We start from the raw sequence: 57,671 nt of genomic DNA on the forward strand, positions 1-57,671 counted from the left end.
ATTGCCGAAAGTATTCATGAATTTTTTCAAAATTCAGAAAATATTTTAATGATTGAAAGATTGAAAGAATATGGCGTAAAACTGGAAAAAGATGAAAATTTTAACCAAACTATTTCCAATGTTTTAGAAGGAAAAACCTTTCTTTTCACAGGTAAATTATCATTATTTACAAGAGAAGCCGCAGAAGAAATGGTCGAAAAAAACGGCGGAAAAAATATCTCTGCGGTTTCTAAAAATCTTAATTATTTGGTTGTCGGCGAAAAAGCCGGAAGCAAACTGAAAAAAGCGCAGGATTTGGGAACCATCACGATTTTGGATGAGCAAGAATTTTTGGATTTGTTCAATTAAAAATCGAGGAATTTCAGTTAATTTTCTAGCGGATTTTTAGATAAAGCAGAATAATATTAAGAAAAAATAAAAATTTCTGTCATATTTTTTTAAAACTTGTCACTAACATATTAGAGACAAAAAATATTAACTTAAAATTTAAAAAAAAATGGAAAACAGAAAACAATTCATTCAAACTTTAACAAGAATTCAAATCATTAGCAGCATTGTATGGGCTGTTTTACTCATCGTTTCTTATTTCGTTTTGGGTGAATCCAACAAAGAAATTAGCCTTTTTCTAATTTGTGGTTTTTTTATTGAATTTTTACTCATCAGTTCATCCAAAAACAACATCAAAAAATTAGAAGAAAAAACTGCATAAATGCGTTCTGAAACATCTGAAAAAATGAGAGCACAAAAAAATGATGCTTATTTTGAAGAAATTATAGAGAAAAATAAATACAAATTATATAGGATTTGCAGCATTTATGCGGTTAATCCAATTGAGCCAGAAGACCTTTTTCAAGACGTCATATTTCAAATTTGGAAATCTTTAGAACACTTCAAAGGAACATCAACGATTGATACATTCGTTTATAAAATTGCATTAAACGTTTGCATGCGTTCGAAAATGAAATTTGAAAAAACAAATGATAAAACAGACCGGTTTCAATCGATTCATTTTACACCAATAGAAAATGAAATTGATGCTTCTGAACAAGAAAAATTTCGCTTTTTAAAAGAATGTATTTCTACTTTAAATGAAACAGATACTTCACTTATTGTGCTTTATTTAGATGATTTATCTTACAAAAAAATTGCAGAAATCACAGGATTTTCAGAAAACCATATCGCTGTAAAAATGAAAAGAATAAGAAAAAAATTATTTGAATGTATCGCGCCAAAAATCAAATAAAATGTTAGAAAACGACTTAAAAGAAATTTGGAATAACTCTTCTAAAACATCAGAAATCGCCATTGAAACCAATCTTTTGAAAGAAGAATTGAATGCTAGTTTGCAAAATATTCACAAGAAAATAAAATATAGAGACATTAGAGAAATTTCTGCATCCGTTGTTGGAATACTTATTTTTGGCTATTTATTTTTTGAAATTCCTTTCCCTTTAACCAAAATTGCTTGTGTTTTGACGATAGTTTGGTTTTTATTTGTACTTTTAAAATATAGAAAATCAAAGATACAGAATTCAAAAATCGATTTCGATTTGCCTTTAGCAGAACAACTAAAACAACAAAAAAATTTTATGCTGAAACAAGCCAATTTATTAGATTCTGCGCTTTATTGGTACGCAATTCCGCCCTTTATTTTAAATTTTCTATTTATTTTGGGCTTGGGAAATCCTTCCGATTATTTTTGGAATAATAGTGTTGCTGATAAATTATTACCTCTTTCTATAGATTTGAAAATAATAACATTGATAGGTTTAGTAATGTTTTATGCTTTCACTTTTTGGATTAATAAAAATGCATTAAACAGGGATGTAAAACCACTTTTAGAAAGTATTGAAAAAATACAAAAACAAATAAATACTTTTGAATAACCAAAATATAGAAATCTAATTTTTAATAATAATTTGAACTATTTGTTCCTCGGCGAAAAAGCCGAAAGCAAATTAAAAAAGGCACAGGATTTGGGAAAGATCACGATTTTGGATGAGCAAGAGTTTTTAAATTTGATAAATATTTAACAACAGAATATTTAATAACCTGTAGAATAATAGCACACAGATTTCACAGATTTTCACAGATTTTTTTTAAATTAATCAATAATATTTGTGAAAAATATATCATAATATTGTTTTAAAATTCGTGTAAATCTGTGAAATCTGTGCGCAAAATTTTGTAAAAAGAAAAGGGACAAAATATCCAGTGATAAAAAAACAATGAATTCCAAATTAATAGAAAAAAAATTAGAACTAAAAAATATCGCCATTACTGCGATGCGTAAACTTGTTTTGGATGTTTTTCTGCATCAAAAAAAAGCGGTTTCATTGGCTGATTTGGAAGAAATTTTAAACAATTCTGACCGAAGTACGTTGTACCGCACTTTAAAAACTTTTGAACAAAAAGGACTTATTCACGGCGTTCAGGAAAACAACAAAACCCAATATTTACTTTGCAACGACGCTTGTGATGAAGAAAATCACTACGATTTTCACCTTCATTTTTACTGTAAAAACTGTGAAAAAACCACTTGCTTGGAAGATGTAAATTTCAATCAATTAAAATTCCCAAAAGGTTATAAAATCCAGAATCTAAAATTTGTGGCAAACGGCATTTGCAAAGAATGTAGTTTAATATCTAAATAGATTTTGCTTACTTCAACGCAAAGGTTTGCCAAAAGTTGAATTGCCAATGTTTAAAAAATTGACAAAGTCAATTTCTTTGCGCCTTACTACAAAACCATTCAAAAGATTTGCGTCTTAGCGTTGATTTTTTTCTAAATCATTTTACAACGAAATATTGCAATAGTGTTGCATTCTGTTTTTGGCTAGTTTTGTAAAAAAAGATAAATGTCACAATCCTGCTGCAGTACAGAAGAAACTTCTCATAAAAAAGACCACGATCACGAAGGTCATGATCATTCCCACGAAAATCTGGACGGAAGTTTAGTCAAATTATTTGCGCCTGCAGTGATATCTTTTCTGCTTTTGGGAATTGGTTTAAGTTTAGATTATTTTTTTAAACCTGAATGGTTTCAGGCTTGGGCGAGGATTTTACTATACACTTTGGCTTATTTGCCCGTCGGATTTCCGGTTTTAAAGGAAGCCTTTGGAAGTATAAAAAAAGGACAGTTTTTCTCAGAATTTTTCCTCATGAGTATCGCCGCAATTGGCGCTTTTGCAATCGGCGAATATCCGGAAGGTGTTGCGGTAATGCTGTTTTACAGTGTTGGCGAAGTTTTCCAGATCTTGGCAGTTCAGCGCGCGAAAGGAAATATTAAATCTTTACTGGATCAAAGACCAGATGAAGTGACGATTTTAAAAAATAATATACCTAAAATTGTTAAAGCCGAACACGTTGAAATTGGACATTTGCTTCAATTAAAACCTGGTGAAAAACTGGCTTTAGATGGCGAATTAATTTCGGAAAAGGCGAGTTTTAACACCGCGGCTTTAACAGGCGAAAGCAAACCAGATTCCAAGAAAAAAGGCGATCCTGTTTTTGCCGGAATGATTAATTTGAATTCAGTTTCAGAAGTTGTCATTACCAAAAAATACAACGACAGCAAACTTTCGAAGATTTTAGAATTGGTGCAAAATGCTTCTTCTCAAAAAGCACCGACGGAACTTTTCATTAAAAAATTCGCAAAAATTTATACGCCAATCGTCGTTTACTTGGCGATTGCAATTACCGTTCTACCCTACTTTTTTGTAGCAGATTATGAATTTAAAAACTGGTTGTATCGCGCTTTGGTTTTCTTGGTAATTTCCTGTCCGTGTGCTTTGGTGATAAGCATTCCTCTTGGTTATTTTGGTGGAATTGGCGCCGCGAGTAGAAATGGAATTCTATTTAAAGGTGGAAATTTCCTTGATTCTTTGGCTAAAATCCAAAATGTGGTGATGGATAAAACTGGCACGATGACGGAAGGTGTTTTTAAAGTTCAAGACGTAAAAATTGAGAAAGATTTTAATGAAAAAGATATTTTAGAAAAATTAAATTTAATTGAAAGCAAATCAACACATCCGATTGCCACGGCGATTCACGATTATGTTGGCGAAATCAATCACGACCAAAAAATATCAAATATCGAAGAAATTGCTGGTTTTGGTTTAAAAGCAAATTTTGACAATAAAGATTTTTTAGCAGGAAATTTTAAATTATTAGAAAAATTTAATATTAAATACGATAAAACTTTAGAAAATATTCCGGAAAGTGTGGTTGCGATGGCTTTTGACAATCAGTTTGTTGGTTATATTACCATCGCTGACGAAATTAAAAAAGAAGCAAAAACCGCCGTTGATTCTTTAAAAAAATTAGGCATAAAAGTCACCATGTTGAGCGGCGACAAAAGTGCCGTCGTGGAAAAAGTAGCGAAAACTTTAGGCATTCAAAGTTATTTTGGAAGTCTTTTGCCGGAAGATAAAGTGGCAGAATTAAATAAAATTAAAGCAAAATCTGAAACTGTTGCTTTTGTCGGCGACGGCGTAAATGATGCGCCTGTTGTCGCGCTTTCTGATGTTGGAATTGCGATGGGCGGTCTTGGAAGTGACGCCACGATTGAAACCGCAGATGTTGTAATTCAAGATGATAATCCCGCAAAAATTGCGATCGCAATAAAAATTGGGAAGGAAACTAAAAAAATTGTTTGGCAAAATATTTCATTGGCATTTGGCGTGAAATTTATTGTTTTAATTCTTGGCGCAGGTGGTTTAGCAACCATGTGGGAAGCGGTTTTCGCGGATGTTGGAGTTGCGCTTTTGGCGATTTTAAATGCGGTGAGGATTCAGCGGATGAAGTTTTGATTTGAGAATTTGAAAATGAGTTAATTCAAAAATTTAAAAAATAGATAATTCCGTAGGAATAATATCTGTGTAGAATTAGCATTAAATTAAATTAAATCAATCATTCCATTGGGATGAAATCTTTTTGAATGATATTTTTATGGAAGTTTATTGCGAAAATAAAAGATTGTATTCCTACGGAATACTTTTTTTTGTGGTCTATTTTCTTCTACAAAGATATAATTCCTACGGAATTTTTAAGAGCCTGTTTAAATTTCATTCAATAAATTTTTTATAGCCTTTTCTTAATTTTCTAAATTAAAATAAACTCTGTTTATTCTTAAATTTAACATTAAGAATTTCAGTGAGTTAAGTTTATTCTGATTAAGCAATCAATAAATTGATTTTTATTAAGTTTTTTAAGCGAAAATGGCTTAATTCCTTAATGGTAAAAATAAATTATAAATTTAAACAGGCTCTAAGAATATCTTTGAAAATTTGTAGCTTTTCAATTTAATATACTTTTTATTTCTGCGAAAATTGCGCCCCGACTTGAGTGGAGCTCTCCGCCGCGGCGGAAGCGGGAACGGAAGGCGGAAAAGGCGCCCAAAAAATTTCTTTAAAAATTCAAAATCTGTCTATTTTAGAGATTGTTTTAATTTTCTTATTTTAGAGCCAATAAAATTTAATATGAAGAAACAGATAATTATAGCAGCAGTTTTTTTGAATTCTGCTTTTGCATTTGCGCAACAATACGGTGGAATGTGGATTCCGACAGAAGTGAACGAAACTGAAATGAAATCTTTAGGAATGAAAATTTCCGCCAAAGATATTTGGAGTACCGATAAACCTTCGATAAAAGATGCCGTTGTACAGTTTAACGGCGGTTGCACAGCAGAAATAATTTCGCCAAACGGTTTGCTTTTAACCAATCACCATTGCGGTTTTAGTCAAATACAGTCGCATTCTACGGTCGAAAATGATTATTTATCTGACGGATTTTGGGCTAAAGACATGAAATCTGAACTTTCTAATCCGGGTGTAACGGTCGATTTTATCACTGATATTAAGGATGTTACGCCACAAATATTAGCAAATACTCAAAATTTAGGAGAAAAAGAAAGTGCCGCAATGATTAAAACTAATATTGCAGCAACAATCCAGAGTTTCAAAACTAATCCTTACCAAAAACTGGTAATAAAGCCGATGTATGCAGGAAATAAATATTATGCCTTCGTTATAGAAACTTTTAAAGACATTAGATTGGTTGGTGCGCCACCTCAAAGTATTGGTAAATTTGGTTCTGATACGGACAATTGGGTTTGGCCGAGACATACCGGAGATTTTTCTATGTTTAGAATTTATGCAGATAAAAATAATAATCCAGCTGAATATTCGCCAGATAATGTGCCTTACAAACCGAAATATTTTCTACCGATTTCTTTAAAAGACAAAAAAGAAAATGATTTCACTTTTGTATTCGGATTTCCAGGAAGAACCAATGAATATTTGCCTTCTATTGCGATAGAAAAAGTTATTAATGACATAGATCCTGCAAAAATAAAAGTGCGAGAAATTGCCCTTAATACTTTAGATAAAAAAATGCGCAATGATAACGAAACACGTTTGAAATATGCTGCAAAATACGCTTCAGTCGCTAATTATTGGAAAAAATGGATTGGCGAAGTGGAAGGTTTAAAAAAATCTAACGCTGTGCAAAAAAAGCTAGATTATGAAAGTGCTTTAGAACAAAAAAATCCAGATATTAAAAACACGATTTCTAAATTTAATACTTTATATAATGAACAAGCGCCTTTTGCTTTAAACAACGCTTATTACGGAGAAGTGGTGAGAAATGCAGAAACTTTGAGATTGGCCAATTACTACATTAATTATGTAAACGCAAAAGAAAGTGGAAAAATAACACCTGAAGCAGAAAATCGTTTTGCAGAAATACTTTCAAATTTTTATAAGGATTACGATGGCGCTTTGGATGCAAAAGTAACCGCAGAATTATTAGCTTTGTATCAGCAGAAAACGCCTGCAGAATTTTTACCAAATAATTTTAGCCAATTTAGCGACGTTAATAAAAATTACACAACCGTAGAAAATTGGTCGAAAAATTCATTGATTTCTGGACGTGGTAATTTGAATGGAAAAATGGCAACTACAAATGTAAAAGCATTATTAGATGACGCCGATTTTGTAGATTCTATTAAAAAAGATCCTTTTTATATTTTAGCAAATGACTTGAAAGAAAGTTATATGTCGAAAGTTGATGGAAAATTCAATGACTATCAAACGCAGATTGATGCGCTTCAAAAAACCTATATGGCACAATTGATGGCGACCGATAAAGAGCGAAAATTTTTCCCTGATGCAAACTCTACTTTGCGCGTCACTTACGGACAAGTGAAAGGTTCAAACCCACGAGATGCTGTTTATTATGGCTATCAAACGCATTTGGCAGGTGTTATGGAAAAATATGTGCCGGGAGATTATGAGTTTAATGTACCGAAAAAACTGATTAATCTTTACGATAAAAAAGATTACGGCATTTATAAAGATGCAACGGGCGATGTTCCTGTAAATTTTACTGCAACCAACCACACAACAGGCGGAAATTCTGGCAGCCCAACATTGGATGCTTATGGAAACTTAATTGGTCTAAACTTCGACAGACAATGGGAAGGAACGATGAGCGACATCAATTATGACCCAAAATTATGCAGAAATATTATGGTTGATACCAAATATGTGCTTTTCATTATCGACAAATATGCGGATGCAAAATGGCTTTTAAATGAAATGAAGATTGTGAAGTAAAAGACTTTACAATAGTTTTAGGCCGTTTCAAATTTAATTTTGAAGCGGTTTTTTTGTTAAATGCTCAATCTATAAATACTAAAAAAAAATGCGCCAAAAGACGCACTTTTTTAATAATTTTTTGCTTTGTTTAAGGTACTTTTACCAATTCTACATCAAAAACCAACCAGGCATTTGGCGGAATTACGCCACCTGCTCCTCTCGCTCCGTAGCCTAATTCTGACGGAATCAATAAGGTTGCTGTTTCGCCTTCTTTCAGAAGCATAATTCCTTCATCCCAACCTTTTATCACTTGGCCAACGCCTACATTAAATTCTATTGGTTCGCCACGTTTGAAGGAAGAATCGAATTCAGTTCCATCTACTAATTTCCCTGCGTAATGCACAGAAACTTTGTCGCCCGCTTTTGGCGCTTTACCATCGGTTGTTTTTGTAATTTTATAATACAAACCCGAATCTGTTTTTTGCATTCCCGCTTTTAAGTCTTCTACCATTTTCGCTTGTTTTGCTTTAAATTCTTCTTCTTTTTTCTTCTTTTCTGCTTCTGCTTTGGCTAAATAAATTTTGTTATTTTCTTCGATTTTAGATTTCCCTTCTTCAAAAATTTTCGCCGCATCATAATGCTTGTATTCTTTGCCTTTTGTGATGATAGAAACTTTTTCTAAAACTACAGGCACCACAGGTTTATCTTGTGGACCTTTTTGCACATTTGCAATAGAATCTATAGTTGCTTCACCCTTGATCACGTGTCCGAAAATAGTGTGTTTTCCATCTAACCAATGCGTTGGAACTTCGGTTATAAAAAATTGCGAACCATTGGTATTTGGGCCAGAATTCGCCATAGAAAGCGTGCCTTTTGCGCTGTGTTGCAAATCATTTTTTTCATCCGCAAATTTGTAACCCGGATCGCCCATTCCAGTTCCTTGTGGGTCGCCTCCTTGTATCATAAAATCTTTTATAACACGATGAAAAATAGTGCCATCATAAAAAGGTACACCTTTCTTTTTGGCTTTATTCTCGATTTTTCCTTCTGCTAAACCTACAAAATTTGCAACCGTCACTGGCGATTTTTCATCCTCCAATTTTACGAGCATTTCGCCTTTTGAAGTTTTAAGATTTGCGTAGATACCGTCTGCGAGTCCGTTGTAAGTGTCTTTGTCTATGTCCAATGTTTTACAGTTTATAAGTGTTAATAATAATATTGCGTAGCTAAATAATTTTTTCATTTTTGATTATTTTGAAACCTTTTAAAAATCCGGAATTGTTTATAATTTTATTTAAAAAACTTTTATTTTAATGATGAGCGGCAAATCATTTGATATTTTATTATTGTCGCCATACGTGCCAAATGCCAACCCAGAAGGCACTAAAAGCGTTGCCTCTTCGCCAGATTTCAGATAATGAACTGCATTTTCAACTGCTTTTAAATCTGAAAACTTTCCCAATTTCACTTCTTTTTTAACGACAGGTTGCGGATAAATTTTTGCTTCATCAAAATCATATAAATCATATTGATAACTTACAGTTGTTCCATCCACTTTCTTCGGCGATTTTAGAAGATCTTCTTTGTTTACCCAATAATTCATCGCCATTGGATAAAATTTTTCATCCTGATTTTTGATCCACTCTTTTATTTGCGCGCGTTCATTTTCATTTAAACTGCGGCTTCTATTGCGCGAGATTTCTAAATCTTTTTGACTTAATTGCCCACCGACAGGCGGATGAACCTGTGTATTTTTGGAACAGGAAACAATGCAAAAAAACGAAAGTAAAAAAATATTTTTCATAAAAAACTTGTGCAAAATTAATCATTTTAGTTCAAAATAAATAAAGAAAAAACCGCAAAATTTTCGCGGCTTTTACTTTTATATCTAATATTAGAAATTATGCTTTTTCCAATATTTTTCTTTCCACTTTAAATCTCCACCCAAATGGATCTTCAGCTTTATTGGTTTGAATATCAGTTAAATCCTTTTTTAAAGATAATGCAAAACTTTCTTCATCCGACAAAACAGGCAAAGTTAAAAGCCGATCTTGATAACCTAAAGATTTGAAAACACTAGTAACAACAGCAGTTCCAACTCCCCAAACTTCTTTTAAAGTACCATTATCAAACGCCTCAACAACGTCCTTCACTCTTACATCACCAATAACCACTTCAATGCCGCGTTTTTCGGCTAATTTTATAAAACTATCTCTTGTAACGCCATCTAAAATTTTATCTGAAGTTTTTGGCGTGTAAATGGTGTCGTTTATTCTTACAAAAACGTTCATGGTTCCACTTTCTTCGAAATATTCGTGCGCGATATCATCTGTCCAAATCACTTGCTCAAAACCCTCTTCATTTGCTAATTTTGTTGGATAAAAAGAAGCCGCGTAATTTCCTGCTGCCTTTGCAAAACCCACTCCACCGTTTGCTGCGCGTGAATAATGATCTGAAATTTTTACTGAAACCGGTTCGGCATAATAACTTTTTGCTGGCGTTGCGACAATAGCAAACATGTATTTATTAGAAATCCTAGCTTTCAAAACTTCTTCCGTTGCAAATATCACTGGTCTAATATATAAAGACATTCCCTCACCCTTTGGAATCCAATCACGATCTAGATCTATCAATGTTTTTAAACCTTCCATAAAAATATCTTTTGGAATTTCTGGCATCGCCAATCTTGAAGTTGACTTATTTATCCTAGAAAAATTTTTTTCAGGACGAAATAGAAAAACATCATCATTTTCATCTTTATAGGCTTTCATACCTTCAAAACAGGCTTGCCCATAATTGACGCCCATCATTGCGGGTGAAAAACCTATTGGCCCATAAGGCATGATTTTTGGCTCGCCCCATTTCCCGTCTTCATATTCGCAGATAAACATGTGATCTATAAAAGTATTTCCAAAAGAAAAATTTTCAAGGTCAAAATTAGATATTCTTGGATTTGCAGATTTTTGAATTATCATTTTAATTATTATTTCGTTGTCTTACAAATATAATATAATTTTTTATATGTGGAAATTTAAGTTTAAATTTGAAAAAAAAGACAATGCAAAGAGAAATCATTAGCACCAAAGATGGTTCTAAAACATTATATATCAAAGAATTAAATGAATCCTACCATTCTACACATGGTGCAATTTTAGAAGCAAAACATGTCTTTATCAAAAATGGATTAAATAAAGTAAATAATTATGAAATTAATATTTTAGAACTCGGTTTTGGGACAGGTCTGAATCTTTTGGTTACGATTGATGAATTTTTGAAAACTGACAAAAATCATATCATCAACTATTATACTGTGGAAAAATATCCCGTAAACGAAAGCGAAGTGCAAAATTTAGCCTATTACAAACTTTTTGAAGAAGAAAAATTAGAGGAAATATTCCAAAAAAGCCATGCTTGTGAATGGGATAAATTGGTTGAAATATCGCCTAATTTCTTTTTTAAAAAAATAGAAAAAGATTTTCATTGCTTAGAATCTATTGATCTTCCGAAGATTAATTTGGTCTATTTTGATTGCTTTGGCGCAAGAGTGCAACCCGATTTGTGGGAAATAGATTTATTAAAAAAAATTAAAGAAAAAATGTCTCCCAATGGTTTAATAACAACGTACTCTTCTAAAGGCACATTTCGCCGTGCTTTGCAAGAAATAAATTTTAAAGTAGAAAAATTAAAAGGCCCACCCGGAAAACGTGAAATGATAAACGCAGTTTTGCAATCGGAAGATTTTTCTTAATTTTAAATTTTAGAAATTAAATATGATTGATAATTTTAATATCAGAGTGTACGCTTGTATTGTAAAAGATAAAAAAGTTTTGGTTCTACACGAAGAGTACGCTGGCGATTTTTTAATTAAATTCCCAGGTGGTGGTTTAGAATATGGCGAAAGCGTGACGGACTGTCTTCATCGAGAATTTTTAGAAGAACTCAATGTTAAAATAAAAAATATAAAGCATTTCTACACGCAAGAAGATTTTGTAGTTTCTAGGTTTAGGCCAAACGAGCAATTGATGACTTTATATTATTTAGCAGAAATTGTGGATGAAAGTGAATTCCTAATCATTGATCCTTGCATTGAAAAAACTGAATGGCTCCCGCTTCAAACTGAAGTAGAGCCATTAAAATTACCAGTAGATAAAATTGTTTTCAGAAAATTGCAAGAGGCTTTTCTATAATTTTTTACAAAATATCGTTTAAAACTTTTGCTAATCTCAAACCGCCATAAAGAAGTTGTCGCTCCAAAAGTGCTTCAAATTTATAATCGTAATCGTAGGCATAACTTTTTCCTGCTTCAGAATTGGCGTAGATTCGGTTGGCTTGCAAATGGCTATCGTACAACCAATCTTCCAAAGTTCCGTCTTGTATTTGTTTTACCTCATCAGGAGATTTCACATCTAAAACGCGGGCAAATTCTGTGTAACTGTATTGCGTAAAATCAATTAATTTAGAGTCCCACAAGGCGTGCAAATTAGTATCTTGTCCAAAGAATTTTAGTTTAATTCTATTGCCGCCCAAATCTTCGTAGCGCCCTGTGTGCATTGGCTGCGCAAGATCGCCCACTAAATGAATTAAAAAATAAAGAGCAATTCGTTTATCTTTTATAGCGGTGTTTGGATCCTTAATTTGTGCTTCCAAAATGGGGATTTGAGTATATAAATTTGGCCCTTTTTGGCTTTTTATAGCGGCTTCAAAATCTTGAAAATTATTCTGTTTATCTATGTTGATATAATGCCACGCGGAAGTAGATTTCCACACTCCAGTGGTATCAGACTTTATAAAATCTGGCCAATTCGCCCAATAAGCCATCGGCTCATCTCCTAAAAGTTTCTTTAAATGGCGTTTTGCTTTTGCGGTTAAATGATTTTGCGCAATTTGTGCAACCACTCTATGCCCTGTTGTTCCCCAAGAATAACCAAAATTATAGGCTAAAAGGAAAGTAAATACAAAGGCGAGTTTTAAATGTTTCATGTGTGAAATTATATTAAATTTTTAAAGTTCAAATTTATTAATTTATCACCACAAATCATTTCTTTTAAAGATATCTTTTATAAAAATTTAGGTTTCGGTTTTAGCATTGAAAATTGAAATTTTATACCTAAATCTTTCAAAAGTTTTTTTCTTTTAATATCTACTTTTTTTAAAGATACTTAAAGATAAGTTTTAAAATTTATTTCCTGATTTTAAAATCCCTATAACCAGGGTAAGGTTGCAAATAGCCCGCATTCCAACTTGTTTGCAAAAGACTTTCAATAAATTCATCTACACGATTGGCGTGCGGATCGTAGGCTTCTTTAATATCAACATCTGCAATATTACCTTTCACATTCCACCAAAAAGCACTCCAACCACCTCGAAGTCCTTTTATAATTTCATACACAGTTTTCCCAGTGGCACGATCCATTAGTTTAGAAAAAATTTGGCCTTCAGATGTTGTTAAATTTTTTAATTTCGCTTCATATTCGTCTGCCAATTTATTTTGTCGATCTCGTACGTAGGCTTTTCTTTTCGAAACATCAATGGTCTTCAGTTCATTTTGAATATCTTGATATTGTTCTAAAGCCGTTAAAAACAAAGGGTAAACGCGGTTTAATTTTTTATTAAGAAAGAAATAATAATTTTGATCTAATTGATTATTAAAATGCGGTTTTCCTGCCAAGATCAACTCATCCATCACCACCACGGTTTCGCCATTTATATCGTAGATTTTCGCTTTTTGGCTTTCATCATCAATATATTTGTTTCCAAATTCATCAATTTTAATCATACTTTTGGGGTACTGGCTAAAAGATTTTGCCACAATTGTATCTTGCGCCAAGATTGAATTTAGGCCACCAAATAGAAAGACGATTGGGAAAAATTTATAAAATTTCATTACTTTTACCATTATAAAAACAAAACAATTTATCAAATATCATTCCTTAAAATGAAGTTTAAAAAAGAATCTTTAAAATTTTTAGAAAATTACCTCAATGTGGCTTCTCCAACCGGTTACGAGCACGAAGGACAGAAAATTTGGAAAAATTATATCAAAAACTATGTAGACAAAGTAGAAGTTGACAATTATGGTACAGTTTACGGCGTCATTAATCCTGAAGCAGAATTTAAAGTCGTGATAGAAGCGCACGCCGATGAAATTTCTTGGTACGTGAATTATATTACAGATGATGGTTTAATTTACGTCATCAGAAATGGCGGTTCTGATCAATTAATTGCGCCCTCAAAAATCGTCAATATTCACGGCGAAAAAGGCTTGGTAAAAGGCGTTTTCGGTTGGCCAGCAATACATACAAGAATGGGCGCAGACAAAGAAACCACGCCAAAAATTGAAAATATTTTCATCGATTGCGGCGCTACAAGCAAAAAGGAAGTTGAAGATTTAGGCATTTTTGTCGGTTGCATGATCACTTATCCCGATACTTTTTTTGATTTAAACAACCGTTATTTTGTTTGCCGCGCTTTGGATAATAGAATTGGCGGTTTTATGATTGCCGAAGTTGCCCGACTTTTAAAGGAAAATAAAAAGAAATTACCTTTTGGTTTATACATCGTGAATTCTGTGCAAGAAGAAGTCGGTCTTTACGGCGCAGATATGATTGCAGATTCCATTAAACCAAATATCGCAATTATTACGGATGTCACGCACGATACCACAACGCCGATGATTGAAAAGAAAAAAGAAGGCGACCAAAAATGTGGCGACGGACCTGTTGTTTTTTTCGCGCCAACGGTTCACCACAAAATTCGCGAATTGATCGTGGAAACGGCAAAAAATAATAAAATCCCTTACCAAAGAGCCGCTTCAAGTCGCGTGACAGGAACTGATACCGATGCTTTTGCACATTCCAACGGCGGCGTTCCAAGTGCGTTGATTTCTTTGCCGTTAAGATATATGCACACAACGGTGGAAATGGTTGCAAAAGAAGATGTCGGGAATGTGATCAAATTAATTTATGAAACTTTGCTGAAAATTACGCCTGAAATGATTTTGAAATACCATTGATTAAAATTTTAAATTATGAATTTTAAATTATTTTTTTGGGCAGCAATTTCCGCCTTCCGTTCCCAAAACGAGGAACGAGTTTCGATGATTCAAATAAAAAAAAATAAAATATTGAATCAATCTTTTTTTCAAATGCAAAAAAAGGATTTCCACTCAAGTCGGGCTGCGTAAGATTCATGTTTTAAATTAAATAAAAATAAGCAATGAGAAGATTACTTTTAATTTTAATCGGTTCAATACTTTTTACTAGTTGTACTGATAAAAAAACTGAACAAAATATTGAATTAAATAGAATAATGAATGGAGTTTTAAAATATGAAAGTAAAAGAAAAAAATTAGATAGTAATTACAAATTTTTAGTTAGTTCTGAACTTGACAAATTAAAAATTTATATTCCAAGTCAGAAAGAAATATTAGGAGAAGAACCAGGACCACCACCATTTTTTAACAGAAATATTATTAGATTATTAGACTTAAATAAAGATAATAGCGAAAACAGAAAATCTGATTCATTAAATTTATTAATACAGAATAATTATGTTTTTGATTCAATTCAATTAGAAAAGTCAATAAATAAAAATATAATTGTTGCCAATAAAAACGAAATAGATAAACGTAAAAATTTATATATTTTTTCAAATCCTGTTTTTTACAATGATAAGTTCACATATATAGAAACTAACTTCTATGATTCTTCTTTTGGAATTGGTTTTGGATATATTCTTGAAAAGCAAAAAAATGGCAATTGGAAAGTAATAAAGATCGAAAACACATTTATTACATAACAAGAAATTCAAAATTTAAAATGACACAGATTGTAAACAAATTCTTAAATTTTGGTTCTTGAAATTTAAAATCAAACAAATCATGAAAACAAAACTAATCTCACCTTCCCTACTTTCCGCAGATTTTGGAAATCTGGAACGCGATATAAATATGCTAAATGATTCCCAATCCGACTGGCTTCACGTCGATGTGATGGACGGAAGATTTGTCCCAAATATCTCTTTCGGATTTCCAGTGATGAAAACCGTGCAAGAACATTCCAAAAAATTTGTAGATGTTCATTTGATGATTGTAGAGCCAGAAAAATATGTGGAAGAATTCATCTATCTGGGCGCAGATTTGGTTTCCGTGCATTATGAAGCGTGCACACATTTGAATAGAACAATAGATTTAATTCAAAAAAAAGGCGCAAAAGCAGGTGTCGTTTTAAATCCTGCAACGCCAGTTTTGATGTTAGAAGATATTATAGAAATGGTAGATTTGGTTTTATTAATGAGCGTTAATCCTGGTTTTGGCGGACAAAAATTTATTAAAAATACCTATAAAAAAATCGCGGAAACGAAGGATTTAATTTTAACAAACAATTCCCGCGCTTTAATAGAAGTGGATGGCGGCGTAAATCTTGAAAATGCCTCAAAACTATTTGAAGCAGGCGCAGATGTTTTAGTCGCCGGAAATGCCGTTTTTTCCGCCGAAGATCCAGCAAAAATGATTGAACTTTTAAAAATTTAATGAGAAAATTAGAATATAAAAATCCAATAAATTGGGCAATTGCAATTATATTTCCAATTCCTCTTCTTATTTTTTCGATAGTTGTAATTACACTTTTATTATCCATAATTATTGATAAAGATATTTTTTCAAAAACTAATTATTTCGAATTTTTAGTAGTTTTTTTAGCATTTGTTGTTTTTATACTTTGGATGTGGCTTTGGAACACTTTTGGAAAAACAATATTAATTTTTAATTCTGAAGAAGTTGAAGTAAAAAAGAAATTCAATATTTTTTATAAAAAGAAAAAATATCAGAAAAAATCAATAAATAAAATCTTAATTCGAGATCGAAATATTGAAAAAAAACAATATTACATTCGAATCAATGGTCTATTTAGTGATGAAAATCAATGTATTGCTTTAAAGATGAATGATGGAAAAATAATCAAAATTATTGATTGGCTAAACAATTCTACGGCAGAAAATTTCAAAAAAGAATTGCAAAAATATTTAGAAGAATAAAACTTCTAAACAAAAGATTTAATTCTCAGTAATAATTCCACCGCTTTAATAGAAGTTGATGGTGGCGTAAATCTTGAAAATGCCTCAAAACTTTCGAAGCCGGCGCAGATGTTTTAGTCGCCGGAAATGCAGTTTTTTCGGCGGAAGATCCAGCAAAAATGATTGAACTTTTGAAAATTTAAGTATTAGTTTTTAGTTTTATTTAAATTACAAAAAATAAACCTCAAAATATTGCGTTTTGAGGTTTTACATTTAAAATAATACTTCAGAATATTTTAGATTGAATAATTGTTGACGATATGTCTTTTATCTTTTTTCTATTTTCATTAACCTATTTAAAATATAAATTTTGTTGAGAGAAAACTCGATTCTTCATCCGTAACAATTTTATTGATTATCGCTTTATTTTCTTTATTTTCTTTTGTTGCAACAACGGTTCTGATTGAAAAAGAACGCAATGCATCATAAACAGAAAGTGTTCCTTCCGCCGAATCTTTTCTGCCCGTAAACGGAAATGTATCTGGACCTCTTTGGCATTGCACATTGATATTTACACGCGAAACTTGGTTGACCAAACCATCAATTAAATGCGAAATTTCTTTAGTATCTGTACCAAAAATACTTACTTGTTGTCCGTAGTTTGAGGTAATCATATAATCAATTGGCTCTTGCAAATCTGTAAAAGAAACAATCGGAACCAAAGGGCCAAATTGCTCTTCTCTAAATAATTTCATTCCGTCTTTCACAGGATAAATGACGGCCGGAAAAAACAAACTTCCATTTTGTACACCGCCATTTTTATTAATAATATGGCCACCTTTTGCTTCTGCATCAGAAATGCAATCATTCAAATATTTGAATTTGTCCGCTTCTGGCAAAGGTGTGATTTGCACTTTTTCATCCCACGGCATTCCAAATTTTAAAGCATCTACTTTTTCACAAAATTTCTTTAAAAATTCTTCCTTTATATTTTCATGAACATATAAAATTTTCAACGCCGTGCAACGCTGTCCATTAAAAGACAAACTTCCTAAAACGCACTCATCAACAGCGTTTTCTAAATTAGCGTTTTCTAAAACAATCGCTGGATTTTTCGCATCTAAACCTAAAATTGCCCGCAAACGATTTACTTTCGGGTGTGCTTTTTTTATGTCAGATGCTACTTTTGATGATCCAATTAATGTTAAAACATTAATTTTCCCAGTATTCATCAAAGGTTGGATGATTTCGCTGCCTTTTCCGTATAAATAATTGACTACGCCTTTCGGAAAACTTTTTTGGATGGCTTTTGATAAGGAATAATGCAACAAACAGCCGTGTTTTGGCGGTTTAAATAAAACAACATTTCCCATTATTAAAGCGGGAATTAGCAAAGTATAAGTTTCATTTAAAGGATAATTATATGGGCCGATACACAAAGTTACGCCCAAAGGTGAGCGCCGAACTTGCCCAATTACGCCTTCTTCAATGGTAAAAGATGCAGATTTTCGTTCTAATTTTTTTAAAGATTCAATAGTGTCGTAAATGTATTTTATGGTTCTATCAAATTCTTTTTCAGAATCTTTTTCAGATTTCCCAATTTCCCACATTAATAAATTGACCACTTCCGTTCTCAAATTTATCATTTCGCCTACAAATTTTTCCACGTGAAAAATTCTTTTTTCTACAGACATCATTGGCCATTCACCAAAACCATTATCATAGGCTTTTTCGGAACTTTCTAAACATTCAAATGCTTCTGGCAAACCTGTTTTAGGAATTTCGCCAAGAGAAATACGTTCTAAACCGTCGGTAGAATTTGGTTTACAAATTGCGGAATCAATTTCTTTAAATGGCCCATTCCAAGCTTTAAATTCTCCGTCAACTAAATATTCTTGTTGATTAATATGTGGAATTTTCATCGAATCGACTGATGAAAAAGTATCAAATAATTGATTTTTAGTAATTGGGTTTTGCATAGTTTTTAAATTCAAAGAATGAAATTACAATTTTGAATTTAAATAAAAGAAAACTAATCGAAAATATTATTTAAAACTTTAAAAAAAACTAATGTGCAAAATAAAACCGCTTCAAAATTTAATTTGAAGCGGTTTAATATTTTATTTAAAAAAAATTAAAAAATTTCTTTCCCAGCAAAATGAAATGCTGCTTCTATAAGTGCATTTTCATCAGAATCTGAACCGTGAACTGCATTTTCGCCGATTGATCTTGCAAACATTTTTCTAATTGTTCCTTCTGCTGCTTCCGCAGGATTTGTTGCGCCAATCAAAGTTCTAAAACTTTCTACCGCATTTTCACCTTCTAAAACTGCCGCTACGATTGGGCCAGAAGACATAAATTCTACCAATTCGCCGTAGAAAGGTCTTTCTGCGTGAACTTCATAAAATTTTTGCGCATCTGCAACCGTAAGTTGTGTTAATTTTAAAGCTTTAAATTTAAAACCAGCCTCTGCGATTTTTCCTAGAATTGCACCAATGTGGCCGTCTGCAACTGCATCTGGCTTAATCATCGTGAACGTAATTTTTCCTGACATTTTATCTATTTTAATTTAGCGCAAAAGTACTGAATTATTACAGAAAATGAAAACTATCTTTAATTTATAATTTATGGCACAAGATTTGAAATAACCTCAACGATTCTCATGTTTAATTGAGTTTTCATGGTTATTAGTTTTTACCCCAATTTCGGTTGGGGTTTTTTGTTTTTAAAATTAAAATAAATAATCCACGAAAAAAATTAATTTTTCCGTGGATTATTTTAATCTCGCTTTTTATCTTTCTGAACGCGCTAAAAAAAGCATTGTAAAAAAATGCTTCAAGCACTTTGAAAAAATTTGCTACGAAGTTTTATAAATCTGCTCGTAGTATTCTGTTGCCATTCTATCACTGTTAAATTTATCTTTCACATCTTCCATTGATAATTTTACAACGTCACGCCATTTTTTGGGTTGATCGTAATACATTGGGAGAATTTCATTTTCCAGCATATCGTAAAGGTTATTCAGATCAAATTCATCTTGGTCGTAAACACTCAAATTATTGTAGTCTGCTTGCGGAACCACGAAAGAATTTTTACCACTTTTTGCAAATTCAGGAATCCAACCATCATCGGTAGAAAAATTAACAGAACCGTTCATCGCAGCGGTCATACCAGATGTTCCAGACGCTTCTCTTGGAACTCTTGGATTATTTAACCAAAGATCTGACCCCTGTTTTAAGCTTTTGCTTAAGGCTAATTCATAACCAGTTAAAACAGCCATATTCTTGTAATTTTTACTTTGTTCTACTAAAGAATTAAAAGTTGAAATTGAAGAATAATCCATTGGATAAGGTTTTCCGGCCCAAATAATTTGCACTGGATATTTAGGGTTATTTAATAGTTTTTCAAATCGTGCTTTGTCGTGCAACAATAAGTCTGCTCTTTTATAACCAGCAAAACGGCGCGCCCAAACAATGGTGAAAACGTCCGCATCAAATAAATTTCCTGTTTGATCTGCTACTATTTTAAACATTCTCTTTTTTAAATGTTTTTTGCGATGATCGAAGCCTTTGTTGTCTTTGTCTTCTTTAAATTTATAAAGTGGGTGATCTGCCCAATATTTATATTCTTGTGCATTTGTGATGGCTTTTATCTCACAAATATTAGGATATTTATTCCACATTTCTCGGGAAACTTCGCCGTGCAATTGGGAAACTGCATTAGAAATCCGCGCCATTCTCAAGGCACAAAGTGAATGGTTGAATCGGTCATCTGCAACACCTTCTATCGCCTTAACTTCACTAATTTTTAAACCAGAAAAATAAGACATATCATAGCAAAGATGCAGATTGTGTTTTTCATTTCCTGCTTCTTCTGGTGTGTGTGTGGTAAAGACCAATTTTTCCTTTACTTTCTCTTTGTCGCCGTTGTATTTATTTAATAAATAAAAGGCAGCTGGTAATCCGTGGGCTTCGTTAAGATGATAAACTTCTCTTTCGAAATTCATTTCATCTAAAAGTTTTGCACCACCTTTTCCGAGCAAAATCATTTGCGCGATTTTTGTGGACTCGTTGGCATCATATAAACGATGGCAAATAGTTTTAGAAATATGATCGTTTTCTGGTAAATCCGTACTCAAAAAAAACATCGGTGCTGTGTTGAAAGTATCTGGGTTCAGATAGTATGCTTTTACCCAAACTGGAGCACTGTGAATTTCGATCTGAAATTTTATGCCTGTGTCTTCTAAAAAACTATACAATTTGCGTGTCCAAGTTGGTAGTAAAGTTTGGTCTTGGTTTCTGGCTTGGTCATAATAACCATATTTCCACAAAATCCCAATTCCTACTAAATCTTGCTTCAAGTTAAAAGCACTTCTCATGTGAGAACCAGCCAAAAATCCGAGACCGCCAGAATATATTTTTAAAGCCTGATCGATGGCAAATTCCATAGAAAAATAGGCTACTTTTTCAGAAAATTGTTTGTTGATGCTGTATGGCATCTCATAATTTTTAAAGTCCATATTTTAGTGTTAGTTTATTTTATGTCAGCAAAGATAATATTTTAATTTTTCCTTAAAAAACAGCCGAAAAAAAAGTTCAACATAATATTGAACTTTAATACTTTAAAATAAAATTACATTAATGAAAACACGCTGTATTTTTAAAATAATCTGAAAGAAATTTTATTTTGCCGTTTTCATTAAATGAAATAATGGTGCAAATTGCGTTGTCATAAATGCCATTTTTGAACATTACACCAATGGAAGTAGATTCATAAAAATACCGATTATTTCCGAGATTAAAAATCTCACCTGCTTTCCATTCTAGTTTTTCATATTTTCTAAAAATGGCCCGAAAAAGGGCTAAAATTCTGCCAGCGCCAATAATTTCACCCGCAGGTGGAATCCAAATTTTGCTTTCACTATTAAACCATTTTTCTAGGTTTTGTACGTTTAGAGAATTAAGATCCTCCATAAATGCGGTTACTTTACAGGTCATACTCGAATATACGATTTTGCGATGGCTTTAGATTAGTATTTAGCAAAAATATACTTATTTATTGTTTTATGCATAACATTGTAAGAAATTAATTCATTTAGCGCTAAACTATTTTATTGTTATTTTCAAAATTGACCTGCTCGAAATAAAAAACAATAATTTCTAAAGTTCTACAACATATTTAACGCTCTCGAACTTCGCTAATTGTGAGTAAATCTGTTACAAATATTTTATGATAATCGAAACTTAAATACACATATCCATCGGTTCCCCAGTCTTTTCCCCAAGAATTTTTTATAATAAAATTATCGCCATCTACACCCACAATATTCACGGCATGCCCGCCATAATGCTCATCTACAGGATCTGTTCTAACAAAATAAAAATCGCTATTTTCTTGAAAAATTTTCTTAAAAAAATCTTTTCCATAAAGGCGAGTGCCTGCTGTAGCAGGAAATAATCGGCCATTACTTAGATTTTTTATTTGGTAGCCACAATTATTAATTCCAACAGGTTTAGAGGTTGAAACATCATTTTTTTTCCAGCCTCCCATATAAAGATGGTAAGAAACTGCAACAGATTTGTATTTTTTTAGCAGCGCAATTACAAATTTTGGATTTCTAATTGAATCTAAAGGATAAGATTGAACGGCATAACTTGGAATTGTTTTTTTTACCTTTGGAACGTAATTTACCAATAAATCTACCGGACCCACATCGGCTTCCAAAATTACTTTACGCAGTTTGATATCGTCTTTATTCATTTTATATTGAAATGTTGGATTGTATGGCATCAAACTTTCAGGTAAAATACCATATTTCGGCAAAGTAGCAACGTACTCCTTTAAATGCGCACCCGGAAAAAAATCTTTATACATAAAATCTACCGTTTTCATACTTGCATAAATGTACTTTTCACTCACATCAGGATAAGAATTGGGTAAAATTTCTATTGCAGCGGCGATTGCAAATGCGGTGCAAGTTCCTCTAAAACCTTGGTCTTTCACTGGACTTTGCAAATTTCTGAAATCTAAATTTGTGGTGTTTTCTTGTGCAAAAATATTTACACTCAAAAAAAATAACCAAAAAATATTTAATTTTTTCATAATTATGATAGTTTAGAATATTTCAAAACTACAAATCGAGATGTAAAAATAATATACGACAAATGCCCTATGTTTTAATATTGAATAAATGCTAATATTTGCTAAAACCATCAAAAATGAAAAAATTAATCTACTTATTTCTATTTTCAATCTTCAATTTTGGCTTTGCTCAAATTCTACCAAAAGTGTCCTATGAAGACTTTGGCTGCTCAAAGCCAATTGCTAAAATGGAAATTGTTTACTATTCGTTTAAAGACAAATTTGTACTCGATATACGTAAAGAAATCTATCACTTCAATAAAGAAGGCAAACTTGAAAAAATTGAAAAAGAAGATTATGATAATTATTCAAAATCTGAAATCAATTATTTTTATAAAAATGGCCTTTTAACGAAAGAAACTCTTATCAATAAAAAAAATCCGACAGAAAATTACGAAATGATTTTTGAGTATAACAAAGACAACAAAGTAATTGCTACAGCCTACAAATCACAAGAATATAACGAAACTTATCGCTACAAATACCAAGGTAAAAATCTTGTAAAAGCAATCGGAGAAAGCGATGGAGAGAAATTTGAAGAAAATTATTTATACGATAAAAACAATAATCTATATCAATTAAAAAGAACAGATTTTTCTTCTAAGCAAAAATACAACACAACCGTCCTCTATCTAAAAGGTGTTGAAATTGGCGGATATTCTCAAAATTATGACTATCCATATTTTGTTTTTAAAAATGAAAAAGCAGAGATAAATTTTGGTATTATTTCTGAAAAAGGAATCGAGAAATTAAAAAATTTAGAAAACGAATTAGCGTCAGGAAATGACTTGGAGCGCGAAGATCTAAACAACCAAATTTACCAATTGGCTGATAAAAAAGTGGATGCGGAATTTTCTTATGGCAATTTCAATTTAATAAAAGATGGTTCTATCGTCGCAAATGCCGATTTAGAAAAATCAGGAAAAGACCCAGAATTTTTGAATTTTAGAAAAATATATTTTGCAGACGGAACTGAAGTGGGAACCTCAGATTTTGATATTTTTGTGTACAACGAAATCAAACATATTTTAAAAAATTAAAGTAATGAAAATTTATATCAAGCAAATTGCCATTCTCCTAATTTCAATTTTTTCCTTCCAAAATCTATTAGCAAATGCTGCGCAACCAGGCATTTGGAACGCAGGCGGAACGGTTTTCACCATGCTCTATCCCGAAGATTCTGCAACTTTCAAAAAAGTGCAGATGGAAGAAGAGCATATCTTTATTCAACTTTATAAAGGTTTTGCCGTTGTGAAAGGTTGGTATAAAATGACCAATACCACTGCAGAAAACTTAAATTTTAAAATGGGTTATCCCGTAAACGGAATTTATTCTGGCGGCGGCCCCTATTTAAATGAAGTGAAACTGGATGCGCTTAACCGATTTAAAATAAAAACAGATGGGCAATATTTGCCAATTTTAAAACAAAATTTAGGCGAAGATAAAACAGAAATAATGCGCGGATTTGGTGGAAATTGGATTTCTTGGGAAATTAATTTTAAACCAAATCAAACTCGTTTAGTTGAAGTTTATTTTATCGTAAATACCAATGACGCAAAACTCACAAGAGGCTACAGCAAAGAAAAATACAATGCTTTTATCTATCTGTTAGAATCTGGAAATGTCTGGAAAAACCCCATAAATAGTGGCTCTTTTTATATACAATTGAAAGATGATTTATCTGAAAAAGACATCGAAGGGCTTTCAAATGGGTTTAATTTTAAATGGAACTCTTCAAAAAATATACTTTTTGGGGTTAAAAATAATTTTACACCAACGCCAAAAGATAATTTAGTAATTACATATTTTGAAAACCAAGAAAATTTTAATTACCCTAAAATTTTGAATGATGAAGATCAATTATTTCAAGAAATTGAGCAATTTTCAAAAGTGGTAGAATTTCAAAAATTTAGCGAAAAAGCAACAGAGAAAGATCCGTACGAAGTTTCTACAAGTTTTTCTTCTTGGCTCGTAAGCACCGCAATTATAGGCATTTTTGTTCTTCCCTATTTAATTGTCGGTATTATTTTGCTCGTAATTTTCTGGTGGATTTTTAAATATTTAAAGAGAAGAAATAACAAATAACTTGCCCACAAGCAATCAATTTTGCACTAAAATATCTTTTGTAAATTTGCCCTTCGAATTATGAATGCAAATTATACTAAAAAAGCGGCATTTCACACTTTAGGTTGTAAACTAAATTTTGCCGAAACATCAACAATTGCAAGGCAACTTGTGGATTCTGGTTTTCAAAAAGTAAATTTTGAAGATTTCGCAGATGTTTATATCATCAACACTTGTTCGGTCACAGAAAACGCAGATCGCGAATGTAAACTTCACGTAAAGCGCGCTGCAAAAGCCAACCCAGAAGGTTTGGTAATTATAGTGGGTTGCTACGCCCAACTGAAACCCGAAGAAATTTCTAATATTAAAGGTGTAGATTTGGTTTTAGGCGCGAAAGAAAAATTTAATATTTTAAGTTATATCCATGATTTGCAGAAGTCTGAAAATCATGCTTTGGTGCATTCTTGTGAGATTGAAGAAACTGATTTTTTCATAGGAAGCTATTCCATCGGCGACAGAACACGCGCTTTTCTTAAAGTGCAAGATGGTTGTGACTATAAATGTACGTATTGCACCATTCCTTTGGCACGCGGAATTTCACGAAGCGACACCATTGAAAATGTGGTGAAAAACGCCACAGAAATTGCGCAAAAAGGCATTAAAGAAATTGTATTAACTGGTGTAAATATTGGCGATTATGGCAAAGGTGAATTTGGAAACAAAAAACACGATCATATTTTTTTAGAATTAATTTCAAATCTAAATGAAATTGAAGGCATAGAAAGAATCCGTATTTCTTCCATAGAACCTAATTTGTTAACCGACGACTGTATAGATTTGGTTGCAAAAAGCGAACGATTTGTGCCGCATTTTCACATTCCTTTGCAATCTGGAAGCGATGATTTATTAAAGAAAATGAAACGCCGTTATTTAACTAATTTATACCAAAATAGAGTTTCAAAAATTAGAGAAGTTTTGCCAAATGCTTGCATCGGCGTCGATGTAATTGTAGGATTTCCGGGTGAAAGTGAAGAATATTTCCTTGAAACTTATAATTTTTTAAACCAACTCCCAATCAGTTATTTACACGTTTTCACGTATTCTGAACGCGAAAATACTGAAGCAGCATCGATGGAAAATCCCGTTCCAATCTCGGAAAGAAAGCGACGCAATAAAATGCTTAGAATTTTATCGGAAAAAAAGAAAATGGCGTTTTACGAAACACAATTGGGCAAAACGCTTCCCGTACTTTGGGAGCACGAAAATAAAAACGGGCAAATGTTTGGTTTTACAGAAAATTACGTGCGCGTACAAAAACCATTTGACGAAAATTCTATTAACAAAATTGAAAAATTAGAATTAAATAAAATTGAAAACGATGGAACCGTTTCTGTGAAGGCTGGTTTTGAGGCGTTTTTGGCGAAGTTTTAGGATTTGATAGTATCAAATTAACATTTTTCTTAACATTCTTATTTTTTGTTTTAAAGCATTTTTCATTCTTTCAAAAAATTCTTACATTGAGTTATTATTGTAATTTTGAAAAAATTTTAGAAAATGAGAAATAAATTCTTACTGTGGGGGGCAATTTTAGTGGTTTTTACCTTATTAGTTGCACTTTGGTTAAAAACTTATTATTGGATTCCCTTGCTTTTGGGCAGTATTTATATCTTGGGGGTTTATAATGCAACACAAACGAAACACGCAATTCTACGCAACTTCCCTGTTTTAGGCTATTTTAGATATTTTTTCGAAGAAATTTCACCAGAAATGCAACAGTATTTCATAGAGCGTGAAACCGATGGCAAACCTTTCCCTAGAAACCAAAGAGCGGCCGCTTACAGACGTGCAAAAAATTTGAACGACACCGTTCCGTTTGGTACACAACTAGAAATTAACCAAAGAAAATATGAAGGTTTAAAGCATTCTATTTATGCAAAAAGTCCATCTGAAGAATTACCCCGCGTTTTGGTGGGAAACGAGCAATGTTCGCAACCTTACGACGCATCTTTGTTTAATATTTCTGCGATGAGTTTTGGTTCTTTAAGTGATCGCGCTATCGTTTCCCTAAATCGAGGCGCAAAAAAAGGAAATTTTTATCATAATACTGGCGAAGGCGGACTTTCCCCGTATCATCTGGAAGGCGGCGGCGATATTTGTTGGCAAATCGGAACGGGGTATTTTGGTTGTAGAAAAGAAGACGGCACATTTTCACCAGAAACTTTTAAGAAAAATGCTACTTTACCCGCAGTAAAAATGATTGAAATAAAATTATCCCAAGGTGCAAAACCTGGGCATGGCGGGGTTTTACCAGGCGTAAAAAATACTGAAGAAATTGCTAAAATTAGACATGTAAAACCTGGCATCACAATTCTTTCACCTCCCGGACATTCGGCATTTTCAAATGCGGCAGGATTACTAGGTTTTGTGGCACAACTTCGTGAATTGTCTGGCGGTAAACCAATCGGTTTTAAATTATGTATTGGAGATACGGCCGAGTTTGAAGAAATCTGTGAGCAAATGAATGTGCTGAAAATTTATCCCGATTTTATTACTGTAGATGGTGCAGAAGGCGGCACAGGTGCAGCACCTCCTGAATTTTCCGATGGCGTTGGTATGCCTTTGGAACCTGCCCTAATTTTTGTAAATAATACTTTGAAAGAATTTAATGTTCGCAAAAAAATTCGAATTATTGCGAGTGGCAAAGTTTTAACGTCTTTAGATATTTTACGAGCCGTTGCAATGGGTGCAGATATGTGCAATAATGCGCGTGGTTTTATGTTTTCACTTGGTTGCATCCAAGCCTTGAGATGCAACACAAACACTTGCCCAACTGGCGTTGCAACCCAAGATAAAATGCTGATAAAAGGTTTGGATGTAGCAGATAAAAGCGAGCGTGTTTACCATTTTCATAAAAATACTTTGCACACTTGTAACGAACTTATTGCTGCTGCCGGAAGACATTCCTACAGCGAAGTTGACGCTTCTATGTTTATGCGTGGTGATGAATTTGATCATCTTTCTGATCAATATTTCCCTAATATTTTGAGTAGAAATAAACCTTAAAAAAAATTAACTTTAATGAAAATCTGATGTCGATTGGTGTTATATTTTTAACATTAAACTTGTCAACAAATTGTAAGTAAATCAATTGCATCGGGATTTAGATTGATGTGAAAATTGTAAATTAATAAGTTTTAGCCAAAATTTAATATACACTTTGGCTAAACCTATTTTGAAGTAAATTTTTAAAAACAGCCCAAAACCCCTTCTTGTTGATGTTTTAAACTTGTTGAAAATCGAACTCAGCTTAAATATTTCTTGGCGATTCTAATTCTTCCTTATCGAATTTAGATTGTGAAAGTCTTGGTTGCAAAAGTTTTGCGACAATTGCCGTCCAACCTGTTTGGTGAGATGCGCCTACTCCACGTCCTGTGTCGCCGTGGAAATATTCATAAAACAAAATATAATCTCTAAAATCCGGATCTTCTTGAAATCTTGGATATTGCCTGTTAAACACTCGTTTTCCGTCTTCACCTTTTAGAAAAATACTTTTTAAACGATTACCAAGTGAAGTGGCGATTTCATCTAAATTGTAATAATTTCCACTGTTTGTAGGATATTCTACTTTAAAATCTGGACTGTAATAAAAGAAAAAACGTTGCAAACTTTCTATGATTAAAAAATTAATGGGAAACCAGATTGGTCCACGCCAATTACTATTGCCACCAAACATAAAACTGTCGCTTTCTGCTGGCAAATATTTCACACAAAAATCTTTACCATTCAAATTAATGTGAAAAGGCTGATCTTCATATTCTTTAGATAAAGCACGAATACCAAACTCACCTAAAAATTCTTTTTCGTCTAGCATTCTAAAAAGTAAGCGTTTTAAACGATGCCCACGAAGCAAACTCAATAAATGTTTAGAATCTTCACCTTTCACTTCCCAATGAGAAACGAGTGCCGCTAATTCTGGCTTATTATCCAAAACCCACTGCATTCTTTCTTTAAATTTTGGTAATTTTTCCAGCATTTCATCATCAATAACTTCTATGGCAAACATTGGTATCAAACCAACAATTGTTCTTAATCTTAAAAATAAACCACTGCCATCTTTTAATGAAAGCGCATCATAGAAAAACTCGTCTTGCTCATCCCAAAGACTAAAATTATTTTCACCCATATTATCAAGCGCTTTTGCAATGCTCAAAAAATGCTCAAAAAATTTGGTCGCCATATCTTCATACACTTTGTTGTAAAGTGCCAATTCCATTGCGATGCGCATCATATTTAAGGCAAACATTGCCATCCAACTGGTTCCGTCTGCTTGTTCTAAACTTTCGCCATCGGGCAATTTTTGATTTCTATCAAAAACACCAATATTATCTAAGCCAAGAAATCCGCCTTCAAAAATATTGTTACCATTAAAATCTTTTTTATTCACCCACCACGTGAAATTCATGAGCAATTTCTGAAAAATGGCTTCTAAAAATTCTAAATCTGGTTTATGATTTAATGTTTCATCTATTTTAAAAACACGAAAAGCCGCGTAAGCGTGAACTGGCGGGTTTACATCACTGAAATTCCATTCATAAGCTGGCAATTGTCCGTTGGGATGCATGAACCAATCCAGCGTTAATAATTTAAGTTGATGTTTTGCAAAATCTGAATCTATCAAGGCAAAACTAACGGCATGAAAGGCCAAATCCCAAGTCGCAAACCAGGGATATTCCCATTTATCTGGCATCGAAATAATATTGAGACCATCTAGATTTTTCCAGTCATAATTTCGAATTTTTTTTCTACTTTCGGGTGGTCTTACTTGGCTAGGATCGCCTTCTAACCATTTTTCTACGTTGTAGTGGTAAAATTGTTTGCTCCATAAAAGCCCAGCAAATGCTTGTCTTTGCACCAATTTTTCGTCTTCATTTTCTATTCCTTTTTGGATGTCTTGGTAAAATTCATCGGCTTCATTTTGTCTAGTTTTAAACAATTTTTCAAAATCTTCAAAAGGTTTTTCAAAATCTTCATTACAAAGCCGAAATTCAAAAACTTTTGTTTCTAAAGCCTCAAAATTTTCATCAATTTTAAATGCGACTTTTGTTCCTATTTTTTCAGGATTTATGGAAGATTCGCTTTTATTTAAAAGATAATCATTGATGCCATCTTTGCAATATTTAGAAGTATTTGCTTGGTGATAAATTTTTTTCTGATTGGTTTCATTATCACAAAAAAGGGCTTCTGCAGCAGTATCAGAATAAAGATTTTTTAAGTTTAAATCTTTGTGATTTATTTTTATTTGATTTTCTTTATCTAATGAAAGTTGCGGTTTATAATCGTCATAACCCCAACTCCAAGTATTTCTAAACCATAAAGTGGGAAGCAAAACCAAAGATGCTTTTGTATTTGCTTTATTAGTTACCGTTAATTTTATTAAAATATCTTCGGGAGAATTTTTCACATATTCAATGAAAATATCGAAGTATTCATTTTGGTCGAAAATGCCTGTATCAATCAATTCATATTCAGGGTTTTCTTTTCCTGCGGCAGCGTTTTTATTAATTAAATCTTCGTAAGGAAAGGCATTTTGCGGATATTTATAAAGCATTTTCATGTAAGAATGCGTTGGTGTATTATCTAAATAATAGTAATATTCTTTCACATCTTCGCCGTGATTTCCTTGCGAATTGGTTAATCCAAACAATCTCTCCTTAATGATTTGGTCATTTTTATTCCAAAAACCAACGGAAAAAACGAGCAATTGTTTGTCGTCGCAAATGCCGCAAATTCCTTCTTCGCCCCATCTATAAGCGTAAGATTCTGCGGAAAAATAATTGGTAAAATCCCACGCATCACCATCTGCGCTGTAATCTTCGCGCACCAAACCCCATTCTCGGTTGCTTACGTAAGGACCATATTTTTTCCAATTTGAATCTAAAAGGCGTTTTTGTTCTTCGGTCATATTTTATGATTATTGATGAGTGATGAATGATGAGTGATGAAATTGCTTTTTATAATAAAAACTTTGAAAATTGCGATAATCTGCGCCCCGACTTGAGTGAAGCTCTCCGCCGCGGCGGAAGCGGGAACGGAAGGCGGAAAAGGCGCCCAAAAAAAATAATAAATACACATTCGACGAAATTACATAGACGCCCAAAAAATTTTATCCATTTTCTGAAAAACTCTCAAAAGTCGTCATTGCGCCGTCTATAAAAATGCTGGTTCCTGTGATATAATCTGCGGCATCGCTCGCTAAGAATACGGCCAAGTTGCCAATGTCTTGTGGTTGGCCAATTCTGTTGTAAGGAATAAGCGACATTAACGAATTTAGTGCTTCTGGCGTGCTCCAAGCATTTTTGTTGATATTTGTTTGAATTGCGCCCGGACAAATTGAATTGACACGGATTTTTCTATCGCCAAATTCTTGCGCCAAAGTTTGCATCAACATTCGGATGGCGCCTTTGCTAGAAGCGTAATTGGCGTGACCTGCCCACGGAATAATTTCGTGAACGGAAGAAATATGAATGATTTTTCCACAAGCGACGGAACGACTTTCATCGATGCCGCGTTTTAAAAATTCTTTTATGGCTTCTCTTGCGCACAAAAATTGACCTGTTAAATTGACACCAATCACCGCGTTCCATTGGTCTAAAGTCATTTCCGTGAATTTTGCATCTTTTTGAATTCCAGCGTTATTGACTAAAATATCTACGGTTCCGTAAGCGGAAACGACGTCTGCAAACATTTTAATCACTTCATCTTCTTTGGATACATCGCATTTGCATAACATTCCTTTTCCACCTTCGTCGGTAATTTCTTTTAAAACTGTTTCGGCGTCTGAAAGTGCGCCATCAAAAGGATAATTGATGATTACTGTGGCGCCAGATTTTGCCATTGATTTTGCAATTCCGGCACCGATACCGCTTGAAGAACCCGTGATAAGCGCCACTTGATTGGCAAGAGATATTTCCATTTTTTTATATTTTTCTCAAAAATAGCAAAGTGAAACTTTAATGGAAAATATAAAAACCTAAAGTTTTCTTAAATTTATTAATGCTCAAAATAAGTGTTCAAATATTTTACACCGGCTTCAATTCTAATCGGTAAAGAATTTTCTTCTGGAACAATTGGGCAGTTGTAATCGTAAGGATTGTAAGCGCAATACGGTTGATAAGATTGGTTAAAATCTAAAATAATTTTATCAGATTTTGGGATTCTTAAATCTAAATATTTTCCGCCTCCATAAGTTTCGTGCGTGTTCGTAAGATCATGAAAAGGCAAGAAAAGGTAATCTTCTAAACCTGCTTTTTTCATTAAATCTTGGCTCTGATAAATGGTTAAAGTATAATTTTTTCCGCCTAAAATAAAACTCGCTTTTCCAAAGGCTTTATAGATTTTTGTTTTGCCAGAACTTGTGGGAAATTCAAAATTTGGACTGTTATTTAGTTTTGTAAATTTGGCTTTTACACGATATTTTAAATTGATGGGAAAGAAAGGGTGAACGGTAAAATTTTTAAAATTTTCCCCACGCAAAGGCGTTTCTTCGGGGTTTTGATATTCTTCATTTAAGTTTTTTTGAAACTTTTGAATATCCGCAATTTCAGATTTATTTGTCGCACTCGCGCAAGAAATAATTAGAAAAGAAATAAAAATATAGAAAATATTTCTCATGTTATTTTGTATGATTTAAAGATTAATATTATAGACATCCGTTCTGTTTCGCTTAATTTTTGAAACATAAAAACCGTCGCTTTCTGGTATAATTTCAGCCAAATCAAAATAGGTGCAATCTTTTGGTAAAGCACTAAAAATCAGAGTAAACCAATAATTTTCTACCAAGGGAACCTCCATCCATTTTGGACCAAAACAAATATTGTCTTCAAAAAGCAGTTTGCTTTTATGAGCTGATTGCGCGTCTAACAAAAATGTTGTTTTCCAGATTCTAATAAGGTTTCCAAATGCAAAATTATTTTTGAAACAACAATGTACAATGACCTGTTTCTCCACGGCAATTTCGTTTTGAATTTCCTTTAAAATTTCCGCTTCAATGAAAGGTTTTACAATTGTGGACAAATTATCGGTTTTTAAAATTATACTTTTAAAAGAATTTAATGAAAAAATTAGAAATTAAAACATTAAGATTTATGAAGGAATTAAGAATATTAAGGTCTGGAAAATTTGTGTAAATTTTTTAAATACGTTTAAATAACTAATTTCGTTCAACTTAATTATCTTAATATCTTAATCCAGTCTTAATGGTAAAAAGTATCATATTAATAGTTTAATTCCAATATCTCTTTAGAATAATTCCTCACTTTTTCAGTTAACTCGGCGTTTTCTGACAATTTCTGACCATAACTTGGAATGATTTCTAGTAATTTTTCATACCATTCATTTTGAAGTTTGTCGCCAAAACATCCTTCAATGATATGAAGCATCGCATGAGCCGCAGTTGAAGCGCCCGGTGAAGCGCCTAAAATTGCAGCGATAGTTTTGTTTTTATTTATAACTACTTCAGTTCCAAATTCTAATTTTCCACCTTTTTCGCCATCTTTTTTAATGACTTGCACGCGTTGTCCTGCTACTTTTAATTCCCAATCTTCTTCTTTTGCATCTTTTACAAACTGCCTTAAATGCGCCATTCGCTGAGATTTTGTCATCGCCACTTGCTCTATTAAATATTTAGTTAAAGGCAAATTATGCCACCAAGCGCCGAAAAGCGAACGAATATTTGAAAAATTAATGCTTTCCGGCAAATCTAAATAACTGCCTTCTTTTAAAAATTTCGTAGAAAAACCCGCAAAAGGCCCAAATAATAAGGCTTTTTTACCATCAATTAATCGCAAATCTAAATGTGGAACGCTCATTGGTGGCGCATTTAAACCGGCTTGCGTGTAAACTTTCGCTTCATGTTGCGCCACTAATTCTTCATTATGAGTCACCAACCATTGCCCGGAAACCGGGAAACCGCCATAACCTTCACTTTCTTTAATATCAGAACTATCCAAAAGTGGCAGAGAATAACCTCCTGCACCTAAAAACACGAATTTTGCGGAAACTTTCTGGCTTTTGCCTGTCATTCTGTTTTTCACTTTCATTTTCCAAGTGCCATCTTTTTCTATATCTAAATCTTTTACTTCTTGGTAAAGGAAAACATCAACCAAAGAATCTTCGGCTAAAAAACGTCCCATTTTTCGGGTTAAACTTCCAAAATTGACGTCCGTTCCGAGATCCATTTTTGTGGCAGCGAGAACTTCGTTTTCCTTTCTTTTAGACATTATTAAAGGAATCCATTCTTTTAACTGTTCAAAATCGGTGGAAAATTCCATGCCTTTAAATAAATTCGAAGTCACCATTGTATCATAGCGTTTTTTTAAAAATTCGGCATCCTTTTCACCAAAAACCAAACTCATGTGCGGACAAGAATTAATGAAATCTTTCGGATTGGCAATGTATTTTTTTGAAACCAAATAAGACCAAAACTGTTTTGAAACCTCGAACTGCTCGGCGATATTTTCGGCTTTGGAAATATCTATTGTTCCATCTTCTTTTTCGGGTGTATAATTCAGTTCACAAAAAGCGGAATGTCCTGTTCCGGCGTTATTCCAGGCGGCTGAACTTTCTTTTGCAAAACGCCCCAAACGTTCAAAAATGGCAATTTTTAAGTTCGGATCAAACTCGTGAAGTAATGTTCCCAAGGTGGTACTCATTATTCCGCCACCGACTAAAATGACGTCGTATTCGCTTTTTATATCTGTATTGGTTAAAAAATTTGGCATAAATCAATTTTATGCTACGAATTTCGGGAAAAGTTTTGTTTTGGGAAATTTATTGGGAATTAAATTTAATATTACCTATATTTGTATTTAAAATACACCACAATGAATACAATTGAAACCAAAAAAAAAGCAACTTCTTTACGATTGAATTCTAATTTGTACAACTACATAGAAAAATTGGCAAAAAAAGAAAACAGAAGTTTAAATAATTTTATAGAAACTACACTTTTTGATGCTTTGGAATATAAAGAACCAAATGAAGACACTAAAAAAGGAATTGCAGAATCTAAAAAAGAAAGAGCATCTTTGAAAAGATATTCTGAAGTGGAAGATTTATTTCAAGATGTAGAAAATGAATTATAATTTAGTTCCTTCAACTCGATTTAAGAAATCTCTTAAAAAATATTTGAATAAACCTTCAGAAAGAAGTAAAATATTAGAATTGTTGGAATTTCTTAAATCTGGTGGCTTTGATGCTGTTCCTTTTAAAATGAAACCTCATCAATTAATTGGAAATTACAAAGGTTGCTTGGAATGTCATATTTTACCCGATTTACTTTTAATTTGGGAACAAGATGATGAATTGAAAGAGATTTATCTTTTGGATATTGGATCGCATTCGGATTTGTTTTAAAATATAATCCTAGAATTTTTCGGGAAAAGTTTTGTTTTGGGAAATTTATTTGAATTAAAAAAATGTATTGCTTTTTTTTGAACCTTATCAAGGTTTTAAACCTTGACAAGGATAATTCTCAAAAAAAAACCTAATTCAACTTCAGCGTTAGTTTTTTAAACAATTTTTCAGCGCTTTTTTCTTCGTACAAAATATTGTAAATCGTATTGATAATCGGTAAATCCAACCCTTTTTCTTTTCCTGTTTTATAGACAGAATCTGCGGCGTAATAACCTTCCGCAATCATATTCATAGATTGAATGGCAGATTTTACGGTGTAACCTTTTCCAATTAAATTTCCCAAACTTCGGTTTCTAGAAAACAAGGAATAAGCAGTTACGAGTAAATCGCCGAGATAGGCGCTTTCATTCACATCGCGCGGTTCTTCATAAATGGCTTCTAAAAAAACTTCCATTTCTCGAATCGCATTTGAGACAAAAACAGCCGCGAAATTATCGCCATAACCCAATCCACTCGCCATTCCGGCGCCAATGGCGTAAATATTTTTGAGAATTGCGCTGTATTCATTTCCTAAAATATCCTTGCTCGTATGAACATTGATAAAATCTGAAGCAAATAATTTTTTTAAAATTTCGCCCACTTTATCTTCTGCAGTTGCAATTGTGAGATAAGAAAGTCTTTCCATCGCGACTTCTTCCGCGTGACAAGGACCGGCAATGACCGCCTGACAACGAAATCCGATTTTGAATTCATCCCGAAGATAATGCGCGACCACATCATTCACTTTCGGCACAATTCCTTTGATGGCTGAAACGAAAATTTTGCAAGTATAATCGCAAGTCATTTTTTCAATCGCATCCGACAAATAAATGGACGGCGTCGCCAAAACTATCACGTCACAATTGGAAACCAACTCGTTTATATCTGTTGTAATTGCCAGATTTTCTTTGTTAAAACTAACTGAAGTAAGATAAACTGGATTATGCCCGCGAAGTTCAATAGCACCTTTTACAAATTCATTTCGCACGCACCAATGCACTTTTTCAGAGTTTTCTACCAACATTTTCACAATGGCCGTGGCAAAACTACCACTTCCGACTACCCCAACTCTAGGTAAGTTTTCATCAAAATTTTTACAAACTTTTTTTTTATCAGCGCTAATTTTTGTCATAATAATTTCTCAGGGTTACAAAGATAAGTAATGTGAAGCATAATTTAAAAACGATTTTTTATGAATTTAATTTTAAGTTCAACTCATAAAGTTTGTTAATTCTACATTATAAATACAATAAATTTTTAATTTTGCCGTCTAAAATTTTAATTTAAAAACTTGATATGCGACAATTTCTGAAAAGAAAGAAAAACATAAATTTACTTTTAGGCGTTTTTTTATTTTTAATATTTGCCCAAAGCATCATTATAGCAAAGTTATTTTCAGAGCGAGATGATAAAAACTATGTGGTGAATTTAGTAAAAATAAATACTAAAAAAGACAGTATCGATTATTTTAAAATGAAGACAGATTTAGGCCAAATCGACCAAACTGTTCGGGATTTACATCAATTTTTAGCCTCAAAAAATATTGAAGACTCTAGAATTAATTATCTTGCAAAAGATAGTTTAAATAACGCTATTTATCTTTCTAAACAAAGCAATCGCTACAGTCAATATTTGGTAAATCTTCAAAATAAATTGCAGACAATTCCTTTGGGAATTCCCACAGATGGCTATATTTCTTCAAATTTTGGTAAAAGAATAAATCCAATTCCAAACAGAACGGTGATATTGGCTTCAGTAAATAAATCTGTCGCAAAAGATAGTTTAGGTAAAACGCCAACTCAAGCAAATGCCGCACCTGAAGCCGATCAAATTCAGTTTCATAAAGGTTTGGATATTGCCGTTGCTTACGGAACGCCTGTAAGATGTGCTGCTGCGGGAAAAGTTATTTTTGCTGGGCAAAAAGGGGGTTACGGAAATTGCATTATTGTTTCTCACGGAAATGGTTTAGACACACTTTACGGACACCTTTCGGAACTTTTAGTGAAATCAAACGACGTGGTAAAAGTAAATGATGTGATTGCAAAATCTGGAAATACAGGTCGCTCAACCGGGCCACATTTGCATTATGAAGTGCGTAAAAATAATACGCCGGTGAATCCGAGATTGTTTTTGAATTTGTAAAATATAAAATCCTGAAAATTTTCAGGATTTTTTTGTTAACGACCTTTGTCATTCCGTAGGAATCTAAGCAGCAAAGATTCCTACGGAATGACAAAAACTCTCTTAAAAATATTTTTAAATTTTAATTAAACAATTTTCACAGAAATTCCTTCTTCTGTTTTTTCAATTTTTATCAAATTATTTTTGGCTAAATTTTTAGAAGATTTATCCCATTTTTTACCCGAAAATTTTGATTGTTCTTTTAAATCATTGAGTGACATTTCGCCGTTATTTTGATTTAAAAGTTTTAAAAGCAATTCATCATCTTCTGACAATTCTACTTTTGGCAAAACCTTTTCTGGTCGCATTTGTGGGAAAAATAATACTTCTTGGATGCTTTCATTATTGGTTAAAAACATGATCAAACGATCCATTCCGATTCCCAAACCAGAAGTTGGCGGCATTCCGTATTCTAAAGCGCGAAGAAAATCATTATCGATAAACATCGCTTCATCATCGCCTCTTTCTGAAAGTGCCATTTGCGCTTCAAAACGCTCTCTCTGATCAATTGGATCATTTAATTCTGAATAAGCGTTTGCAATTTCTTTTCCACACACCATTAATTCAAAACGTTCCGTTAAACCTTCTTTTGTTCTGTGCTTCTTTGTTAAAGGCGACATTTCAATTGGATAATCTGTAATAAAAGTTGGCTGAATGAAGTTTCCTTCACATTTTTCGCCAAAAATTTCATCAATTAATTTTCCTTTTCCCATTGATTCATCAACTTCAATTCCGATGGATTTAGCGAAAGTAAAAAGTTCTTCTTCCGTTTTTCCTGTAATGTCAAAACCGGTAAATTTTTGAATGGCTTCCGTCATTGAAACTCTTGGATAAGGCGCTTTCCAATTAATTGTGTGCTCGCCAAAAGTAGATTCTGAAGTTCCATTAACCTGAATTGCAGAAAATTCTAACAATTTTTCGGTGAAATCCATCATCCAGTTGTAATCTTTATAAGCGACATAAATTTCCATCGCCGTGAATTCTGGATTGTGCGTTCTGTCCATTCCTTCATTTCGGAAATTTTTAGAAAATTCATAAACGCCATCAAATCCGCCAACAATTAATCTTTTTAAATAAAGTTCATTTGCAATTCTTAAATACAAAGGAATATCTAACGCGTTGTGGTGAGAAATAAATGGTTTTGCTGCTGCACCACCCGGAATGGCTTGCAAAATTGGTGTTTCAACTTCAAAATAGCCTGCTTCATTAAAATAAGTTCGCATTGCATTGAACAATTTTGTTCTTTTAATGAAAACTTCTTTCACTTGCGGATTTACAATTAAATCGACATATCGCTGTCTGTAACGCAATTCAGGATCGTTGAAAGCATCATAAACTTTACCATCTTCATCGGTTCTTGGTTGTGGAAGCGGGCGCAAAGTTTTAGTTAATAGAGTGAAATTGGTAACTTTCACGGTCATTTCGCCAACTTGAGTGGTGAATAATTCGCCTTCAATCCCGATGATATCACCGATGTCTAAAAGATGTTTGTAAACGTCGTTGTATAAAGTTTTATCATCACCTGGGCAGATTTCATCTCTATTAAAATAAACTTGAATTTTCCCTGAAGAATCTTGCAATTCAGCAAAAGATGCTTTTCCTTGAATTCTACGAGACATTAATCTTCCTGCAATTTTTACTTTTTTGCCTTCAGAAAACTCTTTTTTTATGGATTCTGTGGAATCTGAAATTTTATATTCATCTGCTGGATACGCATTAATTCCTAAAGCGTTTAATTTAGTTAATTTTTCTCTGCGAATGACTTCCTGTTCTGATAATTGCATTATTGTTGCTTTTTTAAGATTGCAAATTTAATGATTTTTTAACGAAAATATTCTAAATCTTAAGTTCAATTTAGATCTAAATAATTACTAAATTATAATTTTTAGAACAACTTTTTGCTTTATTTTTAATCATTCCAAATTTTTTTTAATCGGTTTTTTCTGGATTAAATTCATTAGATTTGCTTTGTGAAAAAATATGTCGTTTACTTTATGATTTTTACTTACTTAATTTCCTTTTGCGAAGTTAGGCAAGTTGTAAAACTTCCTAATTTAATCGGACATTACATCACACACAAAAAAGCAAATCCTAATATGTCGCTTTACGCATTTTTCAAAATGCATTATTTAGACAAGCAAGTGAAAGATAAAGATTATTCTGATGACATGAAATTACCTTTCAAAACTCATGATAATTTCACGTCTTTTCTTACTATTAATATCCCGCCAGAAAAGGCATCCATAAATGTTCCGCATCCTTTAATTTATGTGGATTATTCTTCCAATTTTTCGTATTCAGAAAAATTCTACCCTTCTATATTTAAGCAAATTTGGGAACCGCCCAAAATTTAATTAATTATTTCTCTTTTGTTTTTTTTAAGTCATATCGCAAGATTTTGACTGAATTTAATTTTAAATTAATTTAAAAGTTTTGCTAGAATTTTAAATTCTAACGAAGCCTAAAATCTCCTATAAAATGCTTAATAAAATTATAGAGTTCTCTATAAAGAATAAACTTATTGTTGTCTTAATGACACTCGGTTTAATTATTTATGGACTTTTCGAACTCACAAAACTTCCTATTGATGCCGTTCCCGACATTACAGATAATCAGGTTCAGATTATCACGGTTTCGCCAAGTTTGGGTGCACCAGATGTAGAACGTTTCATTACTTTTCCTTTAGAACAAATTAATTACAATATACAGGGAATCAAGCAAATGCGAAGTTTTTCGCGTTTTGGCTTATCAGTTATCACCATCGTTTTTAAAGATGATGTGGATTTGTATTTGGCTCGTCAACAAGTTTCAGAACGTTTGCAACAAATTTCAAAAGATATTCCAGCCAATTTAGGCGTTCCACAAATGGCGCCAATTTCCACAGGATTAGGTGAAATTTATCAATATGTTGTTCGTCCCAAAAAAGGATTTGAACACCGCTATAATCCTATGGAATTACGAACCATTCAAGATTGGATTGTTCGCCGACAATTACTCGGAACACCGGGCGTTGCAGATGTTGCGAGTTTTGGTGGAAATCTAAAACAATATGAAGTCGCCATTAATCCAGCCATTTTGAAATCAATGGGCGTTACGATTTCCGAAGTTTTTAGTGCGCTTCAAAAAAACAATCAAAATACGGGTGGCGCTTATATTGAAAAAGGACCAAGTGTTTTATTCATTAGAACGGAAGGTTTAATGAATAAAATCCCAGATATTGAAAATACGGTTGTTAAAAATTTACCAGACGGAACACCGATTTTAATAAAAAATATCGGAAAAGTTCAGTATGGAAAAGCCATCAGATACGGCGCTATGACTTACAACGGGAAAGGCGAAGTTGCTGGTGCCGTTGTAATGATGATGAAAGGTGCGAATTCAAATGAGGTTATAAAAGAAGTAAAAACAAAAATTGCAGAAATCCAAAAAACTCTTCCCGAAGGTGTAAAAATAGACGCATTTCTAGACCGAACCAAAATGGTAGATAACGCCATTGGAACTGTAAGCAAAAATTTAATGGAAGGGGCGTTAATCGTGGTTTTTGTTCTGGTTCTATTTCTTGGAAATTTCCGTGCAGGTTTATTGGTGGCGTCGGTCATTCCTTTGGCGATGCTTTTTGCGATTATTATGATGAACATTTTCGGGGTTTCTGGGAATTTAATGAGTTTAGGCGCGTTGGATTTTGGTTTAATTGTAGATGGCGCCGTCATAATTGTCGAGGCTATTTTACACCGATTTAAACATTTGAATAAATTTCAAGACAAAAAGATTTCACAAGAAATGATGAACCGAGAGGTTTACACTTCTTCTAGCACGATGATGAATTCTGCGGTTTTTGGGCAAATTATTATCTTAATAGTTTACTTACCGATTTTAACCTTGCAAGGCATTGAAGGAAAAATGTTCAAACCAATGGCGCAAACGGTAATTTTCGCATTACTTGGTGCGTTTATACTTTCTCTGACCTACATTCCGATGATGAGTTCCATATTTTTATCTAAAAAAATAAATAATAAGAAAAACTTTTCTGATAAATTAATGGACAAATTAGAAAGTTTTTACCACAAAACTTTAAATAGAGTTTTAAAAATTCCAAATATAATTTTCTTCAGCGTTGTTGGTTTATTTTTCATTTCATTATTTGTAATGTCAAGATTAGGTGGCGAATTTATCCCAACACTTCCCGAAGGCGATTTTGCAGTTGACACGAGAGTTTTACCCGGAAGTAATCTTAAAACTTCCACAGACGCTATTTTAAAATCACAGCAAGTTTTATTAAAGAAATTCCCAGAAATTGAAAAAATTGTCGGGAAAACAGGAAGTAGCGAAATCCCAACCGATCCGATGCCGATTGATGCAAGTGACATGATGATTATTTTAAAACCAAGAAAAGAATGGAAATCTGCAACTACTTATGACGATCTCGCCGCAAAAATGTCTGCTGAATTAAAGAAAAATATTATAGGCGTAACCTACTCTTTTCAATATCCTGTTGCCATGCGTTTTAATGAATTAATGACAGGCGCAAGGCAAGATGTCGTTTGTAAAATTTACGGCGAAAATCTGGATACTTTAAAAGTTTATGCAGAGAAATTGGGTGCGATTTCGAAGAAAATTAACGGCGCTCAAAATATTTATGTAGAACCAATTTCTGGAATGCCGCAAATCGTGATTTCATATAAACGTGACGCACTTTCGCAATACGGACTCAATGTAGAAGATGTCAATAATATTGTAAACACGGCTTTTGCAGGGCAATCCACAGGTTCTGTGTTTGAAGGCGAGAAGAAATTTGATTTGGTCGTTCGTTTAGATGGCGAAAAAAGGAAAAATGTGGAAGATGTGAATAATTTATTGATTTCTACACCTTCAGGAATTGAAATTCCGTTGAGTTCTGTCGCAAATGTTGAGTTAAAAGAAAGCGTCAACCAAATCCAAAGGGAAAATGCGCAGCGCAGAATTATTGTTGGTTTTAATGTACGAAACCGCGATATTCAGTCCACTGTAGAAGACTTGCAAAAAGTAGTCGATAAAGATTTTAAACTTCCACCTGGATATTCTATTACTTATGGTGGAACTTTTGAGAATCTACAACAGGCAAAATCCCGTTTGATGATCGCCGTTCCAATTAGTTTACTATTGATTTTATTGATGCTTTATTTTGCCTTTAATTCCATAAAATACGGTTTACTGATTTTTTCTGCCATTCCACTTTCGGCAATTGGCGGCATTCTCTCACTTTGGATCCGTGGGATGAATTTTAGTATTTCCGCAGGTGTCGGTTTTATCGCACTTTTCGGGGTTGCCGTTTTAAATGGAATTGTCTTAATCGCAGAATTTAATCGCCAAAAGAAATTACATCCAGATTTAAAAGACGTGGTAAAAATTGGCGGAAAAACCAGATTACGTCCAGTTTTGATGACCGCTTTTGTGGCATCTTTAGGTTTTTTACCAATGGCATTAAGCACCGGAGAAGGCGCGGAAGTTCAACGTCCTTTAGCAACTGTAGTAATAGGCGGTTTGCTTTTAGCGACCTTTCTCACACTTTATTTTTTACCCTTAATTTATATTTGGTTTGAAGAACATTTCCCAGATACGCGTAAAAAAATTGTGGAAGTTACAGATGAAGAAGATGGTTACAATGATGAAGTTTAGAATTTTTTGGGCAGCAATTTCCGCCTTCCGTTCCCGCTTTTTTTTGTTCCGCTTTGCTACACAAAAAAAGAGCTGCACTCAAGTCGGGCTGCAGGTTTTCGCAACCAACAAGTTTAATTAAATAAAAAAAACAATGAAACAAATTATAAAAATATTCGCCGTCTTTTCTTTATTATTCGGATTTTTAATGAAAGCCCAAACTGCAATTTCTTTGGAAACTGCTTATGAAAAAGCCTTCAAAAATAATCTCAATTTAAAAAACGGCCAACTTCGAATTGATTATCAAGACAAGATTAAGAAATCTTACGCCGTAGTCGATCCGCTCAATATTTCCGGTGAAATCGGGCAAATTAATTCTGCTTACACAGATAACAAATTTTCTGTTAGTCAAACTTTAAGATTACCTGGATTTTACAATTCTCACAAACAAGTTTTGCTAGAAGAATGGAAAAATTCTATGCTCAGTTTAGACGTTCAAAAATGGCAACTGAAACGGGAAATCGCTTTGGTTTATAATGAATTGATTTATCAAAATGAAAAAGAAAAACTGCTTTTGAGAGCCGATTCTATTTACACCAATTATTATCAGCGCGCAGAACTTCGACTGAAAAAAGGCGAAAGTAACATTCTGGAAAAAACAACCGCAGAAAATTACAGAAGTCAGGCCAAAATTCAACTAGAAAATCTCAGAAAAGACCGACAAATTTCCCTTTCCCAGTTTAATTATCTCATTAATGATGACAATTTTTATGTGAACGAAAATTCTGATTTTTACCATTTAAATCTTGAAAATCTAGAACTTAATTATGCGGGAAATCCAATAGTTTTAAAACAATTAGAACAGCAAAAAAATATAGAATTGGCAAAATTAAAAGCAGAAAAGTCTAAACTTTTACCAACTTTAAATTTCACCTATTTCAATTCTAGCATGTACGGAAACGGCGCAGATAATAACTTCTACGGAAGATCAGCGCGTTTTAATTCTGGAATGATTGGCGTGGGAATTCCACTTTTTAATTCCGCTCAAAAATCTGTAATTGAAGGTCAAAAAATAAACCAACTTATTGCAGAAAATAATTATGAAATCGGTTCTAAAAACCTTAAAAACCAATATGCAATGCTTCTCGGCGAATATGAAAAACTGAAAAGTGAAACCGATTATTATAAAAATAAAGGTTTAGCAAATGCAGAAACTATTATGAAAACTGCCAATCGATTGTATTACGAAGGTGAAATTAATTATTTAGAATGGTCTATTTTAATTAATCAAAGTTTAGACGTGCAAAATAAATTAATTGACAGCCAAAAAATGCTGAACGAGAAAATCATTCAAATCAACAACTTAACTCAACAATAATTTATTATGAAAAAAAATACAGTTCTACATCGATCTCTACATTGGATTATTGCTTTGGGAATGTCGGTTTTATTTATTACCGGATTTTTAAGAATGTACTGGATGAGCAAAACCGTTATTACAACAGCGATTAATAAAAATGTTGAAATCCAAAGTTTAAATTTAGACAAACAAGCCTTGCGGCCAATTGTTCATTCAATTCAGTCGCCAATGTTTGATTGGCACGTTTATGCCGCTTATCTTATTACTTTCGCGTTTATTGCGAGAGTAGTTTATATGCTCGCAAAAGGCATAAAATTTCCGAATCCTTTTTCTAAAAATACTTTAAATAAAGACAAATTTCAAGGTTTGATGTATCTCGCGTTTTATCTTTTAATTGCCGTGCAAATAGTAACAGGCGCAATTTTAAAATATGATCTTGGTTCAGAATCAATTCGTGATCTTTCAGAAACAGTTCACAAATTCGCAGTTTATTGGACTCCGGCTTTCATTCTTTTACATTTCGTAGGAATTGCCATTTCAGAAAATACTAACAGAAAAGGCATCGTCTCAAATATGATTGGCGGTGACGCTTAACAAAACTTTTTAAAATGAAAAAAATACTTTTAATATTTATCAGTCTATCAATTTTATCCTGTTCTAAGGAAGAAACGCAGACGGAAAAAACTTCGGTAGTAACTGGAAATCAAATTACTTTAACAGATTTACAAATTAAAAATTCTGGCATTGAATCTAAAAATTTAGATAAATTAGATATTGCCAACAAAATTTTTCTGAACGGCCAAGTTGATGTTCCACCACAGACGATGGCGAGTGTTTCCGCGCCAAGCGGCGGTTATGTGAAAGTGTCGAGATTTATGCCTGGAAATTTTGTGCAAAAAGGCCAAACTTTAGCAGTATTAGAAAATCCAGAATTGGTGCAATTGCAGCAAGATTATCTTTTAGCAAAGTCGAATTTGCAATATGCACAACAAGATTATTCTCGCCAAAAAGATCTGAATGCAAATAAAGCCAGTTCAGATAAAGTTACCCAAAAGGCTTTCAACGACTCTAATAACCAAAATATTACGATGAAGGCAACTGCCCAAAAATTAGCAGCGATGGGCATTAATCCAAGCACTTTAAATGCAAACAATATTAGAAGAACTTTTGCCGTGATTTCGCCCATTTCAGGCTACGTTTCTTCTGTTAATGTAAATATCGGGCAATATGTTTCGCCGATGGATAAAATGTTTGACGTGGTGAACACAGGCGATCTTCACTTGGCTTTAAAGGTTTTTGAAAAAGATTTGAATAAAATTTCAGTTGGGCAAAAAGTGTTTGCTTACACCAACCAAGATCCAACAAAAAAATATGAAGCACGCGTTTTTATCATCGGAAAAGATTTCACGCCAGACCGAAGTGTTTTGGTGCATTGTCATTTTGCTAATGAAAATTTAGCACTTATTCCGGGGACTTTTATGAATGCTGAAATAGAAACTAATGCCCAAAAAGCACTCGCAATTCCTGATGAAGCAATTGTAACTTGGGAAGAAAAACAATATATTTTTGAGGAAATTAAACCTAAAACTTACAAAATGTTTCCCGTAAACATTGGTAATTCTGAAAATGGTTTTACTGAATTATTAAATTTCAGTGCAGAAAATGCTAAGAAAAAATTTGTAACAAAAGGCGCCTATCAGTTATTAATGTCATTAAAAAATGTAGAAGAATAGAATTTTTCACAAAAAAAGCAGCTATTATTTAGCTGCTTTTTTTAAAGTAAAATATTACTTATTTTGCCATTGCGCTATCAGTTTTTGCGGGCATTGCTGCTGCAGTAGAATCCATTGGCTGAGCCGTTGCTGAACTATCAGACTTCATTGCTGCGCTATCTGGTTCTGTCATCATGGTGTTGCTTTCTGTTGATTCTGCTTTTTTTGAACAAGATGTAAGTGTTAATGCGCCGATAAAAGCTGCTACGAATAATTTTTTCATAATAATATTTTTTAATTTTATCAAAGATAATGTTAATTTTTCCCAAAAAGCAAATATTTATCATTTTTTTTAAATAAAATGAATGATTTCAAAAAAACTTTTTTACATTTGCCTTTCAATTTACAGATAGAAAATGAACAAAATATTAAACAAAAATTGGTGGTGGCATTTCAACTCTTCGCGGGTCTGAAATACATTTCTTATGTTTAATTTTTAAATAAATAGATTAAGATTTTAAAAGACTTTAGCGATACGTTAAAGTCTTTTTTTATGTCTTTAAATTAAAAAATATCAAAATAAAATATGCAATTTTCACAAAAAATAAATTTTAAAACCACCGTAAAATCTACCTTAAGCGACCTTTTTACGCCAGTCGGAATTTATCTTCGCTTGCGCGACCAGTTTCGAGATACGGTTTTATTGGAAAGTGCGGGAAACCAAAATACCCAAAATAATTTCTCTTTCATTGCCGTAAACGCCATTGCAGGAATTGAAATCAGAAATTTTGATGAAGCAGAAATAAAATTTCCCAACGAAGCCTCTTTCAAAATGGATTTAAAGAATGAAAAATTAACAGCGGTTTTACAAAATTTTTCTTCTTGTTTTAATGGCGAACAACCCAATTTAGAAATTGGCAAATCTGCGCAAGGTTTATTTGGCTACACAAGTTACGACGGCATTCCTTTTTTTGAAAACATTAAATTTAAAGCGCAATCTCCCGAAAATAAAATTCCATTATTAAGATACAGATTCTACCAATTTGTAATTGCAATTAATCATTTTAATGATGAAATGTTTTTGATTGAAAATAAAATAAAAGGCTTAAAATCTGAAATTTCTAAAATTGAAAATCTAATCAATCAAAAAAATGCACCTGTTTTTCCTTTTGAAAAAATTGAAGAAGAAAAATCTAATTTAACAAATGAAGAATACCTAGAAAACGTAGAAAAAGCAAAGAAACATTGTTTCCGGGGTGATGTTTTTCAATTGGTTCTAAGCCGAAGATTTCAGCAAAAATTTCAAGGTGACGAATTTAATGTATATCGCGCTTTACGGAACATCAATCCGTCGCCTTATCTATTTTACTTTGATTATGGCGATTATAAACTCTTTGGTTCTTCCCCAGAAAGCCAATTAATTATTAAAAACAGCAAGGCAATCATCCATCCAATCGCGGGAACCTTTAAAAGAACCGGCGTTTTAGAAGAAGATTTAGCATCCGCAGAATTATTAAAAAAAGACGCCAAAGAAAACGCCGAACATACGATGCTTGTTGATTTGGCGCGGAATGATTTAAGTATTATTGGCAAAAATACAACGGTCACGAAATTAAAAGAAATTCAGTTTTTCTCTCATGTGATTCACATGGTTTCTGAAGTCACAGCAGATGTTTCTGCTAATCAAAATCCGTTTGATATGATTGCAACTACTTTTCCACAAGGAACTTTGAGCGGTGCGCCAAAATATAAAGCAATGGAACTTATTGATAACTACGAAAACACGTCTCGTGGTTATTATGGCGGTTGTTTGGGTTTTGTAGGTTTTGATGGAAGTTGCAACCAAGCGATTATGATTCGCACGTTTCTAAGTAAAAATAACACTTTATTTTACCAAGCGGGCGCAGGAATTGTCGCAAAATCTTCCGCTGAAAATGAATTACAAGAAGTAAATAATAAATTGGGCGCTTTAAAAAAAGCCATTATAAAAGCAGAATCTATTTAGTTGATCGTTTTTAGTTGTCAGTTGACAGAAATTTCACAACGACTAAAAAATAAATTATAAAAAAATGAGTAAAAATAAAGAACAACCGACAACCGACAACCGACAACCGACAACCAAAATTCTGGTTTTAGATAATTACGACAGTTTCACATACAATTTGGTTCAAATGATTGAAGAAATTGTAGGCGAAAAAATTGATGTTTTTCGCAATGACGAAATCGCCTTGGAGGAAGTGGAAAAATATGATAAAATCATACTTTCGCCCGGTCCGGGAATTCCCGAAGAATCTGGGATTTTATTAGATTTAATTAAAACTTACTCGCCTACAAAATCAATTTTCGGTGTTTGTCTTGGTCTGCAAGCAATCGGTGAAGCCTTTGATGGAAAATTAATTAACCTTTCTGAAATTTTTCACGGCGTTGCCACAGACGTTAAAATTTTAAATAATAACACAGAAATCTTTAAAAATTTCCCAGAAACATTTGAAGCCGGAAGATACCATTCTTGGGCCGTTTCCCCAGAAAACTTTCCCGAAGAATTAGAAATTACTGCGGTTGATAAAGATGAAATGATTATGGCTTTGCAGCATAAAACCTACGATGTTCAAGCGGTTCAGTTTCATCCGGAAAGTATTTTAACACCCAAGGGAAGAGAAATTTTGGAGAATTTTCTTACTTAAATTTTGATAAAATGAAAATTATAAGTTGGAATGTTGAACGACCGAAAATTAATCAATTTGAAAAAATTAATTTTATTGAAAATATTATAAAAGAAAATAATGCCGATTTAATTTTCTTGAGGGAAACCAACTCAATTCTCAATTTTGGAAAAGAATATTTCAAATTAGAATCGAATATTTTGCCTGAATTTTTTGAAAATCAAACCTATTTCAAAGGAGAAAATCGCGTTACAATTTACAGTAAATATGAAATTTTAGAGGAAATAAAAACGTACGACAACTTTACATGCATCAGCGGAAAAATAAAAACTGAATTTGGAGAACTTGTTTTGTTCGGCAGTATTATAGGAAGTTTTGGAGGTCGAGATCAATATTTTAAAAACGATTTATTAAACCAAAAGAAAGAGATAGAGAATTTAAAAAGTAATATTTGTTTTTCTGGAGATTTCAACATTTCATTTTCTGGTTTTAAATATCCCAGCAAAGTAATTGTTTCTGAAACGATGAAATTTTTTGAAGATAATGATTTGGCTATTTTAACTAAAGAAAATAAAGATTGTGCAATTCATATTGTTTTAAATAATGAATTTCTAAAAGATAAAATTTACACTAATAAAATGATAGAAATTGACCGAAAATTTTCCGACCACAATTTAGTTATTTGCGAAATATCTGCGAATAAAAAAAAATAAATTTAAAATAATGAAAGAAATATTACAATATTTATTTAACCACAATACGCTCTCAAAAGCAGAAGCAAAAGCAATTTTAACGGAAATTGCGCAAAATAAATTTAATGAAAATGAAGTGACGGCTTTCGTTACCGTTTTTTTAATGAGAAGTTTGACTTTAGAAGAACTGGAAGGTTTTTGTGAAGCTTTAATGCAACTCGCAGTTCCGATAAATTTAGGCGAAAATCTTGCCGATATTGTCGGAACTGGAGGCGACGGAAAAAACACTTTTAATATTTCTACGCTAACAAGTTTCATCGTTGCAGGTGCAGGACAAAAAGTTGCGAAGCATGGCAATTACGGCGTTTCTACAGTTTCTGGTTCATCAAATGTTTTAGAAGAATTGGGTTACAAATTCAAAAATAATGAAGCAGATTTAAAAAAGGATTTAGAAAAATCCAAGCTTTGCTTTTTACACGCACCACTCTTCCACCCTGCTTTGAAAACCGTTGCGCCACTCAGAAAAGGGCTTGGTTTGCGAACTTTTTTTAATATTTTGGGCCCGCTTGTCAATCCGGCGCAACCAAAATTTTCAGTCGTTGGCGTTTACAATTTAGAAATTGCGAGATTGTATCAATATTTGCTTCAAAATCAAAAGAGAAATTTCACAATCGTTCACGCATTAGACGGCTATGACGAAGTTTCGCTAACATCAGATACCAAAATCATCAATAATTTCGGAGAAAAAATAGTTGCACCCGAAGATTTGGGATTTGCTAAAATTGAGGCGGAAAAATTATTAGGCGGAAATTCCATTAAAGAAAGTGCAAAAATCTTCAGGACCATTTTAGAAGGCAACGGAAGTTATGAGCAAAACGCCGCTGTTACAGCAAATGCAGCGATTGTTTTGGAAAGCACACAAAAATTTGGCGATTATGAAACCTGTCTTAATTTAGCCAAAGAAAGTTTAGAAAGTGGAAAAGCGTTGAAATGCTTAAAGTTGTTAGTTGACAGTTGATAGTTGTCAGCAAAAATCATCAAGCAAAACCATCAACCGACAACTAAAAACAGTCAACCAAAATGAATATTTTAGATCAAATCATAGAACGTAAAAAAATCGAAGTTAAAAAAGCAAAAGCCGAAGTCTCACTTACCGAGCTAATGGATTCGGAATTTTTTCGAAAAAAAGGCATTTCATTAAAAAAATCATTGGTAGAAAAATCTGGAATTATTGCAGAATTTAAACGCCAATCGCCTTCGAAAGGTATCATTAATGATCAATCTGATGTTTTAGAAGTCGTAAAAAATTACGAAAAATTTGGTGCAAGTGCGGTTTCAATTTTAACAGACAAGCAGTTTTTTGGCGGAAGTTTAGACGATATTTTGCGGGTAAGAAAATCAATCGAAATCCCGATTTTGCGCAAAGATTTTATGATTGATGAATACCAGTTTTACGAGGCAAAATCCTTTGGTGCAGATGTAATTTTATTGATTGCCGCCAATCTTTCAGTAGCGCAAGTTGAAGATTTCACGGCACTTTCTCATCAAATGGGTTTGGAAGTTTTACTTGAAATTCACGATGAAAAAGAATTAAAACACATTAACAAAGACGTCGATTTTGTTGGCATCAACAATAGAAATTTGAAAGATTTTAAAGTGGATTTGGATCATTCAATCAACCTAAAAAATCAACTTCCGGAAGGTATTTTAAAAATCGCCGAAAGTGGAATTTACAGCGTTGAAGACTTTAAATTTTTAAAAGAAAAAGGTTTTGACGGCTTTTTAATGGGCGAATATTTTATGAAAAATGAAAATCCAGGAAAAATTTTTGAGGAATTTGTAATAAATGTAATAATTTAATAGTTTACCAATGAATTCAAATCTAAAAATAAAAGTTTGTGGCTTAACAAAGTTAAATCAAATTGAGGAACTAAATTCCTTGGAAATAGATTTTTTAGGTTTTATTTTCTTCGAAAAATCGACGAGATATGTTTTAAATTTTCTGAATTTAGAGGAAATAAAATCCATAAAATCAGATTCAAAAGTGGGCGTTTTTGTTAATGAAACTTTAGAAAAGATAATTGAAATTTCCGAGAAAGCAGATTTAAATTTTATTCAACTTCACGGCGATGAAAACCAAGATTTTATTTTAAAACTAAAAGAAAAATTGAATCCAAAAATTGAAATTATAAAAGTCATCCGAATTGGAAATCAATCTAAAGAAGAATTACAAAAAACTATCAACGGACAACCGACAATTATCAACTATTTATTATTTGACACCGATTCTAAAGCGTTTGGCGGCACAGGAAAAACTTTTGATTGGCAAATTTTAAACGATTTAAAAATCGAAAAACCCTACTTTTTGAGTGGCGGGATTTCTAACGAAAACGTAGAAGAATTAAAAAACTTTGTCAAAGTTAATCTTATTGAAAATCAAACTTTGACAAAGTTGAAAAGACAAAACCCTTTTGCTTTAGACATCAATTCAAAATTTGAAATTTCGCCGGGTTTTAAAGATTTGCAAAAAATTAGAATTTTTAAAAATTCTTTTTAATTTAACTTTAAGCGGAAGAATTCATAAAATCTCTTATTTATTTTCTGCCAATTTCTCTTCAATCACAGCAAGCGCGGCTTTCACATTCGTCATTTTTTCCATAGAATGGTTATCAATTTCTATATCAAAAACTTCTTCTACATCTAAAATCACATCCACCAAATTGGCAGAATTAATGTTTAAATCATTAATAAAACTGGTGTTTTCCGTTAAATTACTAAGTGCTTCTTCGTTTTTAACGTAAGGTTTTATGATGGCTTTTAGTTTGGTCAACATTTCTTCTCTCTCCATTTTTTTTATTTAAAATATTTCTTAAAGATAACACATCCGTTCACATCACCAAAACCGAAACTCACTTTTGCAGCAATATTTATTTCCGTGGAAATCATTGTTTGGGGAATTGATTTTTTAGAAATTAAATCCAAAATTTCTGGTTTCAAATCTTCGCAATTAACGTTTGGTGCAACAAAATTATTTTTTAATTGCAAAATTGTGGCGACAGATTCTACACTTCCGGAGGCGGAAAGACAATGTCCAACAAGACTTTTCAGGGAATTGATGTAGGGAAACTTTTCTCCATTTCTATTTAAAGCCTTCGTTAAATTTTCAATTTCCAGTGCATCTTTGGAAGTTGCCGTTAAATGTCCGTTGATGTATTCTATTTCGTTTGCGTTTATTCCACTTTCTAAAATAGCATCTTTTACACACTTTTGAACGGCGGTAGAATTGGGCGCCGTCATACTTCCATCCCCTCTTTGTCCACCAGAATTGATGTTTCCACCGAGAATTTCACAATAAATTTTTGCATTTCTAGCCAAAGCAGATTCTAAATCTTCCACCACAAATGCTCCCGCTCCACTTCCGGGAACAAATCCTGCGGCAGTTTCGCTCATTGGTCTGGAAGCCTTTTCAGGACTATCATTTGATTTAAAATTACAGACTTTTATCGCATCAAATCCCGCCCAAATATAAGGTCCGGAATCGCTTGTACTTCCGGCTAAAATTCGCTTTGCTCTTCCAGATTTTATTCTGTCAAAAGCCATTAAAATTGCTTCTGTTCCCGTTGTGCAAGCCGAAGAGTTAGTTGTGACTTGATTTCCTAAACCTAATTTTCCGCCCAAATATGCGGAAATTCCGCTATTCATGGTTTGAGAAACTGCGGTGCTTCCTAATTTTCTTGTTTGTAAATCATCAATTTTATAAATACTTTCCCGAAATTTTCCAATTCCCGAAGTTCCCGTTCCGAAGATTGTTCCGCTTTCCCAATCGGGATTTTCTTCATTTTTAATCTCTAAACCTGCATCTTTCCAAGCGTCTAAACCTGCGATTACGCCATAAAGAATTCCCGTGGAATTGAAATTTCGAAGTTCTAATTCAGAAAAATATTCGCGTTTTTTTTCTTCGGAAATTTCTGGTGTTCCCGAAACTTGACAAGAGAATTTTAAATCTGCCAATTGTTGGTCAAATTTTATCCCAGATTTTCCCTCTTTTAAAGCAATTAAAAAATCATCAATTGTAATTGCATTTGGTGCAACGACGCCTAATCCTGTTATTACGACTCTATTTTCTTTCATTTTTCATAAAAATTGTTAATAATTTTCACACTGATTTCCACAGATTTTCACGGATATTTTAAGATTTAAATTTTAAAAATTTTAAAGAAAATCTGTGGAAATCCGTGCGCCAAAAATCTCTAATTAATTTAATATCACTCGAAAAATTATTTAACAAAGCCAGAAATTATACCTTCACAAACAGTTTCACCATTTTCGTTTTTCATTAAGACTTTACATTTCAATTTATTAAATCTAAAATATATTTTTTCAGAAATCACGGCTACTTTTTCATTTGGAAAAACGGGTTTCAGAAATTCAATTTGTGTCGAACTTAATGCAACTAAACTTTTTTCCGTCAAATTTTTAATTAAAAAAATTCCCAAACAAACCAAGCCAATTTGCGCCATGCATTCCGTTAAAATAACACCCGGCGTAATTGGATTATTTTCAAAATGACCTTTGTAAAAATCTAAATTCTCGTCAAAAGTGAAAGTTCCTTCTACCCCATTTTCATCAACTGACAAAATTTCATCAACAAATAAAAATGGTTTGGAATAAGGTAATTTGTTTAAAATTTCTTCAGATTTCATTTAAAAATTTATTACAAGTGAAGATGCAAAAAAAATACTTCAGTTCAATGTTTTTTTCACTTAAAATTTGAAGTCTATAAAAGTAATAGATAATGACTAACACCACAAAACTTAAACAGCATAGAATTTGCAAAGCCTAGATTTAATAAATTAAAAAACATTTAAATGAAACTATTTGAAAAATACACTTCAAAAAATTTAAACTTAAAAAACAAAATCGTAATGGCACCGATGACAAGAAGTCGGGCAGACAATTCTGAATACCTTGCCAATGATTTGATGCAAACTTACTATGCGCAAAGAGCAACTGCGGGTTTAATTATCACGGAAGGCATCAATATAAGCACAGAATCAGTTGGTTACATCAATGTTCCGGGAATTTACACAAAAGAACAAACAGAATCGTGGAAAAAAGTAACAACTGCAGTTCACGCAGAAGGTGGAAAAATATTCGCTCAATTATGGCACGTTGGAAGAATTTCTCATCCTGATTTCCACGACGGAAAACTTCCTTTGGCGCCATCCGCCGTAAATCCCAATTCACAGGCTTACACATATAATGGTTTTAAAGATACAGTCGCACCAAAAGAAATGACTTTGGAAGACATCAAAAGAACAATTGAAGATTATGTAAAATCAGCGGTAAATGCAATTGAAGCGGGATTTGATGGCGTGGAAATTCACGCTGCAAATGGTTATTTATTGCACCAATTTTTTGCCTTGACTTCTAATAAAAGAAATGATGAATATGGCGGTTCTATCGAAAATAGAGGCAGAATTTTATTTGAAATTCTAGATGCTGTCGCCAAAAAAGTTCCGATTTCAAAAGTTGGTTTGCGTCTTGCGCCAGATTTAGACGGACTTTTTGGAATGGTGAAAGATAATGAAACACAGGAAATGTTTGAATATTTGGTGAAAAAAGTGAATGATTACGATTTGGCTTATTTACATTTCAGTGGATTTACAGAGAAAGGCGATCATCCACAGAAATCAATTTTTGAAATTGCGAAACATTATCGTGAAATCTACAAAGGAACATTTATAATCAATGGCGGATTTTTAAAAGAATCGGCAGAAAAAGCACTTGAAGAAAATCTGGCGGATTTGGTTTCTTTCGGTGTTCCATTTATCGGAAATCCAGATTTGGTTCAGCGTTTTGCCGTTGATGCGCCATTAAATAATCCGGATCAAGATACTTTTTACACGCCTGGTGCAAAAGGTTATACAGATTACCCAACTTTAAAATAAATTTTTAGTAAATATTTAAAAAATCCATTCAAATTTGAGTGGATTTTTTTATTGTAAATGTTCGCCACCATCGACGGGAATTACATTTCCGGTGATCCATTTTGCTTCATCTTTGCATAAAAGAGAAACCACATTTGCGACATCTTCTGGCGTTGTTAATCTTTTATTCGGATTTCTTTGGATGGAATTTTTAATTAAATCTTCGCTTCCGGGAATCATTTTTAAAGAACGCGTTTCTGCAACGCCGGCTTGAATGCAATTGCATTTAATGCCAAAAGGTGCAAATTCTAAAGCGATACTTCTCGAAATGGCTTCCAAACCTGCTTTTGCGGCGGAAACGGCGGCATAAAATTTCCACGGTTTTGTGCTGCCTTCGCTTGTAAAAGCAATAATTCTGCTGTCTTGTGCGAACAATTTATTTTTAAATAAAAGTTGCGTCCAATCATACAAACTAACCGCCATTGCCTGAAATGTAATAAAAAAATCATCCGTTGAAAGGACATTCTCGTCTTCCGAAACCATCGCTTTTAAATTTCCTTTTGCAATGCTGTGAACAAAAACTTTTATCTTTCCATCTTCGCCTAAAACAGAATTTAATTCTTTGATGATTTTCGCCTGACTTTCAATATTTAAAGCATCTAAATTGAAATTTAGAAAAGAAGTATTTTGAGATTTAATTTCTTCAAATTCTACTGAAATTTCTGCCATTTCCGCGCGGGAATTTCTATGAACAATGCAAATATTAAAGCCGTCGGAAGCCAGTTTTTTAGCCGAAGCCAATCCCAAACCGGAACTTCCACCCAAAATTAAAGCCCAATATTTTTTATTATTTTCTACCATTCCAATAAAACGCGTTGCGCTGAAAAACCCGGGCCGAAACTGAGCATCAAACCGATTTCGCCTTTCTGCGGTTTTTGATTGATAATATCTTCCAAAACATATAAAACGGTCGCGCTCGACATATTTCCATACAATCTTAAAATTTCTTTCGTTGTATCAATATTTTTACCCAATTCTGAAAATAAACCTTCCACCATCTGAACAATTTTTTTTCCGCCGGGATGAAAAATTAAATAATCGACATCGTCAATTTTTAAATTTTGTTTGGCTAAAAATGGATGCACAATTTCAGGGAAATGCGCGGCAATCGTATCGGGAACTTCTATATCAAGAATCATTTTTAAACCAGAATTTGTGAGTTGAAAACCCATCATGTGTTCATTATTATAAAAATGATACATTTCTTCGGCGATGATTTTCGGTCCTAAATCTTCTTCGTACGAACTCAAAAGCGCACAACTCGCACCATCGCCAAAAATTGCGGCACTAACAATATTTGCCATCGAAAAATCTTCCAATTGAAAAGTTGCAGTTGGTGCTTCTACAGCGATAACGGCGGCTCTTTTATTTGGATTCGCTTCCAGGAATTTTTTAGCATAAATCATCCCCGAAACGCCGGCTGCACAACCCATTTCTGTAACCGGAAGCCGAATAATATCCTGACGGAGATTCAATTTATTAATTAAATACGCATCCAAAGATGGAATCATAATTCCGGTGCAACTCACGGTGATAATATAATCTAAACTTTGTCCGTCCCAATTGGCCTTTTCTAGCGCATTCGTTAAAACCTGTTCACCTAAAAGCACGACTTCACGCGCATAAATATTATTTTTTTCTTCAAAAGAAGTTACGGTGAAAACTTCCATTGGATCCATGATCGAATAGCGTTCATCAACAGCGGCGCCTTCGAAAATTTTCTTTACTTTTCTTTGAAAGCGATCATCCTGATCTACCAACCATTGGTCTAAAAATGGTAAAACTTCTTCAGTTTTTCGGGAATATTTTGGCAGTTGCTTGGCAACTGAAACTACTTTTACACTCATATTTTCTCTATAATCCATTGGTAACGAAACGCCCATTTCCATTTAATACTGTACTTTTTTAAACCTAATTTTTTAGAAAATTTCTCTAAATCGGGTCTTTTAAAACCTCTTAAGATAGAAATCAAACCATCATTTGCGGTCATTTTTTCTAATCTAAAAACAAAAATTATCGCTTGGAAAAGTCTGTAAGCCAATTTGCTTCGCTGCAAATCATTAACCACAATTCCCTTTTTTACAATATTAAAAATAACTTTCATTAAATTTAATATTTCATCGTCTTTAAAGTGATGTAAAGTAAGCGTAATTAGGGCAATATCAATATTAT

The 57,671-nt window shown here is 33.0% G+C and carries 56 protein-coding genes and 1 pseudogene (2 of these 57 cut by a window edge); 33 read left to right on the forward strand and 24 right to left on the reverse strand.

The genetic code is table 11. The annotated features are described in order from the left end of the window. The 7 genes from ligA to C4S29_RS12780 all read left to right on the forward strand — a co-directional run. Positions 1–348: the final stretch of an NAD-dependent DNA ligase LigA gene (ligA, locus tag C4S29_RS12750; protein ID WP_103914486.1), read on the forward strand. 1,656 nt of this gene lie to the left of the window's left edge; 348 of the gene's 2,004 nt are visible here — the last part of the coding sequence; its start codon lies off the left edge, out of view; its stop codon occupies positions 346–348. Positions 349–496: 148 nt separating this feature from the next. After that, entirely contained in the window at positions 497–709 is a 213-nt protein-coding gene (locus C4S29_RS12755) for a hypothetical protein (RefSeq protein WP_103914487.1), read from the forward strand. Further along, positions 710–1,243 (forward strand): RNA polymerase sigma factor, encoded by a 534-nt coding sequence (locus tag C4S29_RS12760; RefSeq protein ID WP_233740555.1) that lies wholly within the window; start codon positions 710–712, stop codon positions 1,241–1,243. A gap of 1 nt (position 1,244) precedes the next feature. Further along, complete coding sequence (locus tag C4S29_RS12765; RefSeq protein ID WP_103914488.1) at positions 1,245–1,886, forward strand: hypothetical protein; 642 nt, start codon at positions 1,245–1,247, stop codon at positions 1,884–1,886. Between the two features lie 342 nt (positions 1,887–2,228). Continuing rightward, complete coding sequence (locus C4S29_RS12770) at positions 2,229–2,654, forward strand: Fur family transcriptional regulator (protein ID WP_185116967.1); 426 nt, start codon at positions 2,229–2,231, stop codon at positions 2,652–2,654. 204 nt (positions 2,655–2,858) lie between these two features. Next, positions 2,859–4,811, forward strand: coding sequence for a heavy metal translocating P-type ATPase (locus C4S29_RS12775; protein ID WP_103914489.1), 1,953 nt, complete (start codon positions 2,859–2,861; stop codon positions 4,809–4,811). A 669-nt stretch (positions 4,812–5,480) separates the two neighbouring features. Then, positions 5,481–7,616 carry a S46 family peptidase gene (locus C4S29_RS12780; protein ID WP_103914490.1) on the forward strand — a complete coding sequence of 712 codons (2,136 nt, stop codon included), beginning with the start codon at positions 5,481–5,483 and terminating at the stop codon, positions 7,614–7,616. A 130-nt stretch (positions 7,617–7,746) separates the two neighbouring features. Here the strand turns inward: C4S29_RS12780 and C4S29_RS12785 are convergent, their stop codons facing one another. The 3 genes from C4S29_RS12785 to C4S29_RS12795 form a co-directional block, all read right to left on the reverse strand. Next, entirely contained in the window at positions 7,747–8,841 is a 1,095-nt protein-coding gene (locus C4S29_RS12785; RefSeq protein ID WP_103914491.1) for a peptidylprolyl isomerase, read from the reverse strand. 51 nt (positions 8,842–8,892) lie between these two features. Then, positions 8,893–9,402, reverse strand: a complete 510-nt coding sequence (locus C4S29_RS12790; protein ID WP_103914492.1) for an FKBP-type peptidyl-prolyl cis-trans isomerase — start codon at positions 9,400–9,402, stop codon at positions 8,893–8,895. Between the two features lie 97 nt (positions 9,403–9,499). Beyond that, positions 9,500–10,573: a branched-chain amino acid aminotransferase gene (locus C4S29_RS12795; protein WP_103914493.1), complete on the reverse strand. Its 1,074-nt coding sequence runs from the start codon at positions 10,571–10,573 to the stop codon at positions 9,500–9,502. Positions 10,574–10,656: 83 nt separating this feature from the next. Here C4S29_RS12795 and mnmD point away from each other — a divergent pair, with 83 nt between their 5' ends. Together mnmD and C4S29_RS12805 are read left to right on the forward strand one after the other, a co-directional pair. Next, positions 10,657–11,346: a tRNA (5-methylaminomethyl-2-thiouridine)(34)-methyltransferase MnmD gene (mnmD, locus tag C4S29_RS12800; protein WP_103914494.1), complete on the forward strand. Its 690-nt coding sequence runs from the start codon at positions 10,657–10,659 to the stop codon at positions 11,344–11,346. A 22-nt stretch (positions 11,347–11,368) separates the two neighbouring features. Next, positions 11,369–11,785, forward strand: a complete 417-nt coding sequence (locus tag C4S29_RS12805; RefSeq protein WP_103914495.1) for an NUDIX domain-containing protein — start codon at positions 11,369–11,371, stop codon at positions 11,783–11,785. Positions 11,786–11,789: 4 nt separating this feature from the next. Here the strand turns inward: C4S29_RS12805 and C4S29_RS12810 are convergent, their stop codons facing one another. After that, positions 11,790–12,578 (reverse strand): S1/P1 nuclease, encoded by a 789-nt coding sequence (locus C4S29_RS12810; RefSeq protein ID WP_103914496.1) that lies wholly within the window; start codon positions 12,576–12,578, stop codon positions 11,790–11,792. A 199-nt stretch (positions 12,579–12,777) separates the two neighbouring features. Next, positions 12,778–13,482, reverse strand: a complete 705-nt coding sequence (locus C4S29_RS12815) for a DUF4294 domain-containing protein (RefSeq protein WP_103914659.1) — start codon at positions 13,480–13,482, stop codon at positions 12,778–12,780. A gap of 51 nt (positions 13,483–13,533) precedes the next feature. Between C4S29_RS12815 and C4S29_RS12820 the strand changes: the two genes are divergently transcribed. From C4S29_RS12820 to C4S29_RS14955, 5 genes and pseudogenes are all read left to right on the forward strand, one after another. Then, positions 13,534–14,610: a M42 family metallopeptidase gene (locus tag C4S29_RS12820; RefSeq protein WP_103914497.1), complete on the forward strand. Its 1,077-nt coding sequence runs from the start codon at positions 13,534–13,536 to the stop codon at positions 14,608–14,610. Positions 14,611–14,813: 203 nt separating this feature from the next. Further along, the gene (locus tag C4S29_RS12825; protein WP_103914498.1) at positions 14,814–15,395 is read left to right on the forward strand and encodes a hypothetical protein; all 582 of its coding nucleotides are present in this window, start codon (positions 14,814–14,816) and stop codon (positions 15,393–15,395) included. Positions 15,396–15,477: 82 nt separating this feature from the next. Further along, positions 15,478–16,128: a ribulose-phosphate 3-epimerase gene (gene rpe / locus C4S29_RS12830; protein ID WP_103914499.1), complete on the forward strand. Its 651-nt coding sequence runs from the start codon at positions 15,478–15,480 to the stop codon at positions 16,126–16,128. Continuing rightward, positions 16,128–16,631 carry a hypothetical protein gene (locus tag C4S29_RS12835; protein WP_103914500.1) on the forward strand — a complete coding sequence of 168 codons (504 nt, stop codon included), beginning with the start codon at positions 16,128–16,130 and terminating at the stop codon, positions 16,629–16,631. Before rpe ends, C4S29_RS12835 begins: the two co-directional genes overlap by 1 nt. Before the next feature lie 9 nt (positions 16,632–16,640). Beyond that, positions 16,641–16,813 (forward strand): annotated as a pseudogene (locus C4S29_RS14955) (ribulose-phosphate 3-epimerase); the annotation flags it as partial. A 153-nt stretch (positions 16,814–16,966) separates the two neighbouring features. Here the strand turns inward: C4S29_RS14955 and C4S29_RS12845 are convergent. The 5 genes from C4S29_RS12845 to C4S29_RS12865 form a co-directional block, all read right to left on the reverse strand. Further along, the gene (locus tag C4S29_RS12845; RefSeq protein WP_103914501.1) at positions 16,967–18,589 is read right to left on the reverse strand and encodes an NADP-dependent glyceraldehyde-3-phosphate dehydrogenase; all 1,623 of its coding nucleotides are present in this window, start codon (positions 18,587–18,589) and stop codon (positions 16,967–16,969) included. A 155-nt stretch (positions 18,590–18,744) separates the two neighbouring features. Next, positions 18,745–19,164 (reverse strand): nucleoside-diphosphate kinase, encoded by a 420-nt coding sequence (locus C4S29_RS12850; protein ID WP_103914502.1) that lies wholly within the window; start codon positions 19,162–19,164, stop codon positions 18,745–18,747. Positions 19,165–19,467: 303 nt separating this feature from the next. Then, positions 19,468–21,129, reverse strand: coding sequence for an alpha-glucan family phosphorylase (glgP, locus tag C4S29_RS12855; protein WP_103914503.1), 1,662 nt, complete (start codon positions 21,127–21,129; stop codon positions 19,468–19,470). A gap of 118 nt (positions 21,130–21,247) precedes the next feature. Further along, on the reverse strand, positions 21,248–21,607 hold the full coding sequence (locus C4S29_RS12860) for a nuclear transport factor 2 family protein (RefSeq protein WP_146063325.1): 360 nt from the start codon (positions 21,605–21,607) through the stop codon (positions 21,248–21,250). Between the two features lie 181 nt (positions 21,608–21,788). Then, entirely contained in the window at positions 21,789–22,712 is a 924-nt protein-coding gene (locus C4S29_RS12865) for a C1 family peptidase (RefSeq protein ID WP_103914505.1), read from the reverse strand. Positions 22,713–22,828: 116 nt separating this feature from the next. On the opposite strand from C4S29_RS12865, the gene C4S29_RS12870 reads away from it, so the two are divergent. The 4 genes from C4S29_RS12870 to C4S29_RS12885 all read left to right on the forward strand — a co-directional run bounded on the left by C4S29_RS12870 (position 22,829) and on the right by C4S29_RS12885 (position 27,878). Continuing rightward, the gene (locus C4S29_RS12870; protein WP_103914506.1) at positions 22,829–23,791 is read left to right on the forward strand and encodes a hypothetical protein; all 963 of its coding nucleotides are present in this window, start codon (positions 22,829–22,831) and stop codon (positions 23,789–23,791) included. Positions 23,792–23,795: 4 nt separating this feature from the next. Beyond that, the gene (locus tag C4S29_RS12875; RefSeq protein WP_103914507.1) at positions 23,796–24,836 is read left to right on the forward strand and encodes a hypothetical protein; all 1,041 of its coding nucleotides are present in this window, start codon (positions 23,796–23,798) and stop codon (positions 24,834–24,836) included. Positions 24,837–24,896: 60 nt separating this feature from the next. Next, positions 24,897–26,246 carry a tRNA (N(6)-L-threonylcarbamoyladenosine(37)-C(2))-methylthiotransferase MtaB gene (gene mtaB, locus C4S29_RS12880; protein WP_103914508.1) on the forward strand — a complete coding sequence of 450 codons (1,350 nt, stop codon included), beginning with the start codon at positions 24,897–24,899 and terminating at the stop codon, positions 26,244–26,246. 123 nt (positions 26,247–26,369) lie between these two features. Further along, positions 26,370–27,878, forward strand: coding sequence for an FMN-binding glutamate synthase family protein (locus tag C4S29_RS12885; protein WP_103914509.1), 1,509 nt, complete (start codon positions 26,370–26,372; stop codon positions 27,876–27,878). A 244-nt stretch (positions 27,879–28,122) separates the two neighbouring features. On the opposite strand, the gene C4S29_RS12890 is transcribed toward C4S29_RS12885, so the two are convergent. The 5 genes from C4S29_RS12890 to mqo all read right to left on the reverse strand — a co-directional run bounded on the left by C4S29_RS12890 (position 28,123) and on the right by mqo (position 34,594). Next, entirely contained in the window at positions 28,123–30,777 is a 2,655-nt protein-coding gene (locus C4S29_RS12890) for an MGH1-like glycoside hydrolase domain-containing protein (RefSeq protein ID WP_103914510.1), read from the reverse strand. Between the two features lie 201 nt (positions 30,778–30,978). Then, complete coding sequence (locus C4S29_RS12895; protein WP_103914511.1) at positions 30,979–31,788, reverse strand: glucose 1-dehydrogenase; 810 nt, start codon at positions 31,786–31,788, stop codon at positions 30,979–30,981. A gap of 77 nt (positions 31,789–31,865) precedes the next feature. Further along, on the reverse strand, positions 31,866–32,486 hold the full coding sequence (locus tag C4S29_RS12900) for a DUF1684 domain-containing protein (protein WP_103914512.1): 621 nt from the start codon (positions 32,484–32,486) through the stop codon (positions 31,866–31,868). A gap of 15 nt (positions 32,487–32,501) precedes the next feature. Continuing rightward, positions 32,502–32,888 carry a hypothetical protein gene (locus tag C4S29_RS12905; RefSeq protein ID WP_103914513.1) on the reverse strand — a complete coding sequence of 129 codons (387 nt, stop codon included), beginning with the start codon at positions 32,886–32,888 and terminating at the stop codon, positions 32,502–32,504. Positions 32,889–33,088: 200 nt separating this feature from the next. Beyond that, positions 33,089–34,594, reverse strand: a complete 1,506-nt coding sequence (mqo, locus tag C4S29_RS12910; RefSeq protein ID WP_103914514.1) for a malate dehydrogenase (quinone) — start codon at positions 34,592–34,594, stop codon at positions 33,089–33,091. Between the two features lie 102 nt (positions 34,595–34,696). Between mqo and C4S29_RS12915 the strand changes: the two genes are divergently transcribed. Both C4S29_RS12915 and C4S29_RS12920 read left to right on the forward strand, forming a co-directional pair. Then, positions 34,697–34,957, forward strand: coding sequence for a hypothetical protein (locus C4S29_RS12915; RefSeq protein WP_103914515.1), 261 nt, complete (start codon positions 34,697–34,699; stop codon positions 34,955–34,957). After that, positions 34,947–35,228, forward strand: coding sequence for a type II toxin-antitoxin system YafQ family toxin (locus tag C4S29_RS12920; RefSeq protein WP_103914516.1), 282 nt, complete (start codon positions 34,947–34,949; stop codon positions 35,226–35,228). The genes C4S29_RS12915 and C4S29_RS12920 overlap by 11 nt, the downstream gene beginning before the upstream one ends. Before the next feature lie 130 nt (positions 35,229–35,358). On the opposite strand, the gene C4S29_RS12925 is transcribed toward C4S29_RS12920, so the two are convergent. After that, positions 35,359–36,399, reverse strand: a complete 1,041-nt coding sequence (locus tag C4S29_RS12925; protein ID WP_103914517.1) for an NAD(P)H-dependent glycerol-3-phosphate dehydrogenase — start codon at positions 36,397–36,399, stop codon at positions 35,359–35,361. A 164-nt stretch (positions 36,400–36,563) separates the two neighbouring features. Here C4S29_RS12925 and C4S29_RS12930 point away from each other — a divergent pair, with 164 nt between their 5' ends. Then, on the forward strand, positions 36,564–37,409 hold the full coding sequence (locus tag C4S29_RS12930) for a M23 family metallopeptidase (RefSeq protein ID WP_103914518.1): 846 nt from the start codon (positions 36,564–36,566) through the stop codon (positions 37,407–37,409). Between the two features lie 125 nt (positions 37,410–37,534). On the opposite strand, the gene lysS is transcribed toward C4S29_RS12930, so the two are convergent. Continuing rightward, positions 37,535–39,232, reverse strand: coding sequence for a lysine--tRNA ligase (lysS, locus tag C4S29_RS12935; RefSeq protein ID WP_103914519.1), 1,698 nt, complete (start codon positions 39,230–39,232; stop codon positions 37,535–37,537). A gap of 210 nt (positions 39,233–39,442) precedes the next feature. On the opposite strand from lysS, the gene C4S29_RS12940 reads away from it, so the two are divergent. From C4S29_RS12940 to C4S29_RS12960, 5 genes are all read left to right on the forward strand, one after another. After that, complete coding sequence (locus tag C4S29_RS12940; RefSeq protein WP_103914520.1) at positions 39,443–39,802, forward strand: hypothetical protein; 360 nt, start codon at positions 39,443–39,445, stop codon at positions 39,800–39,802. A 124-nt stretch (positions 39,803–39,926) separates the two neighbouring features. Then, positions 39,927–43,103 (forward strand): efflux RND transporter permease subunit, encoded by a 3,177-nt coding sequence (locus tag C4S29_RS12945; protein ID WP_103914521.1) that lies wholly within the window; start codon positions 39,927–39,929, stop codon positions 43,101–43,103. A gap of 133 nt (positions 43,104–43,236) precedes the next feature. Continuing rightward, a complete protein-coding gene (locus C4S29_RS12950) occupies positions 43,237–44,460 on the forward strand; it encodes a TolC family protein (RefSeq protein WP_103914522.1) in 1,224 nt (407 codons plus the stop codon). A gap of 6 nt (positions 44,461–44,466) precedes the next feature. After that, on the forward strand, positions 44,467–45,036 hold the full coding sequence (locus C4S29_RS12955) for a cytochrome b/b6 domain-containing protein (protein ID WP_103914523.1): 570 nt from the start codon (positions 44,467–44,469) through the stop codon (positions 45,034–45,036). 14 nt (positions 45,037–45,050) lie between these two features. Then, entirely contained in the window at positions 45,051–46,175 is a 1,125-nt protein-coding gene (locus tag C4S29_RS12960) for an efflux RND transporter periplasmic adaptor subunit (RefSeq protein ID WP_103914524.1), read from the forward strand. 58 nt (positions 46,176–46,233) lie between these two features. Here the strand turns inward: C4S29_RS12960 and C4S29_RS12965 are convergent, their stop codons facing one another. Further along, positions 46,234–46,437, reverse strand: coding sequence for a hypothetical protein (locus tag C4S29_RS12965; protein ID WP_146063327.1), 204 nt, complete (start codon positions 46,435–46,437; stop codon positions 46,234–46,236). Positions 46,438–46,740: 303 nt separating this feature from the next. On the opposite strand from C4S29_RS12965, the gene C4S29_RS12970 reads away from it, so the two are divergent. The 6 genes from C4S29_RS12970 to C4S29_RS12995 all read left to right on the forward strand — a co-directional run bounded on the left by C4S29_RS12970 (position 46,741) and on the right by C4S29_RS12995 (position 52,066). Next, positions 46,741–48,159: an anthranilate synthase component I family protein gene (locus tag C4S29_RS12970; RefSeq protein ID WP_103914526.1), complete on the forward strand. Its 1,419-nt coding sequence runs from the start codon at positions 46,741–46,743 to the stop codon at positions 48,157–48,159. 64 nt (positions 48,160–48,223) lie between these two features. Then, positions 48,224–48,838: an anthranilate synthase component II gene (locus C4S29_RS12975; RefSeq protein ID WP_103914527.1), complete on the forward strand. Its 615-nt coding sequence runs from the start codon at positions 48,224–48,226 to the stop codon at positions 48,836–48,838. A gap of 11 nt (positions 48,839–48,849) precedes the next feature. Next, the gene (locus C4S29_RS12980; protein WP_103914528.1) at positions 48,850–49,530 is read left to right on the forward strand and encodes an endonuclease/exonuclease/phosphatase family protein; all 681 of its coding nucleotides are present in this window, start codon (positions 48,850–48,852) and stop codon (positions 49,528–49,530) included. A gap of 10 nt (positions 49,531–49,540) precedes the next feature. Further along, entirely contained in the window at positions 49,541–50,527 is a 987-nt protein-coding gene (gene trpD, locus C4S29_RS12985) for an anthranilate phosphoribosyltransferase (protein WP_103914529.1), read from the forward strand. Positions 50,528–50,589: 62 nt separating this feature from the next. Then, entirely contained in the window at positions 50,590–51,369 is a 780-nt protein-coding gene (trpC, locus tag C4S29_RS12990) for an indole-3-glycerol phosphate synthase TrpC (protein ID WP_103914530.1), read from the forward strand. A 10-nt stretch (positions 51,370–51,379) separates the two neighbouring features. Further along, positions 51,380–52,066, forward strand: coding sequence for a phosphoribosylanthranilate isomerase (locus C4S29_RS12995; RefSeq protein ID WP_103914531.1), 687 nt, complete (start codon positions 51,380–51,382; stop codon positions 52,064–52,066). A 33-nt stretch (positions 52,067–52,099) separates the two neighbouring features. On the opposite strand, the gene C4S29_RS13000 is transcribed toward C4S29_RS12995, so the two are convergent. From C4S29_RS13000 to C4S29_RS13010, 3 genes are all read right to left on the reverse strand, one after another. Further along, the gene (locus C4S29_RS13000; RefSeq protein WP_103914532.1) at positions 52,100–52,357 is read right to left on the reverse strand and encodes an acyl carrier protein; all 258 of its coding nucleotides are present in this window, start codon (positions 52,355–52,357) and stop codon (positions 52,100–52,102) included. 5 nt (positions 52,358–52,362) lie between these two features. Next, positions 52,363–53,640, reverse strand: coding sequence for a beta-ketoacyl-[acyl-carrier-protein] synthase family protein (locus C4S29_RS13005; protein ID WP_103914533.1), 1,278 nt, complete (start codon positions 53,638–53,640; stop codon positions 52,363–52,365). Between the two features lie 146 nt (positions 53,641–53,786). Then, positions 53,787–54,212 (reverse strand): 3-hydroxyacyl-ACP dehydratase FabZ family protein, encoded by a 426-nt coding sequence (locus C4S29_RS13010; RefSeq protein WP_103914534.1) that lies wholly within the window; start codon positions 54,210–54,212, stop codon positions 53,787–53,789. A gap of 165 nt (positions 54,213–54,377) precedes the next feature. Between C4S29_RS13010 and C4S29_RS13015 the strand changes: the two genes are divergently transcribed. Continuing rightward, positions 54,378–55,460 (forward strand): alkene reductase, encoded by a 1,083-nt coding sequence (locus C4S29_RS13015; RefSeq protein WP_103914535.1) that lies wholly within the window; start codon positions 54,378–54,380, stop codon positions 55,458–55,460. A 48-nt stretch (positions 55,461–55,508) separates the two neighbouring features. On the opposite strand, the gene C4S29_RS13020 is transcribed toward C4S29_RS13015, so the two are convergent. The 3 genes in view from C4S29_RS13020 to C4S29_RS13030 are tightly spaced (each overlapping or abutting the next) and all read right to left on the reverse strand, a layout consistent with a single transcriptional unit that may run on beyond the window. Then, positions 55,509–56,300 (reverse strand): SDR family oxidoreductase, encoded by a 792-nt coding sequence (locus C4S29_RS13020; protein WP_103914536.1) that lies wholly within the window; start codon positions 56,298–56,300, stop codon positions 55,509–55,511. Further along, positions 56,294–57,346: a type III polyketide synthase gene (locus tag C4S29_RS13025; protein ID WP_103914660.1), complete on the reverse strand. Its 1,053-nt coding sequence runs from the start codon at positions 57,344–57,346 to the stop codon at positions 56,294–56,296. The genes C4S29_RS13020 and C4S29_RS13025 overlap by 7 nt, the downstream gene beginning before the upstream one ends. Then, on the reverse strand, positions 57,343–57,671 hold the 3' portion of the coding sequence (locus C4S29_RS13030; protein WP_103914537.1) for a methyltransferase domain-containing protein. 385 nt of this gene lie beyond the right edge of the window; only the last 329 of its 714 coding nucleotides appear in the window; its start codon lies beyond the right edge, outside the window; the stop codon is at positions 57,343–57,345. The genes C4S29_RS13025 and C4S29_RS13030 overlap by 4 nt, the downstream gene beginning before the upstream one ends.

It is taken from the genome of Halpernia humi (assembly GCF_900108025.1).
GTDB classification, from domain to species: Bacteria; Bacteroidota; Bacteroidia; order Flavobacteriales; family Weeksellaceae; genus Halpernia; species Halpernia humi.

Bases quoted from the DNA above. Each gene is read 5' to 3' on its own strand.
- C4S29_RS12965 (WP_146063327.1), bottom strand. From the start codon at position 46,437: ATGAAAAAATTATTCGTAGCAGCTTTTATCGGCGCATTAACACTTACA.
- C4S29_RS12975 (WP_103914527.1), top strand. From the start codon at position 48,224: ATGAGTAAAAATAAAGAACAACCGACAACCGACAACCGACAACCGACA.
- mtaB (WP_103914508.1), top strand. From the start codon at position 24,897: ATGAATGCAAATTATACTAAAAAAGCGGCATTTCACACTTTAGGTTGT.
- C4S29_RS12865 (WP_103914505.1), bottom strand. From the start codon at position 22,712: ATGAAAAAATTAAATATTTTTTGGTTATTTTTTTTGAGTGTAAATATT.
- C4S29_RS12920 (WP_103914516.1), top strand. From the start codon at position 34,947: ATGAATTATAATTTAGTTCCTTCAACTCGATTTAAGAAATCTCTTAAA.
- C4S29_RS12835 (WP_103914500.1), top strand. From the start codon at position 16,128: ATGAGAAAATTAGAATATAAAAATCCAATAAATTGGGCAATTGCAATT.
- C4S29_RS12955 (WP_103914523.1), top strand. From the start codon at position 44,467: ATGAAAAAAAATACAGTTCTACATCGATCTCTACATTGGATTATTGCT.
- C4S29_RS12760 (WP_233740555.1), top strand. From the start codon at position 710: ATGCGTTCTGAAACATCTGAAAAAATGAGAGCACAAAAAAATGATGCT.
- C4S29_RS12970 (WP_103914526.1), top strand. From the start codon at position 46,741: ATGCAATTTTCACAAAAAATAAATTTTAAAACCACCGTAAAATCTACC.
- C4S29_RS12915 (WP_103914515.1), top strand. From the start codon at position 34,697: ATGAATACAATTGAAACCAAAAAAAAAGCAACTTCTTTACGATTGAAT.
- C4S29_RS12890 (WP_103914510.1), bottom strand. From the start codon at position 30,777: ATGACCGAAGAACAAAAACGCCTTTTAGATTCAAATTGGAAAAAATAT.
- trpC (WP_103914530.1), top strand. From the start codon at position 50,590: ATGAATATTTTAGATCAAATCATAGAACGTAAAAAAATCGAAGTTAAA.
- C4S29_RS12810 (WP_103914496.1), bottom strand. From the start codon at position 12,578: ATGAAACATTTAAAACTCGCCTTTGTATTTACTTTCCTTTTAGCCTAT.
- trpD (WP_103914529.1), top strand. From the start codon at position 49,541: ATGAAAGAAATATTACAATATTTATTTAACCACAATACGCTCTCAAAA.
- C4S29_RS12815 (WP_103914659.1), bottom strand. From the start codon at position 13,482: ATGAAATTTTATAAATTTTTCCCAATCGTCTTTCTATTTGGTGGCCTA.
- C4S29_RS12825 (WP_103914498.1), top strand. From the start codon at position 14,814: ATGAGAAGATTACTTTTAATTTTAATCGGTTCAATACTTTTTACTAGT.
- C4S29_RS12875 (WP_103914507.1), top strand. From the start codon at position 23,796: ATGAAAATTTATATCAAGCAAATTGCCATTCTCCTAATTTCAATTTTT.
- C4S29_RS13005 (WP_103914533.1), bottom strand. From the start codon at position 53,640: ATGAAAGAAAATAGAGTCGTAATAACAGGATTAGGCGTCGTTGCACCA.
- C4S29_RS12980 (WP_103914528.1), top strand. From the start codon at position 48,850: ATGAAAATTATAAGTTGGAATGTTGAACGACCGAAAATTAATCAATTT.
- lysS (WP_103914519.1), bottom strand. From the start codon at position 39,232: ATGCAATTATCAGAACAGGAAGTCATTCGCAGAGAAAAATTAACTAAA.
- C4S29_RS12785 (WP_103914491.1), bottom strand. From the start codon at position 8,841: ATGAAAAAATTATTTAGCTACGCAATATTATTATTAACACTTATAAAC.
- C4S29_RS12945 (WP_103914521.1), top strand. From the start codon at position 39,927: ATGCTTAATAAAATTATAGAGTTCTCTATAAAGAATAAACTTATTGTT.
- C4S29_RS12790 (WP_103914492.1), bottom strand. From the start codon at position 9,402: ATGAAAAATATTTTTTTACTTTCGTTTTTTTGCATTGTTTCCTGTTCC.
- C4S29_RS12795 (WP_103914493.1), bottom strand. From the start codon at position 10,573: ATGATAATTCAAAAATCTGCAAATCCAAGAATATCTAATTTTGACCTT.
- C4S29_RS12770 (WP_185116967.1), top strand. From the start codon at position 2,229: ATGAATTCCAAATTAATAGAAAAAAAATTAGAACTAAAAAATATCGCC.
- mnmD (WP_103914494.1), top strand. From the start codon at position 10,657: ATGCAAAGAGAAATCATTAGCACCAAAGATGGTTCTAAAACATTATAT.
- C4S29_RS12940 (WP_103914520.1), top strand. From the start codon at position 39,443: ATGATTTTTACTTACTTAATTTCCTTTTGCGAAGTTAGGCAAGTTGTA.
- C4S29_RS12755 (WP_103914487.1), top strand. From the start codon at position 497: ATGGAAAACAGAAAACAATTCATTCAAACTTTAACAAGAATTCAAATC.
- C4S29_RS12930 (WP_103914518.1), top strand. From the start codon at position 36,564: ATGCGACAATTTCTGAAAAGAAAGAAAAACATAAATTTACTTTTAGGC.
- C4S29_RS12820 (WP_103914497.1), top strand. From the start codon at position 13,534: ATGAAGTTTAAAAAAGAATCTTTAAAATTTTTAGAAAATTACCTCAAT.
- C4S29_RS13020 (WP_103914536.1), bottom strand. From the start codon at position 56,300: ATGGTAGAAAATAATAAAAAATATTGGGCTTTAATTTTGGGTGGAAGT.
- C4S29_RS12960 (WP_103914524.1), top strand. From the start codon at position 45,051: ATGAAAAAAATACTTTTAATATTTATCAGTCTATCAATTTTATCCTGT.
- C4S29_RS12885 (WP_103914509.1), top strand. From the start codon at position 26,370: ATGAGAAATAAATTCTTACTGTGGGGGGCAATTTTAGTGGTTTTTACC.
- C4S29_RS12900 (WP_103914512.1), bottom strand. From the start codon at position 32,486: ATGAGAAATATTTTCTATATTTTTATTTCTTTTCTAATTATTTCTTGC.
- C4S29_RS12780 (WP_103914490.1), top strand. From the start codon at position 5,481: ATGAAGAAACAGATAATTATAGCAGCAGTTTTTTTGAATTCTGCTTTT.
- C4S29_RS12845 (WP_103914501.1), bottom strand. From the start codon at position 18,589: ATGCAAAACCCAATTACTAAAAATCAATTATTTGATACTTTTTCATCA.
- C4S29_RS13015 (WP_103914535.1), top strand. From the start codon at position 54,378: ATGAAACTATTTGAAAAATACACTTCAAAAAATTTAAACTTAAAAAAC.
- mqo (WP_103914514.1), bottom strand. From the start codon at position 34,594: ATGCCAAATTTTTTAACCAATACAGATATAAAAAGCGAATACGACGTC.
- C4S29_RS12950 (WP_103914522.1), top strand. From the start codon at position 43,237: ATGAAACAAATTATAAAAATATTCGCCGTCTTTTCTTTATTATTCGGA.
- C4S29_RS12860 (WP_146063325.1), bottom strand. From the start codon at position 21,607: ATGACCTGTAAAGTAACCGCATTTATGGAGGATCTTAATTCTCTAAAC.
- C4S29_RS12850 (WP_103914502.1), bottom strand. From the start codon at position 19,164: ATGTCAGGAAAAATTACGTTCACGATGATTAAGCCAGATGCAGTTGCA.
- glgP (WP_103914503.1), bottom strand. From the start codon at position 21,129: ATGGACTTTAAAAATTATGAGATGCCATACAGCATCAACAAACAATTT.
- C4S29_RS13000 (WP_103914532.1), bottom strand. From the start codon at position 52,357: ATGGAGAGAGAAGAAATGTTGACCAAACTAAAAGCCATCATAAAACCT.
- C4S29_RS12870 (WP_103914506.1), top strand. From the start codon at position 22,829: ATGAAAAAATTAATCTACTTATTTCTATTTTCAATCTTCAATTTTGGC.
- C4S29_RS12995 (WP_103914531.1), top strand. From the start codon at position 51,380: ATGAATTCAAATCTAAAAATAAAAGTTTGTGGCTTAACAAAGTTAAAT.
- rpe (WP_103914499.1), top strand. From the start codon at position 15,478: ATGAAAACAAAACTAATCTCACCTTCCCTACTTTCCGCAGATTTTGGA.
- C4S29_RS12895 (WP_103914511.1), bottom strand. From the start codon at position 31,788: ATGGAAATATCTCTTGCCAATCAAGTGGCGCTTATCACGGGTTCTTCA.
- C4S29_RS12805 (WP_103914495.1), top strand. From the start codon at position 11,369: ATGATTGATAATTTTAATATCAGAGTGTACGCTTGTATTGTAAAAGAT.
- C4S29_RS12775 (WP_103914489.1), top strand. From the start codon at position 2,859: ATGTCACAATCCTGCTGCAGTACAGAAGAAACTTCTCATAAAAAAGAC.
- C4S29_RS13010 (WP_103914534.1), bottom strand. From the start codon at position 54,212: ATGAAATCTGAAGAAATTTTAAACAAATTACCTTATTCCAAACCATTT.
- C4S29_RS12765 (WP_103914488.1), top strand. From the start codon at position 1,245: ATGTTAGAAAACGACTTAAAAGAAATTTGGAATAACTCTTCTAAAACA.
- C4S29_RS13025 (WP_103914660.1), bottom strand. From the start codon at position 57,346: ATGAGTGTAAAAGTAGTTTCAGTTGCCAAGCAACTGCCAAAATATTCC.
- C4S29_RS12925 (WP_103914517.1), bottom strand. From the start codon at position 36,399: ATGACAAAAATTAGCGCTGATAAAAAAAAAGTTTGTAAAAATTTTGAT.